52 protein-coding genes, 1 tRNA gene and 1 pseudogene (2 of these 54 cut by a window edge) are annotated in these 56908 nt (G+C 72.6%); 40 read left to right on the top strand and 14 right to left on the bottom strand.

From position 1 onward, the window contains the following. Positions 1–709, bottom strand: partial view of an FAD-dependent oxidoreductase gene (locus A6A06_RS23955; protein ID WP_073763417.1) — the 5' portion only. Its footprint begins 257 nt before the window's first position; 709 of the gene's 966 nt are visible here — the first part of the coding sequence; its start codon is at positions 707–709; its stop codon lies off the left edge, out of view. Between the two features lie 156 nt (positions 710–865). Between A6A06_RS23955 and A6A06_RS23950 the strand changes: the two genes are divergently transcribed. From A6A06_RS23950 to A6A06_RS23920, 7 genes are all read left to right on the top strand, one after another. Next, the gene (locus A6A06_RS23950) at positions 866–1903 is read left to right on the top strand and encodes an oxidoreductase (RefSeq protein WP_073763416.1); all 1038 of its coding nucleotides are present in this window, start codon (positions 866–868) and stop codon (positions 1901–1903) included. 257 nt (positions 1904–2160) lie between these two features. Continuing rightward, the gene (locus A6A06_RS23945; RefSeq protein ID WP_073763415.1) at positions 2161–4170 is read left to right on the top strand and encodes an FUSC family protein; all 2010 of its coding nucleotides are present in this window, start codon (positions 2161–2163) and stop codon (positions 4168–4170) included. Between the two features lie 538 nt (positions 4171–4708). Continuing rightward, positions 4709–7171 carry a glycoside hydrolase domain-containing protein gene (locus A6A06_RS23940; protein WP_073763414.1) on the top strand — a complete coding sequence of 821 codons (2463 nt, stop codon included), beginning with the start codon at positions 4709–4711 and terminating at the stop codon, positions 7169–7171. A gap of 27 nt (positions 7172–7198) precedes the next feature. Further along, positions 7199–7621 carry a hypothetical protein gene (locus A6A06_RS23935; protein ID WP_073763413.1) on the top strand — a complete coding sequence of 141 codons (423 nt, stop codon included), beginning with the start codon at positions 7199–7201 and terminating at the stop codon, positions 7619–7621. Then, entirely contained in the window at positions 7618–8304 is a 687-nt protein-coding gene (locus A6A06_RS23930; protein ID WP_199931116.1) for a hypothetical protein, read from the top strand. The genes A6A06_RS23935 and A6A06_RS23930 overlap by 4 nt, the downstream gene beginning before the upstream one ends. Positions 8305–8501: 197 nt before the next feature. After that, positions 8502–8714, top strand: coding sequence for a DUF397 domain-containing protein (locus A6A06_RS23925; RefSeq protein ID WP_073763412.1), 213 nt, complete (start codon positions 8502–8504; stop codon positions 8712–8714). A 224-nt stretch (positions 8715–8938) separates the two neighbouring features. Next, positions 8939–9211, top strand: coding sequence for a hypothetical protein (locus A6A06_RS23920; RefSeq protein ID WP_073763411.1), 273 nt, complete (start codon positions 8939–8941; stop codon positions 9209–9211). A 122-nt stretch (positions 9212–9333) separates the two neighbouring features. On the opposite strand, the gene A6A06_RS23915 is transcribed toward A6A06_RS23920, so the two are convergent. The 3 genes from A6A06_RS23915 to A6A06_RS23905 form a co-directional block, all read right to left on the bottom strand. Beyond that, positions 9334–11790, bottom strand: coding sequence for a Tex family protein (locus A6A06_RS23915; protein ID WP_073763410.1), 2457 nt, complete (start codon positions 11788–11790; stop codon positions 9334–9336). 345 nt (positions 11791–12135) lie between these two features. Then, positions 12136–12873: an SAM-dependent methyltransferase gene (locus A6A06_RS23910; protein ID WP_073763409.1), complete on the bottom strand. Its 738-nt coding sequence runs from the start codon at positions 12871–12873 to the stop codon at positions 12136–12138. Positions 12874–13021: 148 nt separating this feature from the next. After that, positions 13022–13894, bottom strand: coding sequence for an SCO6745 family protein (locus A6A06_RS23905; RefSeq protein WP_073763408.1), 873 nt, complete (start codon positions 13892–13894; stop codon positions 13022–13024). A gap of 154 nt (positions 13895–14048) precedes the next feature. Between A6A06_RS23905 and A6A06_RS23900 the strand changes: the two genes are divergently transcribed. After that, complete coding sequence (locus A6A06_RS23900; RefSeq protein WP_073763407.1) at positions 14049–15017, top strand: GlxA family transcriptional regulator; 969 nt, start codon at positions 14049–14051, stop codon at positions 15015–15017. A gap of 140 nt (positions 15018–15157) precedes the next feature. Continuing rightward, entirely contained in the window at positions 15158–15796 is a 639-nt protein-coding gene (locus A6A06_RS23895; RefSeq protein ID WP_073763406.1) for a DJ-1/PfpI family protein, read from the top strand. Here A6A06_RS23895 and A6A06_RS23890 read toward each other — a convergent pair. After that, the gene (locus tag A6A06_RS23890; RefSeq protein ID WP_199931115.1) at positions 15750–17969 is read right to left on the bottom strand and encodes an ATP-binding protein; all 2220 of its coding nucleotides are present in this window, start codon (positions 17967–17969) and stop codon (positions 15750–15752) included. The two genes, A6A06_RS23895 and A6A06_RS23890, sit on opposite strands and share 47 nt — an antisense overlap. 139 nt (positions 17970–18108) lie before the next feature. On the opposite strand from A6A06_RS23890, the gene A6A06_RS23885 reads away from it, so the two are divergent. Next, a complete protein-coding gene (locus A6A06_RS23885) occupies positions 18109–18504 on the top strand; it encodes a hypothetical protein (RefSeq protein ID WP_073763404.1) in 396 nt (131 codons plus the stop codon). A gap of 20 nt (positions 18505–18524) precedes the next feature. On the opposite strand, the gene A6A06_RS23880 is transcribed toward A6A06_RS23885, so the two are convergent. Beyond that, the gene (locus A6A06_RS23880) at positions 18525–19277 is read right to left on the bottom strand and encodes an enoyl-CoA hydratase/isomerase family protein (protein WP_073763403.1); all 753 of its coding nucleotides are present in this window, start codon (positions 19275–19277) and stop codon (positions 18525–18527) included. 53 nt (positions 19278–19330) lie between these two features. Between A6A06_RS23880 and A6A06_RS23875 the strand changes: the two genes are divergently transcribed. Further along, positions 19331–20983 (top strand): ABC-F family ATP-binding cassette domain-containing protein, encoded by a 1653-nt coding sequence (locus A6A06_RS23875; protein WP_073763402.1) that lies wholly within the window; start codon positions 19331–19333, stop codon positions 20981–20983. Positions 20984–21015: 32 nt separating this feature from the next. Here the strand turns inward: A6A06_RS23875 and A6A06_RS23870 are convergent. Next, positions 21016–21267: pseudogene (locus A6A06_RS23870) on the bottom strand (MBL fold metallo-hydrolase); the annotation flags it as partial. Between the two features lie 88 nt (positions 21268–21355). On the opposite strand from A6A06_RS23870, the gene A6A06_RS23865 reads away from it, so the two are divergent. From A6A06_RS23865 to A6A06_RS23850, 4 genes are all read left to right on the top strand, one after another. Further along, on the top strand, positions 21356–21703 hold the full coding sequence (locus A6A06_RS23865) for a MarR family winged helix-turn-helix transcriptional regulator (protein ID WP_073764478.1): 348 nt from the start codon (positions 21356–21358) through the stop codon (positions 21701–21703). Between the two features lie 85 nt (positions 21704–21788). Next, positions 21789–21862 (top strand) — tRNA-Met (locus tag A6A06_RS23860). A gap of 115 nt (positions 21863–21977) precedes the next feature. Beyond that, positions 21978–22652, top strand: a complete 675-nt coding sequence (locus tag A6A06_RS23855) for an HdeD family acid-resistance protein (protein ID WP_079194290.1) — start codon at positions 21978–21980, stop codon at positions 22650–22652. Positions 22653–22789: 137 nt separating this feature from the next. Beyond that, positions 22790–23290: an ATP-binding protein gene (locus A6A06_RS23850; RefSeq protein WP_073763401.1), complete on the top strand. Its 501-nt coding sequence runs from the start codon at positions 22790–22792 to the stop codon at positions 23288–23290. Here A6A06_RS23850 and idi read toward each other — a convergent pair. Next, complete coding sequence (gene idi / locus A6A06_RS23845) at positions 23265–23876, bottom strand: isopentenyl-diphosphate Delta-isomerase (protein WP_073764473.1); 612 nt, start codon at positions 23874–23876, stop codon at positions 23265–23267. The genes A6A06_RS23850 and idi overlap by 26 nt on opposite strands. 159 nt (positions 23877–24035) lie before the next feature. After that, positions 24036–24983, bottom strand: coding sequence for a cation diffusion facilitator family transporter (locus A6A06_RS23840; protein ID WP_073763400.1), 948 nt, complete (start codon positions 24981–24983; stop codon positions 24036–24038). Positions 24984–25539: 556 nt separating this feature from the next. Between A6A06_RS23840 and A6A06_RS23835 the strand changes: the two genes are divergently transcribed. From A6A06_RS23835 to A6A06_RS23755, 17 genes are all read left to right on the top strand, one after another. Next, entirely contained in the window at positions 25540–27333 is a 1794-nt protein-coding gene (locus A6A06_RS23835; protein WP_073763399.1) for a DUF5941 domain-containing protein, read from the top strand. Continuing rightward, the gene (locus A6A06_RS23830) at positions 27330–28067 is read left to right on the top strand and encodes a phosphocholine cytidylyltransferase family protein (protein WP_073763398.1); all 738 of its coding nucleotides are present in this window, start codon (positions 27330–27332) and stop codon (positions 28065–28067) included. Before A6A06_RS23835 ends, A6A06_RS23830 begins: the two co-directional genes overlap by 4 nt. Next, a complete protein-coding gene (locus tag A6A06_RS23825) occupies positions 28055–29116 on the top strand; it encodes an iron-containing alcohol dehydrogenase family protein (protein ID WP_073763397.1) in 1062 nt (353 codons plus the stop codon). Before A6A06_RS23830 ends, A6A06_RS23825 begins: the two co-directional genes overlap by 13 nt. Next, positions 29094–29873 (top strand): CDP-alcohol phosphatidyltransferase family protein, encoded by a 780-nt coding sequence (locus tag A6A06_RS23820; protein WP_073763396.1) that lies wholly within the window; start codon positions 29094–29096, stop codon positions 29871–29873. The genes A6A06_RS23825 and A6A06_RS23820 overlap by 23 nt, the downstream gene beginning before the upstream one ends. Positions 29874–29887: 14 nt before the next feature. Continuing rightward, positions 29888–30760 (top strand): glycosyltransferase family 2 protein, encoded by an 873-nt coding sequence (locus tag A6A06_RS23815; RefSeq protein WP_073763395.1) that lies wholly within the window; start codon positions 29888–29890, stop codon positions 30758–30760. Positions 30761–30839: 79 nt separating this feature from the next. Then, a complete protein-coding gene (locus A6A06_RS23810) occupies positions 30840–31769 on the top strand; it encodes an ABC transporter permease (RefSeq protein WP_073763394.1) in 930 nt (309 codons plus the stop codon). Continuing rightward, positions 31762–32559, top strand: a complete 798-nt coding sequence (locus tag A6A06_RS23805; protein ID WP_073763393.1) for an ABC transporter ATP-binding protein — start codon at positions 31762–31764, stop codon at positions 32557–32559. The genes A6A06_RS23810 and A6A06_RS23805 overlap by 8 nt, the downstream gene beginning before the upstream one ends. Positions 32560–32983: 424 nt before the next feature. Next, positions 32984–33916: a squalene synthase HpnC gene (gene hpnC, locus A6A06_RS23800; protein ID WP_242440911.1), complete on the top strand. Its 933-nt coding sequence runs from the start codon at positions 32984–32986 to the stop codon at positions 33914–33916. Beyond that, positions 33913–34890: a presqualene diphosphate synthase HpnD gene (hpnD, locus tag A6A06_RS23795; protein WP_073763392.1), complete on the top strand. Its 978-nt coding sequence runs from the start codon at positions 33913–33915 to the stop codon at positions 34888–34890. Before hpnC ends, hpnD begins: the two co-directional genes overlap by 4 nt. A gap of 133 nt (positions 34891–35023) precedes the next feature. Beyond that, positions 35024–36469, top strand: coding sequence for a hydroxysqualene dehydroxylase HpnE (gene hpnE, locus A6A06_RS23790; protein WP_073764469.1), 1446 nt, complete (start codon positions 35024–35026; stop codon positions 36467–36469). Continuing rightward, positions 36466–37587, top strand: a complete 1122-nt coding sequence (locus tag A6A06_RS23785; protein WP_073763391.1) for a polyprenyl synthetase family protein — start codon at positions 36466–36468, stop codon at positions 37585–37587. Before hpnE ends, A6A06_RS23785 begins: the two co-directional genes overlap by 4 nt. Positions 37588–37718: 131 nt before the next feature. After that, positions 37719–39746 (top strand): squalene--hopene cyclase, encoded by a 2028-nt coding sequence (gene shc, locus A6A06_RS23780; protein WP_073763390.1) that lies wholly within the window; start codon positions 37719–37721, stop codon positions 39744–39746. Then, positions 39746–40435, top strand: a complete 690-nt coding sequence (locus A6A06_RS23775) for a 5'-methylthioadenosine/S-adenosylhomocysteine nucleosidase family protein (protein ID WP_073763389.1) — start codon at positions 39746–39748, stop codon at positions 40433–40435. Before shc ends, A6A06_RS23775 begins: the two co-directional genes overlap by 1 nt. A 5-nt stretch (positions 40436–40440) precedes the next feature. Further along, entirely contained in the window at positions 40441–41463 is a 1023-nt protein-coding gene (gene hpnH / locus A6A06_RS23770) for an adenosyl-hopene transferase HpnH (RefSeq protein ID WP_073763388.1), read from the top strand. 4 nt (positions 41464–41467) lie between these two features. Continuing rightward, positions 41468–42661: a flavodoxin-dependent (E)-4-hydroxy-3-methylbut-2-enyl-diphosphate synthase gene (ispG, locus tag A6A06_RS23765; protein ID WP_073764467.1), complete on the top strand. Its 1194-nt coding sequence runs from the start codon at positions 41468–41470 to the stop codon at positions 42659–42661. A gap of 36 nt (positions 42662–42697) precedes the next feature. Then, positions 42698–44578, top strand: coding sequence for a 1-deoxy-D-xylulose-5-phosphate synthase (gene dxs / locus A6A06_RS23760; protein ID WP_073763387.1), 1881 nt, complete (start codon positions 42698–42700; stop codon positions 44576–44578). Between the two features lie 13 nt (positions 44579–44591). Continuing rightward, complete coding sequence (locus tag A6A06_RS23755) at positions 44592–45980, top strand: aspartate aminotransferase family protein (protein WP_073763386.1); 1389 nt, start codon at positions 44592–44594, stop codon at positions 45978–45980. On the opposite strand, the gene A6A06_RS23750 is transcribed toward A6A06_RS23755, so the two are convergent. Then, a complete protein-coding gene (locus tag A6A06_RS23750) occupies positions 45971–46573 on the bottom strand; it encodes a winged helix-turn-helix domain-containing protein (RefSeq protein WP_073763385.1) in 603 nt (200 codons plus the stop codon). The genes A6A06_RS23755 and A6A06_RS23750 overlap by 10 nt on opposite strands. A 105-nt stretch (positions 46574–46678) precedes the next feature. Here A6A06_RS23750 and def point away from each other — a divergent pair, with 105 nt between their 5' ends. Then, positions 46679–47338: a peptide deformylase gene (gene def, locus A6A06_RS23745; protein WP_073763384.1), complete on the top strand. Its 660-nt coding sequence runs from the start codon at positions 46679–46681 to the stop codon at positions 47336–47338. Between the two features lie 43 nt (positions 47339–47381). On the opposite strand, the gene A6A06_RS23740 is transcribed toward def, so the two are convergent. Further along, complete coding sequence (locus A6A06_RS23740; RefSeq protein WP_073763383.1) at positions 47382–48191, bottom strand: tyrosine-protein phosphatase; 810 nt, start codon at positions 48189–48191, stop codon at positions 47382–47384. 248 nt (positions 48192–48439) lie between these two features. On the opposite strand from A6A06_RS23740, the gene A6A06_RS23735 reads away from it, so the two are divergent. Both A6A06_RS23735 and A6A06_RS42010 read left to right on the top strand, forming a co-directional pair. Further along, positions 48440–49240, top strand: coding sequence for an SGNH/GDSL hydrolase family protein (locus A6A06_RS23735; protein WP_073763382.1), 801 nt, complete (start codon positions 48440–48442; stop codon positions 49238–49240). Between the two features lie 28 nt (positions 49241–49268). Beyond that, positions 49269–49427: a hypothetical protein gene (locus A6A06_RS42010; RefSeq protein ID WP_199931113.1), complete on the top strand. Its 159-nt coding sequence runs from the start codon at positions 49269–49271 to the stop codon at positions 49425–49427. Here the strand turns inward: A6A06_RS42010 and A6A06_RS23730 are convergent. After that, positions 49417–49878, bottom strand: a complete 462-nt coding sequence (locus A6A06_RS23730) for an ATP-binding protein (protein WP_242440910.1) — start codon at positions 49876–49878, stop codon at positions 49417–49419. The two genes, A6A06_RS42010 and A6A06_RS23730, sit on opposite strands and share 11 nt — an antisense overlap. Before the next feature lie 136 nt (positions 49879–50014). Here A6A06_RS23730 and A6A06_RS23725 point away from each other — a divergent pair, with 136 nt between their 5' ends. From A6A06_RS23725 to A6A06_RS23710, 4 genes are all read left to right on the top strand, one after another. Then, entirely contained in the window at positions 50015–50881 is an 867-nt protein-coding gene (locus A6A06_RS23725) for a helix-turn-helix domain-containing protein (protein WP_073763380.1), read from the top strand. A gap of 3 nt (positions 50882–50884) precedes the next feature. Next, entirely contained in the window at positions 50885–51172 is a 288-nt protein-coding gene (locus A6A06_RS23720) for a DUF397 domain-containing protein (protein ID WP_030023883.1), read from the top strand. Between the two features lie 23 nt (positions 51173–51195). After that, positions 51196–52065, top strand: coding sequence for an SAM-dependent methyltransferase (locus A6A06_RS23715; RefSeq protein ID WP_443333790.1), 870 nt, complete (start codon positions 51196–51198; stop codon positions 52063–52065). Between the two features lie 234 nt (positions 52066–52299). Next, the gene (locus A6A06_RS23710; RefSeq protein WP_073764463.1) at positions 52300–53727 is read left to right on the top strand and encodes an NAD(P)/FAD-dependent oxidoreductase; all 1428 of its coding nucleotides are present in this window, start codon (positions 52300–52302) and stop codon (positions 53725–53727) included. Between the two features lie 99 nt (positions 53728–53826). Here A6A06_RS23710 and A6A06_RS23705 read toward each other — a convergent pair whose 3' ends face one another. Then, complete coding sequence (locus tag A6A06_RS23705; RefSeq protein WP_199931112.1) at positions 53827–54939, bottom strand: hypothetical protein; 1113 nt, start codon at positions 54937–54939, stop codon at positions 53827–53829. Positions 54940–55154: 215 nt separating this feature from the next. Here A6A06_RS23705 and A6A06_RS23700 point away from each other — a divergent pair, with 215 nt between their 5' ends. Beyond that, on the top strand, positions 55155–56354 hold the full coding sequence (locus tag A6A06_RS23700) for an MBL fold metallo-hydrolase (protein ID WP_079194288.1): 1200 nt from the start codon (positions 55155–55157) through the stop codon (positions 56352–56354). 59 nt (positions 56355–56413) lie between these two features. On the opposite strand, the gene A6A06_RS23695 is transcribed toward A6A06_RS23700, so the two are convergent. Further along, positions 56414–56908: the final stretch of an MFS transporter gene (locus A6A06_RS23695; RefSeq protein ID WP_073763378.1), read on the bottom strand. Its footprint extends 1029 nt past the window's final position; the window shows 495 of its 1524 coding nt (coding positions 1030–1524); the start codon falls outside the window, past its right edge; it ends in the stop codon at positions 56414–56416.

Genomic DNA, 56908 nt, shown 5'->3' with positions numbered 1-56908 from the left:
ACCAGGCGCCCTCGCGTGCCGTGCCGCCGAGGACCACCCCGTACGGCTGCGGCAGGATGTAGGTCGTGGTCTCGGCGTGTGCGTCGGCCGACCCGAACCACTCCTCGACGCCGGGGTTCTCCGCGATCACCAGCTGCCCCTGGACGGGCTGCACCGCCGGGTCCGGGACCAGCTCGCGGGCGCCCAGCCCGGAGCAGTTGACGACCGTGCCGGCCTCCCGCCCCGCCTCCGCGAGCGAGGTGAACGGCCGCCGCTCCAGCGTGCCGCCCGCCGCCGCCAACCGCCGCTCCAGATACCGCAGGTGGGACGGCATGTCCACGAGCGGGGTGGACGCGCGCCAGCCCGCCCCGTAGCCCGGCGGCAGCTCGTCCGGAGCGGCCCGCCGCAGCCCCGGTACCGCCGTGTGCCAGCCGTCCGGCTCCGTGTCCCCGGCGTCGGCCATCGTGCCCGGCACCAGCCGCACACCGGTCTCCGCCGGGCGCGCCGCCAGCCCGGCGAACACGTGGAAGGAGCGCAGGGACCAGCCCACGGCCCGTTCCTCCGGCTGCACCCGGTAGGGCCAGCACAGGCCGCCCGCGACCGCGGAGGTGGTGTCCCGGGCCGGGTCGCGGCTGACGACCCGCACACCGCGTCCGTGCTCCGCCAGCCCGACGGCGGCCGTCAGGCCGATCACCCCGCCGCCGATCACGATCACATCGCTCGTCGTCATGCCTGGACGCTATCCGGTGCGCCCGCCACGGGCGACGGGCCGGACGGGACCACCGGGCGGCGGCCCGGCGCCGCCCCCGGCATGCGGAACGGCACCCTCCCCGCGAATTGCCCGGCGCCGGGCTCTTACCGGCGGTTGCGTGGGGATACTCAGCACATGTCTGCGCACTACGCGACTTTCGGTCTGGCGCCCGCGACGCGCGCCGGAGCGGTTCTGTCCAACGGCGCGTACGAAGTCCACCGCGACTTCTGGGACTTCATCGTCGACGGCAGACCGCTCCTGCTGCGCCTGGCCGACCTCGACGCGGTCTCCCCGCTCGCCGCCGACCTCGGGCCTTCCCTGTTCACCACGCACGTGCGGCGGCTGCTCCTGGAGGGTGACGCCCCGCTCGCCGAAGGCCGCTACGTCCTCTACGGGTGTCCGGAGTGCGAGGGGCTGGAGTGCGGCGCGGTGACCGCGGTCATCGAGCGGGACGGCGTGGACGTCGTGTGGCGGGACTTCGCCTGGCAGACGGGGCAGACCGCGGACCTGCGGCGGGACGGCTATCCGGGCATCGGGCCGTTCCGCTTCCACGGCGCGCAGTACCGGGCCGCGCTGGAGCACCTGCTGTCCGAGAGCGGGCCGGAGCGCGGCGCGGCGGCCTCCCGGCGGGTCCTGCTGGTCGGGCAGCGGGTCGCGCTCCCGGCCCGGCTGGCCGCCGCCCTGCGCGGCATCGGTGTCGGCGCGGAGATCACCAGGGAAGCGGCGGGTGCCTCGCCGGACGAGTTACGGTCGTACGGAGCGGTGGCCTTCGCCAGTGTGGTGGGGGAGGCGGAGCGGGCCGCCGTGCGGGCGGCGTTCGCGGCGGCGGGCTCGTCGGCGGTGTTCGTGGATCTGCCGGTGCCGGTCGTACCGCTGCTCGTCGCGCGCATCGAACAGGCGCTGGACCGCTGTCCGCAGGACCAGCGGCGCCTGCTGCGGCTGGCCGCGGTCCGCGGCGAGGTCACGGTCGAGACCGCGGTGCCGTGCCGGATCGGCATCACCGCGTATCGGATGGACCGCCTCTCGCGCACGAGGACGGCGGAGCTGTTCGCGGGACAAGTCGAGGCGGGTACGCACCGGTTGGCGGTGGACGCGCGGGCGATGAAGGGGACGGCGTACGTCGTCGCCAGGACGAGCGGGAGTGTGCTGGTCGCGGCGGTGGCGGGGGAGTAGGCGCGGCGGGGGACGGGTGCGGCGCGCGGGGTGTCCGCCGCGGCTGAATGTGATCTTGACATTTCCGTAACCCGTATGTCCCGGTGCGTACGAACAGGACCTTAAGCTGGTGTCAGCACCGTCGGCCGATGACGCCCCTCGGACACCTCGCACCCGTCCCGGGCACCCCGTGCCCATCCTTTTGCCAGGCAGTACGTACCGCTCTGTACGGGTACGTACCCATAAGCCCGCCGTCATCCGCCGTACCAAGGAGGCCCATGCCCCGCGCTCCGCGCGCCGTGCCCTCGTGGCTCGCCCACCCCCTGCGCTGGCAGCGGCTGCCCGTCCCCTGGGCCGCTGTACTCCGCGGCGCGCTGTGCGCGGGCCCGCTGCTCGCCGCGGGCGTGGCCACCGGCCACCCGGCAGCCGGTGTGCTGGCCGGCCTCGGCTCCATGCTCGCGGGCGTCAACGACCGCCCCGGCACCCGCCGCCGCGGCATCGTGCACATCGGCCTGCCCGCCCTCGCGTCGGCGCTCGGCATGCTGATGGGCGCCACACTCCAGACCGTCGGCGCGGGCTGGTGGGTGGTCCCCGCGCTGTTCGCCGTGGGCTTCGTCTCGGGCGCGGGCAGCGTCGCCGGGCCGGTACGGTCCAACGCGGGGATGCAGATGCTGGCCAGCACCATCCTCGGCGCGGGGATGCCGCTGTCCGGCGCCCCGTGGCTCAAGGCCCTCTACCTCCTGGCCGGCTGCCTGTGGCTGCTCCTGCTGCGCCTGGTGTTCCACCCGCCCCGCCCGGTCGGCGGGCCGCTCAGCGGTGAGCGGGCGGCCGTCGCCACCGTCTTCGACGCGCTCGCGGACGCGCTGGAAGCCGTCGGCGGGCCGGGCGCCGAAGCAGCCCGCCGACGCCTCACCGCCGCCCTCGACCGCGCCGACGAGGCGCTGCGGCTGCGGCGCCTGCTGCGCCGCCGCCCCCGCGCCGAGGAACGGCTGCTCACCGAGCGGCTGGCCGCCGGTACCGCGCTGTGCGAGGCCAGCGTCGCGCTGCTGTGGGAGGCCCAGCCGCTGCCCGACCGGGTCGCCGAGGGCCCGCGCCGCTTCGCCGACGCGCTGCGCACCGGCCGGGCGCCGGGCCGGCTCCCCGCACCGGAGACCAGCTCCCCGGCGCGCGGCGCCTTCGACCGCGCGCTCCTGGACGCCGCGGTGGTCTTCGCCCGTACGGAGCCGGTGGACGCCGCCGGGGCCGACGGCGGACCCGCGGCGATCTCCGGAGCCACCACGCAGGAGCCGTCGCCCGTGCGCCGCCTGCCCTCCGCACTCCACCGGATGATCGCGCCGCTCGGCTCCCGCACCCGGCGCGGCCGGAGCGTCCTCGCGCCGGCCGGCCGCGACTACGGCCTGCGGGTCGGCCTGTGCATCGCCGTGAGCGCGGCGGCGGCCCTCGCGCTGCGCGCCGAGCACTGGTACTGGCTGCCCGCCACCGTCACCTTCCTCGTCAAGCCCGACCTGGGGCCGCTCTTCTCCCGTACGGTCAACCGCTTCGCCGGCACCGTCGCCGGAGTGCTGGTCTTCGCAGCGGCCGGGGCGCTGCTGGACGGCTGGTGGTGGCCCGCGCTGATCGCCGGAGCGGGCGGCGCGCTGCTGCCGTTCGCCACCCGCCACTTCGCGCTGCAAACCGTCGCGATCACCCTGATGGTGCTGTCGTTCGTGCACGTCAGCGGCGATCCGCAGGCCGCGCTGGAGCGGATCGTGGACACCTCGGCCGCCTGCGCCATCGTGCTCGTCGTCGGCCACCTGCCGCAGCTCGCCGACCCGCGCCGCCGCATCGGCCAGCGGGTCACCGCCGCGCTGCGCGCCACCGGCGCCTACCTGGGCGAGGTGCTCAAGACCGAGCCGGGGCACGACCGGGGCGAGCGGCTGGTGCTGCGCCGGGAGGCCTACCGGGTGCTGGGCGAGGCCCGCGCGGCGGCCGAGACCGCGGCCGCCGAACTCGTCGCGGCACGCGGCCGCAACCCCGACTGGCTCACGGTCGTCACCGCCGCCGAGCGCATCGTCGACGCGGCGACCGCCTGTGCCGTACGGCTCGACCACGGCGCCCGCCGCCCGACCCGGCAGGAGGCGCGCCGCCTGTCCGAGGCGCTCACCGCGATGGCGGACGCCCTGGAGGACCCGGGCCGGCCCGGCCCGCCCGCGCTCGCCGCGCAGATCCCGCCCGTACCGGGCTGCGCGACACTCACCGACGTGGCCGCCGAGCTGGAGCACCTGCGGGGTTTCGCGGGGGCGGCTTGACAGGGCCGCGGCCAGAAGGCGTTCACCACGATCCGCGCGATCACCGATCGTCTCCTACCTACCTACCGGTAGGCCGGACCCCTGACGGTGACGAGGATCACACCACCGCCCCCGCCACTCTCCGTGCTCCGCGCCGCCCTGCACCTTCCGCGGTCGCCTGGCCGGAAGCCGCTCCTGCTCGCAGCGAGGCGTCGGCGCGCGGCGCCCGCCCCTCGACCGTTCCGGGCTCCCCGGCGACCCGCCGGCCGCACCGGAGGTTACGAGGGCCGGGCGCGTGGCGAGTGGCCGAGTGTGATCGGTCCCGGCCGGCCGAAATCCCCCGAATGCGGAGGGAAGCCGGGAATCCGTATATAGCGTGAGATCTCGGACCGCAAGATCACGTTGAGTGATGCGCGCTTTCGAGGCCGAGCCCCGGACCTGCCCGTTCCCCTCCTCAGCGTTGCCTTGATCGGCTTAAGTGAGCCGGGTCTCTTTTCGGAGGGCCGGCTCAACGATGTATGGCGATCATGCGTGACCGGATAGCGTGAGGTGATGTGCCGTGGCGGACGACAAGGTGCTTGACGCCCAGAAATGGGTCAACGCGACATACGGAAACGTGGCCGGCTACGTACGGTGCCCGGAAAACGGCAAAACCGGCTGGCCCACCATGAATTCGCTGATCATGGGCTTGCAGCACGAGTTGGGCATTTCCCCGGTGGTGGCCAGTTTCGGCCCCGGCACGGTGAGCAAGGTCAAGGCTCTCGGCGACATCGGGTTCGGCTGGAACAAGAACTCCAACATCGTGCGGATCATTCAGCACGGCCTCTTCTGCAAGGGTTACTGGGGCGCGAACGGATTCGGTGAATTCGGCGCGGTCACCACGGAGGCGGTCAAGGCGCTCCGCGTCAACATGGGGCTCCCGGACGGCGGTGTCGGCACCGCCGGCGGAACCGTCACCCCGGCGATTCTCAAATGCATCCTCAACATGGACGCGTACGTCGTCGTGGCCGGCGGAACGGAGAAGATCCGCAACATTCAGCAGTGGCTCAACAGCCGCTACTGGCAGCGGGACGCCTACTCGATCGGCCCGTGCGACGGCATCTACTCCCGGGACGTGCAGAAGTCCCTGGTGATCGCCATCCAGTACGAACTGGGCCTCACCCCCAACGGCAATTTCGGCCCCGGCACCCAGGCCGGGCTGCGCTCCCACACCGTGCGGGAGGGCGATTCCGGCATTTTCGTCGAGCTCTTCACGGCCGCCTGCGTCTTCAACGAGCCGGTGATCCTGCGTGGCCTCAACGACCAGGAGATCCGGACGTCCTTCAAGAGCACCTTCGACTCGAAGACCCGGGAGTTCGTCGAGATCTTCCAGAGGTTCTCCCAGCTCTACGGGAAGGGCGACGCCTCCTACGGCGTGGGCGAGTACGACACCTGGTCGCAGTTGCTGGTGTCCATGGGCAACGCGGACCGGGCGGCGAGCGGTTCGGACACGAGGTTCGAGATCACCCCCGCACGCGGTCGCTGGCTGTACGACAACGGTTACCGCCTGGTCGGCCGCTACCTCTACGACCCGCCGGGCTCGACCCTCGACAAGGAGATCAAGCCCGGCGAGCTGAAGGAGATCTTCGCCGCCAAGCTGCGGGTTTTCCCGATCTACCAGGACAACGCCCGCCGGCTCGCCGACTTCACCTACCCCCAGGGCTACCAGCACGCCCTCAACGCGCACGACCTGGCCACCAAATACGGCTTCAACCGGGGCACCACGATCTACTTCGCTGTCGACTACGACGCTCAGCAGGGGGAGATGGAGAGCTACCCCGAGGGCATCGTCCCCTACTTCAACGGCGTTGTGGCCGGCCTCGCCAGCAGGGGAAAGAAGTACTTCCACGGCGTCTACGGCTCACGCAACGTGTGTATCAACGTCACCGCCAAGACCGGCGCGCGCTTCTCCTTCGTCTCCGGAATGTCCTGGGGTTTCTCCGGAAACCTCGGCTATCCGTTGCCCGCCAACTGGGCGATCAACCAGATCAAGGAATTCAAGGTCACCAACGGTTCGGACACTTTCGACCTGGACCGGGACGTCTGGCGCCGGGAGACCGAGCCGGGCGTCGATTCGGTGAACAAAACGGGCGGGCCCGCCGACAGTTACATCGCCTACGTCCAGCGGCTGTACGACCACGCCACCGCGTACAAGTCGTCGAACGGCGTCGGCACCAACGCCAGCCGATTGGTGATGGAGTACATCCGTCACGAGAAGTACCGCGGTCTGAAGTGGTGGTGGCTGGCGGACAGCTACGACGAGGATTTCGTCAAGTACTGCAATTCCCGCGACATGTCGGTCCGGGATTCCTTCACCGACCCCATCACGGGGTACCAGCTCGACGCGACGCACCTGATGGCCACGGCCAACGGCTTTATGGAGAACTCCGACCCGTCCGACAAAAAGGAGTCCACCGGCGGCGACATCGCCGGCTGGGGCGGGGACATCATGACCTTCTGGGCGGACTGGCGGAACGCGGTGGACGAGTACGCCTCGCCGCTCGCTTTCTGCCAGGCCAAGCTGGCCATCCCCGGCACCGTCTCCAGCTTCGGCTACACGGACATGCTTGAGGACGTCGACGGTTACCTGCTGGCCAAGCACGTCGCAGGCGGCGGGAACATCGTCGACTGGATGAAGGCGCACTACAACAACGGCGGCGGCCTCACCCGCTTCCGCAGCCACTTCGACAAGCGCTGGCAGAACGCCACCAACGCGCGCGCCTGCTGCTGGGACCTCCTCGCCGGCCCCTCCGACGTCACCGTCAACGCGGCCCGGTTCGCGCTCATCACAGGCGCGGGCGCAGCCCTGCCGGCGGACTTCGTCCTCCTGCCGGGCAACACGGAGAAACTCGCCCTGTTCTGCCAGGGTTTCACCGACCGCCAGCTCGCCCTCATCGGCCTGGAGAACAGCCTGGCCGCCCAGTACAAGAAGAACCTGGCCACCTACCGCAAGCAGGCCGCGCAGCGGGCGGCGGCCCGGTAGAACGGCGAGTTCCTGCAAGGTTGTCCCATGGCCGTCATTCTCATCCCGATTCTCCTGCCTCTCCTGACCGGACTGTGGTTCTGGAGCCGTCCGCTGCTCTCCGGCACGTGGCGGCGCAGTCCCGCCTGGTTCACCTGGAGCGCGCTGCTCCTGCTGCTGGGCGCCGGCATCACCTACCTCGTCGGCTCCCTCGCCGGGGCGTCGCTGGACCCGGAGGAGGCATGCCACCGAGCGGGCGAGACCTACGACCGGGCATACCGCACAGCGAACTTCGATGAGTACACGCGCTGGTTCCCGCTGCACGACAAGTGTCACGCGGGCTACGACCTGGTGCCGGCCTGGGTGAACCCGGTCCTCGTCGCGCTCCCCGTACTGGCGCTCGTCTGTCTGGCCTACGCCGTGGGCCTGGCCGTCGTCCCACGCCGAACTAAGAAGAAGGGCACCTCATGAACGATCTGAGCAGACGCCGCGTGCTCGGCACCTTGGCCGGGGCCGCCGCCCTGGGTCTCCCGGCCCTCACCCCCGCCACGGCCGTCGCCGCCCCACTCCGCGCGGACCAGGCGCTCCGCACGGACCAGCCGGCGACCACCTGGCGCGGCCCTCGCTCGGCCAACGGCTGGAAGATCCTCGACGAGGCCGAAACCCACCCCATTGAGGGCAGCGGCCAGTCCGTACGCCTGGCGGGCGGCGACGCCGCGATACTCCTGCTGCACGTCGCCCGCCGCTTCCACTACGAGATCGACCAGCTCCGCGCGGACGACGTGACGGGCCACCGCACGTCCCGCACGATCCGTCAGCCCCACGAGTCCAACTACCTCTCCGGAACGGCGATCGCGATCCGGCCACACGCCTACCCGCTGGGCGTGAAGGGCGGGCTGTACCCGCACGAGCTGATCGTGGTGCGGGACATCCTGACCGAGCTGGACGGCGCCGTCGCCTGGGGCGGCGACTTCGGCACCCCGCAGGAGTCCCACTTCGAAGTCGCCCTGGCCCCGTCCCACCCCAAGGTGCGCGGCGTCGCCCGCAAGCTCCGGACCTGGCGGGACACCCCGGGCATGGGCGCGGGGACGATCGACGCCTTCGAGCCGGAACGGCGCGAGGCCGTCGAGGCGTTCGGGCGGGGTAGGGGGTAGGGGGTAGGGGGTAGGGGGTAGGGGTAGCAGGGCTTGTCGCTGCTGTCCGTGTCGTGGTCGAGGCGGAACGGACGCCGGTCAGGGGCTGGCTGAGGAACGTGTGCCTCCTTCGGTGCGCAGGCACGGCCCGCGCACGATTGTTCCAAGTGCCCTTGCATTGCGGCCACTTGCACCGAGGGGCGACCTTTCCTACGAAGGTGGCCTCGAAGTCGGGCGCCACCTGCCTCTCCGCCGCCACCTGGCGCAAGGCGAAGGCCGGCGGCGCCGAGCACAACCGCGCCGAGATCACCGGTCTCCCCGGCGGCGGCATCGCCGTACGCGACTCCAAGCACCCCGAGCGCGCGCCCCGGTGCTTCACCGCCGGCGAATGGGCCGCGTTTCCGCACCGAGTGCTGAGCAGAGAGCTGTAACCCAGCCGAACCAGAGCCAGTGCCCCACCTTCCCTGCCCGTAACGTCCCGGCCTGAACCCGCCGCCGGCGGGTAGGCGTGCCGCCGACGGGCGCCGGGCGGCTGCCGCCGGCCGCCACCCGCTTGGCACGCCGGGCATGCCGACGGTGCCGGGCCGGTGCGGTACTGGAGGGGCGCCGGGCGACACCGCCGGGGCATCGATTCCAGCGTGAGCAGGGAGCCGGCATGGGTGACATGAGCATGGGTGACATGGGCGTGGGCGACATGGGCGTGGGTGACGACATGTCGAAGAACCGCCCCGAACGGGAGCGCAGGGCACAGCGCGCGGCGCAGGAGGCCGCCCCCGCCTCCCGCGGGCGCAGCGCCAAGGAAGCGCCCACGGGGGAGAGCTACGTCTCCGAGGAGAACGGCCGGTGGGTCAGCCACGTGGCGAAGCCGGGCGCCGGACGGCACCGGAAGGGCCCCGGGCCGGTACCGCGCGAGGACGCGCCGGAGTGACGTGTGCGGGGCGTCGGGGCGCGGTGTCCTGAGCGGGGCGCGACTCGGTATCCGTACGGCAGGGCGCGGCCCGGACCCCGTACGGCCGGGACCGGCAACCACCGGCCCCGGCCGCCCCCGGCTCAGCGCCCCCCGCGCTCCTTGCCGAGCAGGCCCGCGCGGCGCAGCGCGTCGGCCATGGCGCCGTTCGCCGGAGCCGCGTCCCGCTGGCCGCCGCGGCGCTCGTTGCCGCCCTGCCGCTGCCGCGGGGTGCTGCCGCGCCGCTGCTCGCCGCGGCCTTCCCGGTCCCCGCGGCCTTCCCGGTCCCCGCGCCGGCCCTCGCGCGGGGCGCCCGCGCGCTGCCCGCCGTCGGCCGCGCCGCCGCCCTTGCCCGGCTCGTCGTCCAGGCGCAGCGTCAGCGAGATCCGCTTGCGCGGGATGTCGACGTCCAGCACCTTCACGCGCACGATGTCGCCCGGCTTGACCACGTCGCGCGGGTCCTTGACGAAGGTCTTCGACATGGCCGAGACGTGCACCAGACCGTCCTGGTGGACGCCGACGTCGACGAACGCCCCGAAGGCGGCGACGTTGGTCACCACACCCTCCAGGAGCATCCCCGCCGCCAGGTCGCCGATCTTCTCCACGCCCTCCTTGAAGGTGGCCGTCCTGAAGCCGGGGCGCGGGTCGCGGCCCGGCTTCTCCAGCTCCTGGAGGATGTCGGTGACGGTCGGCAGACCGAAGGAGTCGTCGACGAAGTCGGCCGGCTTCAGCGAGCGCAGCACCGCCGTGTTGCCGATCAGCGAGGACACCTCGCCGCCCGCCGTCTTCACCATCCGGCGCACCACCGGGTACGCCTCCGGGTGCACGCTGGACGCGTCGAGCGGGTCCTCGCCGTCGCGGATGCGCAGGAAGCCCGCGCACTGCTCGTACGCCTTGGGGCCGAGCCGCGCCACGTCCTTGAGGGTCTTGCGGGCGCGGAACGGGCCGTTGGTGTCGCGGTGCGCGACGATGTTCTCGGCCAGACCGGAGCTGATGCCCGACACCCGCGACAGCAGCGGCGCCGACGCGGTGTTGACGTCCACACCGACGCCGTTCACACAGTCCTCGACCACCGCGTCCAGCGAGCGCGACAGCTTCACCTCGGACAGATCGTGCTGGTACTGCCCGACCCCGATCGACTTCGGATCGATCTTGACCAGTTCGGCCAGCGGGTCCTGGAGGCGGCGCGCGATGGAGACGGCGCCGCGCAGCGACACGTCCAGCTCCGGCAGCTCCTGCGAGGCGAAGGCGGAGGCGGAGTACACCGAAGCGCCCGCCTCGGAGACCATCACCTTCGTCAGCTTCAGCTCCGGCTGCGCCGCGATCAGGTCGGCGGCCAGCTTGTCCGTCTCACGGGACGCGGTGCCGTTGCCGATGGCGACCAGCTCGACGTCGTGCTCACGGGCCAGCCGCGCCAGCGTGGCCAGCGACTGGTCCCACTTCTGCTGCGGCACGTGCGGGTAGATCGTCTCCGTCGCCGCCACCTTGCCGGTCGCGTCCACGACGGCGACCTTCACGCCCGTACGGAAGCCGGGGTCCAGGCCCATCGTGGCGCGGGTGCCGGCGGGCGCCGCCAGCAGCAGGTCGCGCAGGTTGGACGCGAAGACCCGGACGGCCTCGTCCTCGGCGGCCTGCCGCAGCCGCAGCCGCAGGTCGATGCCGAGGTGGACCAGGACGCGGGTGCGCCACGCCCAGCGGACCGTGTCCTTGAGCCACTTGTCGGCCGGCCGGCCGCGCTCGGCGATCCCGAACCTGGCGGCGATGGACTGCTCGTAGGAGGTGGTGCCCTCGGCCGGCTCGGTCTCCGGCTCCAGCGCGAGGTCGAGGATCTCCTCCTTCTCGCCGCGCAGCATCGCCAGGACGCGGTGCGACGGCAGCGCGGTGAAGGGCTCCGCGAAGTCGAAGTAGTCGGCGAACTTCGCGCCCGCCTCCTCCTTGCCCGCGCGGACCTTCGCGGCGACCTGGCCCCGCGTCCACATGCGCTCGCGCAGCTCGCCGATCAGGTCGGCGTCCTCGCTGAACCGCTCGGTCAGGATGGCCCGCGCGCCTTCCAGCGCGGCGGCCGGGTCGGCGACGCCCTGGTCCGCGTCCACGAAGGCCACGGCGGCTACCTCCGGCTCCACGGAAGGGTCGTCGAGCAGGCCGTCCGCCAGCGGTTCGAGGCCCGCCTCGCGCGCGATCTGTGCCTTGGTGCGCCGCTTGGGCTTGTAGGGCAGGTAGATGTCCTCCAGGCGGGCCTTGGACTCCGCGCCGCGGATCTGCGCCTCCAGCGCGGCGTCCAGTTTGCCCTGCGAGCGGACGGACTCCAGGATCGCGGTGCGCCGCTCCTCCAGCTCCCGCAGATAGCGCAGCCGCTCCTCCAACGCGCGCAGCTGCGCGTCGTCGAGCATCTCGGTCGCTTCCTTGCGGTACCGGGCGATGAAGGGCACGGTCGAGCCGCCGTCGAGCAGTTCGACCGCGGACTTCACCTGCCGCTCCCTGACGCCGAGCTCGTCGGCGATCCTCGCTTCGATGGATCCGATGGTCCCGGACGCCCCGTTGGCCTCGGTGGATGCCGTCACGTTGATTCCTGCCCCGCCTTCCAGCGCTTGCTTGAGCCTGCATTGTGCAGGTTGGCGGGCCGCACTGTCGCGCGACCCGGGCCACCGCGGCCAGGTGTGAGAAGCCGCACGCGCCCGGGAGCGGTCCCTGCGGGACGTGGGGATACGCAGGGGGCGGGCGGGGCGCGGCGTACCGCGCACCGGGGGCGGCGGGCCCGCCGGGAGGGCACCGGCGGCCGGGCGTGTCAGCGGAGCGGCTCCGGCCGCCATCCGCCGGTACGACGAAGCCCCTCGGCCGTCCGTACGACGAGGCGCCTCAGCCGTCCGTACGACGAAGCCCCTCGGCCGTCCGTACGACGAGGCGCCTCAGCCGTCCGTACGGCGCAGCACCAGGCTGACGAATCCCCAGCTGTCCCGGTAGACGCGCAGCCACTCCGTGCGGTGCGTTTCGGCGGCCGCGAGCGCCTCGGTGCGGTCCGGACCGTCGGGGCGGTCCAGTGCCCATGAGGCCAGCGACCCGGTCCAGGACCATTCGTAGTCGTCCAGCTCCCGGCGCGTGCTGACGTGCCCGTGTACGGGCGTCCAGCCGTCCGCGGCGACGCGTTCCAGCGTGGTCGGCAGGTCGGTGAAGTCACCGAGCATGTCGACGGCTTGCCGGGACGGCGTACGCTCCCAGAACCCGTCACCGACCAGGACCCGCCCGCCGGGAGCCAAGTGTTCGCGCACGGCGGCCAGTGTGGGCAGCAGGCCGCCGAAGGCGTGCGCGGCACCGACGCTGAGCACCAGGCCGAACGGGTGCGGCGAGCGGAAGACCGAGGCGTCCCCGTGGTGCAGGGCGAGTCGGCTCGCGACGCCCTGTGCGGCGGCGGCCGTACGGGCGTGCGCCAGGGACTTCACGCAGACGTCGACGCCCTCGGCCCGCAGCCGCGGATACCGGGCCAGCGCGCGCAGCAGCCACTCGCCGCCCCCGCAGCCGAGGTCGAGTACGCGCTCGTCGCCGTGCGGCAGGGCGTGCTCCAGCAGCTGCCGTACCGAGTCGTCGTCGAGCGGTGCCGCGATCGGGTGACCGGTATGGGCGATCCGGGAGATCCGTTGACGATTCACCGGCGCAGCCTGGCAGCGGCGGCCCGCCCCGCGCACCTGGATTTCCCCGCGCGCGGGACGCCGCACGCCCGTAGAGCGCGGGACGCCGCACAGCCGTACGGCGCACCGGTCAACCTCCGTGTGCTACCCGCGAGTTGGGTCCGACGGCTCAGCGCTTGCCGAGCAGCTCCTTGGGGAACGCGCCCGCCGCCATCGCGGCCTGGACGAAGCCGGTGGCCAGCTCCGTGAGCCGGGCCACGCCCGCCGCACCCAGGTGCTCGTACGGCGCCCGGTCCAGCCGGTCCGTCGTGTCCTCCAGGTCCGCGCGCAGCCTGGTGCCCGCGTCGGTCAGCGCGCCCGCCTCGTCCAGGATGCCGCGCCCGCGCAGCCCCTCCTCGGCGGCCTGCCACTCCTCCAGCGTCCAGCCGCGGGTCGCCAGGATCCACGAGCGCTCCGCGCCGCGGTCGGTGGCGGTGTGGGTGACCAGCGCCTCCAGCCCGTTCAGGTCGGCGTTCAGCAGCGCCACGAGGTGGCCGTCGCCGCGGTGCTCGCGCAGCAGCGTCGCCGCGTGCCAGTAGGCGAGGTGCGGGGCCTCGGGCACCGGCAGGTCGGCGTGCGCGGCGTACAGCGGGCGGGCGTGCCGGGTGCACGCCTCGGCGGCGCGCAGCGCCAGCCGGGCCGCCTCGGCCATCTCCGGCGACTCCACCGTGGCGTCGCCGAGCAGCCGCCGCAGCGTGCTGTCGACGGCCCGCAGCCGCGCGGCCAGCACGTCTTCGGGCGAGGCCACCGACCAGACCCGCGGTATGTGGCGGGCGACCAGGTCGTGCTTGAAGTTGTAGAAGGTCGCGGTGACGGTGCCGGGGCCCACCGCGCCCAGGGCCGCGGCGCGGCCGGCGAAGTAGGCGGCGCCGCGGTCCTCGATGCCGAGGGCGGCGAGTTCGGCCGCGAGGTCCGGGGAGAAGTAGACGGTCGAGTGCAGCGGGTTGACGACGTTGTGACAACGCCGGCCGGCGCGCTCGGGGAGCGAGGTCGTGGTGGTCATGACCGCAGGTTACCGACCCGTTGGTATGGAACGGAGAGCAGGCCCTCGACACGCCCGCCGGGCCCCGGCACCCGGCACCCGCCGTCCGCCGATGGCCGTAAAGGTGGGTTATTCGTCATTGCCGCCATCGCCGCGCCCGCCCAGGATGGTCGTCATGGAACAGCGCGACGTGCTGGTCGTCCTCTTCGAGGGCGTACAGAGCCTCGATGTCACCGGCCCGCTGGAGGTCTTCACCGGGGCCACCCTGCGCACACCCGGCGCGTACCCGGTCCGCACCGCCTCGCTCGACGGCGCCCCGGTCCGTACGGGCAGCGGGCTGACCGTGGCCCCCGACCTCCGGCTGGCCGACGCCGGGACGCCGCACACCCTCCTCGTGCCCGGCGGCCGGGGCACCCGGACACCCGACCCCCGCCTCGTCGACTGGCTGCGCGCGAACGCGCCGCGGGCCCGGCGCAAGGTGGCGGTGTGCACCGGAGCGTTCCTGCTCGCCGCCGCCGGACTGCTCGACGGCCGCCGGGCCACCACCCACTGGTCCCGGTGCGACGTGCTCGCCGAGCAGTTCCCCGCCGTACGGGTCGAGCCGGAGCCGATCTACGTACGGGACGGCGACGTGGCGACCTCCGCGGGCGTCACGGCGGGCATCGACCTCGCGCTGGCCCTGGTCGAGGAGGACCACGGCCGCGGCCTCGCCCTGGACATCGCCCGCCACCTGGTCGTCTTCCTGCGCAGGCCCGGCAATCAGACGCAGTTCAGCGCCCAGCTCGCCGCCCAGACCGCGGACCGGCGCCCGCTGCGCGACGTCCAGCAGTGGATCACCGAGAACCCGGCGGCCGACCTGTCCGTCGACACGCTCGCCGGCCGCGCGGGCCTGTCGCCCCGGCACTTCGCCCGCGCCTTCGGCGCCGAGGTCGGCATGACACCCGGCCGCTACGTCGACCGGGTACGGCTGGAGGCCGCCCGGCGCCTCCTGGAAGACACCGCCGACGGCATCGAGGGCATCTCCCGCCGCTGCGGATACGGCACTCCGGAGGCGATGCGCCGCGCGTTCACCCGCACGCTGGGCGCCGCCCCCGCCGAATACCGCCGCCGCTTCCAGCCCGTCTCCCCGCCGCCCTTCTCCTGACCCGCCGCCCTTCCCCTGACCGGCCCTGACCGGCCCGCCCGCACGAACCTCAGCCGTCCCCCGACCGGCCCCCGCACACGGCCGCCGGTCCCGCCGACGGCTGCCGCACCGCGCCCGCACGACCCGACGAAAGGCACACCATGCAGATCGCCATCCTCCTCTACGACGCCTTCACCACCCTGGACGCCGTCGGCCCGTACGAAACCCTCAGCCGCATCCCGGGCGCCGAGACCGTCCTCGTCGCCGAGCGCACCGGGGAGCACCGCGACGGCAGCGGCACCCTCGGCCTGACCGCCGACGCCACCCTGGCCGACGTCACCGCCCCGGACCTGCTCGTCGTACCCGGCGGCACCGGCCAGGCCGCGCTCATGGACAACGGGCCGCTGCACGACTGGCTCCGCGCCGTGGACACCCGCACCACCTGGACGACCTCCGTCTGCACCGGCTCCCTGCTCCTTGCCGCGGCCGGGCTCCTCAAGGGCCGCCGCGCCACCTCCCACTGGCTCGCGCTGGACCGGCTCCCTGCCTACGGCATCGAACCGACCGGCGAGCGTGTCGTCTTCGACGGCAAGTACGTGACCGCGGCCGGTGTGTCCTCGGGTATCGACATGGGCCTCGCCCTGGCGGGCCGGATCGCCGGTGACACCGCCGCGCAGACCATCCAGCTCGGCATCGAGTACGACCCGCAGCCGCCGTACGACGCGGGCTCGCCGGAGAAGGCACCCGCCGGGATCACGGCGGCGATGCGGGACCGGGCCCGGTCCATTCTGGAGGGGTGACGTCCGGCGGGCGGCCGGGCCGTGCGCCTTCGGGGGCGTCCGGCCCGCCGCCCTCCAGCTCCTCCTGCCACAGGAGTTCCGTCAGCCGTCCGATCCCGGCGGCCAGGTGGCGCCGGTACGTCGTCATCGGCAGCCGCAGCAGCTCCGCGGCGCGCGCCTGCGTCCCGGCGGGGCGCAGGTACGTGTGGTGCAGCGCCCGGAAGGCCCGGCGGTCCTGCGGCGACGCCTCCAGCGCTGCCGCCGCCGCGCGGACGGCTTCCCGCAGCGCCGCCACCCGCTCCTTGGGCCCCGCCCCGCCCGTCCTGCCCGCCGTTCCCGTACCGCCTGCCTCTTCCGTCCCGCCGGTCTCTTCCGCCCCGCCCGCCGCGCACCGCCCGGCGACCAGACGCGTCCCCAGCAGCGGCGAGTCCCGCAGACCGTCCGGCCGTACGAGCCCGCGCAGCGCGTCCCGCACGGCCTCGGCGAACGCCTCCCGGTCCAGCACCCGCAAGGGCTCCGAGACCACCGGCGGAGCCACGGTGAACGGGTCCTCGGCCCGTTCGCGCTCGGTCAGCATCGCCAGCCACGCCAGCCCCGGCACCCGCCGCCAGTCGTGCGTGAACACCCCGAACCGGCGCCCGGACGCCGTGAAGTCCGCCGCCGGGAGCCGCGCGAAGTCGACATACGCGCACCCCGGCTCCCAGAAGTCCGGGTCGGCGAACGGCAGCAGCGTCAGGGCGGGCCGGTGGCCGGTCAGGTAGTGGTGGGTCAGACGCAGGGTGATCAGGGTCTGTACGGGGGAGACGTCCTGGTACTCGTCGCGGCTCATCCAGAAGCGGACGAACAACGCCCGCTCGCCGTCGCGCAGTTCACCGTGCTCACCCAGCCAGCGGCAGGCGGCCCGTACCGCCGGGTCGTCCGGCCCGCCCGGCGGGGGAGCGCCACCCAGCTCGACCAGCGTGTAGAACCCCGCCGCCACCCCGTCCGGGCCGCGCACGGTGTACGTCTCGGCCTCCGGGCGCTGCGACCAGTCGTGCACCAGCCGAGCCGCCTCGATCCCCTCGTGGATCGCGGCGATCGTGCACGCCTCCACCAGCTCGCCGCCGCTGACCGGCCCCGGCGAGACCGTCAGCCGGTCCAGCCGCGCCGCCCCCGCCGCACCGCGCGCCACCGGCTCCAGCAGCGGCCCGACGACCGGGCTGTCCCGGTGCAGGTACGCGAAGTCCGCGAGCACCGCCCGCTGCCGCGCCCGTTCGTCGTCCTGGGTGAACAGCCGCTGGTAGTACGCGCTCGCCCGGCGGTGCAGCGCCGCCCTGCGTTCCGCGTCACGCCAGCGCAGCTCCGCGTCCAGCGCGTCCCGCACCAGGTCGTGCGGATGCACCCCGCGCAGCCCGCTCTCCATCGCGGACAGCCCGCACAGCCAGTCGAAGTACGGCCGCGCGTCGGGCACCTGGAGGAGCGCGGCCAGCAGCGGCTCGGTCGTCGAGAGCACCTGCGAGGACGCCTCCAGCGCGGCCCGGTGCAGCGGAGTCGGCACCGCCTCCAGCAGGCTCGCCAGCAGCGCCCGTACGATCTGCGGCGACGGCTCGGCCCCGGCCGCCTCCCCGCCGAGCGCGGCCACGTCCGCCACCAGCGCGAGCGCCAGCGGATGCCCGCGGGTGAAGGCCAGCCCCTCCTTCTGGACGGCGGGCGGCACACCGCGCCGGGTCAGCAGCTCCCGGCTCTCCGCCTCGTCCAGCGGCCCGAGCGGCAGCAGATGCAGCAGCCCCTGCCAGGCCGGGTCCAGGCGCCAGGACAGCGGCGGCGCCGTCCGGCAGGCCAGCGCGACCAGCGCGTCGGCGGGCAGCCGGGGCAGCAGCTCGCGGTGCACGGTGTCCCGCGCCACCCGCGGGTCGTCCAGGCCGTCGATGAGCAGCACCAGGTCCGGCCGGTCCGGAATGCGTTCGGCCAGCTCCTCCTCGTAGGAGCGCACCTCGGACGCCTCCAGCTGTACGGCGGGCCGCCCGGCGCGCGCGGCGAGCTGCGCGAAGTGGTGCAGCAGCGTCGTCTTGCCGATGCCGCCGGGGCCGTGCACGTACACCACCGCGCCGCGCCCGGCCGCCAGCAGCGCGCGAAAGGCCGCGGTCTCACCGCGGCGGCCGACAAAGCCCTCTTCGCGCGCCGTCACGAGCCGGTCGCCCAACCGGTCGGTCACCCGTCAAGTATGTCGCCGGGTCGGCCGGAACGGACCCATACCGGATGCGAAGCGGATACGGAACGGTCTGCGATCCGGCCGCCCGCCGCCCCTAGCTTCCTGGGTGCCGGTTCACCAACGACTCAGGGGGCGAAGGAAGATGAACCGCAGGACCACCACCGTCATGGGCGTCGTGCTCGGCGCCGCCTCGGCCGCCGGCCTGGCCCTGTCGTCCGCCGGTCCGGCCGCCGCCTCGCAGTTCTACGGCGGCACGCTGCACCCGGGGGAGCAGCGCTGCGTACAGCAGTCCGCCCAGCACAAGGTGCGCGTGGACGGCACGGCGACCGGCCAGGGCGCCAAGTTCAAGCTCCAGTACCAGGGCGCGACCGTGCCGGGCACCGGCTCGCCCGGCCTGGTCACCGCGTACGGCGCGGAGCTGCGCGACACCTGGCCGGGCTGGCCCGGCGCGGGCGACTACACCGCCTGCGCCACCAACAACGGCACCGCCGACACGAACGTGCGGCTGACCCTCAAGACGGACGGCGAAGTCACCTGACCCGCCGGGAGTCGCTCGATTCACCCCGCCGACCAGGTGAAACGCGGCTCCCGGCGTTCCAGAAAAGCGGCGACACCCTCCGCGGTGTCGCCGCTCGCGTGCGCCTGCGCGTCCCAGTGGGCGACCCGCTCCGGACCGGCGGGGCCGTCCGCGAACTCCTTCGCCGCGGCCTGCGTCAGCTGCGACCGGCTCGCCAGTACGGCGCTGAACGCCGCCACCCGCTTGTCCAGCTCCCCCTCGGGCAGCACCTCGTCCAGCAGACCGGTCCGCAGCGCCCGCGCACAGTCGATCAACTCGCCGGAGAACAGCAGGTACTTGGCGGCCGAAGGGCCCACCAGGCGCACCAGCCGCCGGGTGGCGGTGGCCGGGTAGACGATCCCCAGCTTCGCGGGCGTCACCCCGAACAGGGCGCCCTCCTCGGCGAACCGCAGGTCGCACGCCGCCGCCAGCTGGCAGCCGCCGCCCACGCAGTACCCGCGTACCGCCGCCAGCGTCGGCTTGGGAAACGCCGCGAGCGCCTCCTCGGCAGCCGTCGCCAGCCCCTTCTCCGCCCCCGCCGAACCGCGCAGCGACCCGATGTCCGCACCGGCGCAGAACGTGTCGCCCGCGCCGGTCAGCACCAGCACCCGCACGGCGCGGTCCGCCGCCAGCCGCTCCAGCAGCGGCGGAAGTTCCCGCCACATCCCCGTCGTCATGGCATTGCGCTTGGCGGGGTGACTGAGGGTGACGGTCGCGGTGCCGTCGCTGACGCGGGTGATGATGCCGGGTTCCATGCCCCGGATATTAGGACGGCCGTCCGGCGGTGTGCCGATACGATCGCGGTCTGATGTCTGACACCGCCGCCACCCTCGTCGCCAAGTCCCTCGCCGCCGGCCACGGCGAGCGCGTCCTGTTCTCCGGTCTCGACCTCGTGGTCGCGCCCGGGGACGTCATCGGCCTGGTCGGCGCCAACGGCGCCGGCAAGTCCACCCTGCTGCGCCTGCTGGCCGGCCTGGACACGCCGGAGGAGGGCCGGCTGACGCTCAGCCCGCCCACCGCCACCGTCGGCCACCTCCCGCAGGAGCCCGACCGGCGCCCCGGAGAGTCCGTACGCGCCTTCCTCGCCCGCCGCACCGGCGTCGCCGCCGCCCAGGAGGCCCTGGACGCCGCCACCCAGGCGCTGGTCGACGAGGCCCCGGGCGCCGACGACGCGTACGCCACCGCCCTGGAGCGCTGGCTCTCGCTCGGCGCCGCCGACCTCGACGAACGCGCCGAGGAGACGGCCGGCCAGCTCGGCCTGGCGGTCGGCCTCGACCAGCCGATGACGTCCCTGTCCGGCGGCCAGGCCGCGCGCGCCTCCCTCGCCTCGCTGCTGCTCTCCCGCTACGACGTCTTCCTGCTGGACGAGCCCACCAACGACCTCGACCTGGACGGCCTGGCCCGGCTGGAGGAGTTCGTCACCGGCCTGCGCGCCGGCACGGTCCTGGTCAGCCACGACCGCGAGTTCCTGACCCGCACGGTCAGCCGCGTCGTCGAACTGGACCTCGCACAGCAGCAGGTCAACACCTACGGCGGCGGCTACGCCTCGTACCTGGAGGAACGCGACCGCGCCCGGCGCCACGCCCGCGAGGAGTTCGAGGAGTACGCGGACACCAGGTCCGCCCTCGAAGCGCGCGCCAACACCCAGCGGAACTGGATGGAGAAGGGCGTCAAGAACGCCCGGCGCAAGGCCACCGACAACGACAAGATCGGCCGGAAGTTCCGCGCGGAGTCCACCGAGAAGCAGGCCGCCAAGGCCAAGCAGACCCAGCGTCTGATCGAGCGCCTGGACGTGGTCGAGGAGCCGCGCAAGGAGTGGGAGCTGCGCATGGAGATCGCCGCCGCGCCCCGCGCGGGCGCGGTCGTGGCCACCCTGCGCGGCGCCGAGGTCCGGCGCGGGGACTTCCGCTTCGGCCCGGTGGACCTCCAGATCGACTGGGCCGACCGGGTCGCCATCACGGGCCCCAACGGCTCCGGCAAGTCCACCCTGCTCGCCGCCCTGCTGGGCCGGCTGCCGCTGGACGCCGGGCACGCGGCCCTGGGCCCCGGCGTCGTGGTCGGCGAGGTCGACCAGGCCCGCGGCGCCTTCCTGGGCGACGAACCGCTGGCGGACGCCTTCCGCGCCGCCGTACCGGAGATGTCCCCCGCCGACGTACGGACCCTGCTCGCGAAGTTCGGGCTCAAGGCGGCCCACGTGCTGCGGCCCGCCTCGACGCTCTCCCCGGGCGAGCGGACCCGCGCCGCCCTGGCCCTCCTCCAGGGCCGCGGCGTGAACCTCCTGGTCCTGGACGAGCCGACCAACCACCTCGACCTGCCCGCGATCGAGCAGCTGGAGTCCGCGCTCGCCTCCTACCGGGGCACGCTGCTGCTGGTCACGCACGACCGGCGGATGCTGGAGGCGGTGGACACCACCCGGCGCGTCGAGGTCGCGGCCGGGCGTATCGCGGAGCACGTTCTCTGACCGTGCCCTGCCCGGCGCGTACGGCGGCGGGCTCAGCCGATCCGGACGGACGCGCCTGACTCCAGGCGGTGGTAGCGCGCCCCGGCGCCGGGGCCGTGGCCGCCCAGGAAGCCACCGACCATCGCGGTGCCGATGTCGTTGAGGGCGCCGTCGTGGATGGCGTAGGCGTCCTGCGGGGCGACCTCGCGGACGTAGTCGATCAGGTGGCCGACGGTGGACCAGGGGGCGTGCACCGGCAGCAGCAACGTGCCCACGGGGGACTCGGGGACGGTCAGGGCGTCTCCGCGTCGGCGCCGTCCAGGGCCTGCGGCTCGGTCGGGCCGCCCGGGTCGACGACCAGGCGGCGTCCCAGCGGTACGGGGCGTGGACACCATGTCCCCCGGGGAAGCGGCCGTCCTCGGCTTCCTCGACCGTGGCGGCCCGCTGACCACGGCCGACCTCGCCCACCGGCGCGGCGTCACGCACCAGTCCGCCGCCAAGTCTGTGAAGGCGCTCATCGGCGACGGCCTGGTGCGCGCCGAACCCCACCCCGGCGACGGCCGCAAAACCCTGCTGCACATCACCGGCGCCGGGCGCACCCGCCTGCGGCACGAGCGGGACCAGCGCGCCCACGCCCTCGATGCCGCCATCCGTGACCTGTTCAGCCCCGAAGAACGGCAGCAGCTGCGCGACTGCACCGCCCTGCTGTCACGCCTGACCGCGCATCTCGCCGGTAGGTGACCGCCGGTGCCCTGCCTCCGGTGCGGTCGCTCCGTCCGGCGATTTGGCGTACGGCCCCGATGCCCTCTAGAGTTAGGGCAACCGACGCGGGGTGGAGCAGCTCGGTAGCTCGCTGGGCTCATAACCCAGAGGTCGCAGGTTCAAATCCTGTCCCCGCTACTTCCGCAGCAGGCCCGGTGCTTTCCGTAAGCACCGGGCCTGCTGTCGTGCGTGTGCTGCCGTGCGGTCCCGAAGGAGGTATACCGGGACAAAGGTGTCCGTGAGGAGGGCCGTGATGCTCCGCAGAAGCAGATCCTCGAAGTCCCCGGACCCGGAGCGCGCGGCGCCACCGGGGGAGCAGGCGGCGGGCGAGCTGAAGCGCAGCTTCGGCCTGCTGGCGGGGCTCGGGGTGGTCCTGGTGATCGCCGGTCTGGTGGGCCTCGCGTACGTCGGTTTCGCGACCCTCACCTCGATGCTGCTCTTCGGGTGGCTGCTGCTGGTCGGCGGCGTGGTGGGACTGCTGCACGCGATCCAGTCGCGCGGCTCCGGCTTCTTCTGGCTCGCAGTGATCGTTGCGGCCCTGAACATCGCCGCGGGCGTGGTCGTCATCCGGCAGCCGGAGGTCGCGGCGGCGGGGCTGACGATGTTCGCGGCGCTGCTCTTCCTCACCGGCGGCGTCTTCCGGCTCGTCGGCGGCGTGGTCGTACGAGGGTCGCAGTTCGGCTGGACGCTGGTGCAGGGGGCCTTCGGCATCCTGCTGGGCGTGCTGGTGCTCGGCGACTGGCCGCACAGCAGCCGGTACGTGATCGGCTGCTTCTTCTCCCTAGGGCTGCTCTTCGACGGGCTCGGCCTGATCGCGATGGGCGTCGGGGGCCGGCGGATCGTCGGTATGGTGGCGGGCGGTCACGGCCCCGCGCGGGCCGCACCGGACGCCACCGGGCGCCCACCGGCCTCGTCCGGCAATTCTTGAACGGAAAACAAAAAGGTCAGGATCGGTCGCAGAGTCCGCCGCCGATTGCGAAATCGGTCAGAAGGCGTCGATAGAAGCTGACTTGTGTTCAGCGGGTCGGTCCGGACCAGCTCAGAAACAACACTCGGAGGGTGAGGATGCCTTCCGGCCCCCCGGCCGAACCCCCCGAGGAGCTGACCGCCACGCGCGCGTACGAAGGTGTCTGGCGCTTCACCGCACCGGCACTGGAGTCGTCGGTGCCCCAGGCGCGTCACGCGGTCCGGGACCTGCTCACCCGGCAGGGCGTGCCCGCGGCCGACGAGATCACGGACGCGCTGCTGCTGATCGTCTCCGAACTGGTCACCAACGCCGTGCAGCACGCCGCGCTGCTCTCCCCGGAGATCACGATCGAGGTCACGGTCGGCGCCGACTGGATCCGGGTCGCCGTCGAGGACGACCACCCGTACCGCCCCAAGGCCATAGAGGCGGACGAGGGCGACATCGGCGGGCGCGGCCTGTGGCTGGTCAAGATGCTCACGGCCGAGGCGGGCGGCAAGTGCGACGTCGCGCACACGGCGAGCGGCGGCAAGGCGGTCTGGGCCGAACTGCCGCTCGCCCCGCTGACGGGCGGGCCTACCAGCCCGCAGCCGGCCCGGTGAGCTCCCGCACGGCGGGCCTGGCCGCGTCCAGCACGGTCATGAACCACGCGGAGAACGGCAGTCGCTCGTGCTGCTCCGCCAGCTCCTGCGGCGTCACGAACGCGATCTCGCCGACCTCCTCCGGGTCCGGCTCCGGCGCGGCCTGCACCAGCCCCACGAACAGGTGGTTGTACTCCTGCTCGACCAGCCCGGAGTCCGGGTCCGGGTGGTTGTAGCGGACCGTGCCGGCCTCGCCGAGCAGCGCCGGGGCGACGCCCAGCTCCTCGGCGGTGCGCCGCGCCGCGGCGGCGAACGGCGTCTCGCCGGGGTACGGGTGGCCGCAGCAGGTGTTGGACCAGACGCCGGGGGAGTGGTACTTGCCCAGCGCCCGGCGCTGGATCAGCAGCCGCCCCCGGTCGTCGAAGAGGAAGACCGAGAACGCCCGGTGCAGCAGGCCGGGAGGCTGGTGCGCGGTGAGCTTCTCCTCGGTGCCGATCGTCGTGCCGTCCTCGTCGACAAGCTCCAGCAAGATCGGTTCAGCGGTGCCGCCCGGTGGGTTCACCGCCGTGGTCCCGGCGGTCTGTCCATTGGCAGGTGTGATCGGCATGCCCATCCTTGTCGTCGGTCTCCTCGCCGCCCAAGTCTGCCCTAGGGCTTGTCCTCGCACTCCCATCTGCCCCGCCACGCTCCCCCGGCCGCCGCGGGGAGGCATCCCCATGAGGCACCTCCACGATGCGCCCCCACCACGACTCGGGCCGCGTCCTTGTCATGGGCACAGTTGTGCCTCGTGCTCCGCGTGGCCGCCCGGCTCCAGCTGGAAGGTGCAGTGCCCGACGTCGAAGTGCCCGGTCAGGCAGCCGCGCAGGGCGTGCAGCAGCTTCTCGTGCCCCACCGCGTCCAGCGTGTCCTGCGCGACGACCACGTGGGCCGAGAGCACCGGCATCCCGGACGTGATCGTCCAGGCGTGCAGGTCGTGGACGTCCTCGACGCCCGGCAGCGCCAGCAGGTGTGCCCGTACCTCTGTCATGTCCACCCCCTTGGGGGCGGCCTCCAGCAGGACGTCCAGGGACTCGCGGAACAGCTTCCAGGTGCGTGGCACGATCATCAGCCCGATCACGACGGACGCGACCGGGTCGGCCGCCGACCAGCCCGTCAGGGAGACCAGCAGCGCCGCCACGACGACCGCCACCGACCCCAGCGCGTCCGCCATCACCTCCAGGAACGCGCCGCGCACGTTGAGGCTGTCGCGCTGCCCGCGCATCAGCAGCCCCAGCGAGACCAGGTTCGCCACCAGGCCCACCGCGCCGAACACCATGGTCGTACCGCCCTCGATGCCGACCGGCTCGAAGAACCGCGGCACCGCCGTGACCAGCACGTACCCGCCGACACCGAACAGCAGCAGAGCGTTGGCCACCGCAGCGAGGATCTCGGCGCGGGCGAGCCCGAAGGTGCGCTGCGGTGACGGCGGCCGGTTCGCGAAGCGGATCGCGACCAGCGCCATCGTCAGCCCCACCACGTCGGTGGCCATGTGCCCCGCGTCGGCGAGCAGCGCCAGCGAGCCGGTCAGCACGCTGCCGATGATCTCGGCGACCATGACGGCCGAGGTCAGCGCCAGCGCGCCGCGCAGCCGGCTGCGGTACGCGGCGGCCGCCGTGCCGGTCCCCGCGACGCCCGGCGCCGGCCCGCCCGTTCCGTGGTCGTGTCCTGCGCCCATGCCGTCCGCCTCCCGGAAGATGCCGCGCCCGCGCCGCCCGGCCGGTGCCGTCGGCCCTTGCAGTGAACTACGGGTGGGGGGTATACGGCAACGCGGAGCTGAACACCGTTGTCATGCGCTGACCTGCGGTGATGACGCACTGGGTGCGCGGCGGGGGAGGGGCGGGCGCGGCCGGCCGGCCGCCGGGGCCAGGGGCCGCTCCCCGGCTGCCCGGTAGGCCGCCCCGTACGCGGACCGGGCCGTGACCCGCCCCACACGCCGCCGCCCCGCAATCCGCCCACACGTGACCAGCCGTGTCATAACCGGCGGCGTGTCCGGGCGTCAGTTGTTCCCGGGCGCGTTGATCCACCATGATGATCGCGGCAGGCGCAGCCGGCGGTCACTCGATCGTGCGGTGAATGCGCGGTGAACGGCCGCATCCGGCGATCCGATAGCCTCTGCCGACGTGCCCACCCACCCCCTCGGGGACCGGTGTGCCACGCCCGCTGCCCGGGTAGCCCGTATCGAATGCGGACCGACCGGCGCGGCCTCGCCAGCTTCCAAGGAGTGAGTTCGTCTGTCGACCGCCATCCTCACCGGTCCGCCGGTCGCCGGGTCGCCGCTCGAAGCCGGCCTGCGCTCGCTGGGATTCGACGTCCGTGCGGCGGACGGCGCCGCGGCCGTGGCCGACGCGCTCGCCGCGGTCCCGGCCGATGAACGCGTCGCCGTCGTCGACCCCCGCTTCGTCGGTCACCTGCACAGCCTCCGGCTGGCGCTGACCGACCCGCGCTTCCCGGCCGCCGCGGTACCGGGCGCCGTCACCGCGCAGCCCGAGGCCCGCGCCGCGCTCCAGCGCGCCGCGACCGCGGTACCCGCCGGGCCCGGCACCCGCTACCGCGTGGACGTCCTCCCGGACGCGCTCGCCGAGACCATGGAGGCCGAGGACACCGCGCCGCAGCGGGTCGAGCTGGGCAGCCTGGTCGCGACCGTGCCGCTGACGCCCGCCGAGCGCGCGACGGCCGAGGAAGCCGTCGCCGCCGTCGACGACGAGGCCGTACGGCTGCGTACCGCCGTGAAAGCCCGCGACGGCTTCTTCACCACCTTCTGCATCAGCCCGTACTCCCGCTACCTGGCCCGCTGGTGCGCGCGCCGCGGCCTGACCCCCAACCAGGTCACCACGGCGTCGCTGCTCACCGCGGTGATCGCGGCGGGCTGTGCGGCCACCGGCAGCCGCGGCGGCTTCATCGCCGCGGGTCTGCTCCTGATCTTCTCCTTCGTCCTGGACTGCACCGACGGGCAGCTCGCCCGCTACTCGCTCCAGTACTCGACGATGGGCGCCTGGCTCGACGCGACCTTCGACCGCGCCAAGGAGTACGCGTACTACGCGGGCCTGGCGCTCGGCGCGGCGCGCGGCGGCGACGACGTCTGGGCACTGGCCCTGGGCGCGATGGTCCTCCAGACCTGCCGGCACGTCGTCGACTTCTCCTTCAACGAGGCGAACCACGACGCCACCGGCAACACCAGTCCCACCGCGGCGCTGTCCGACCGGCTCGACAGCGTCGGCTGGACGGTCTGGGTACGCCGCATGATCGTGCTGCCCATCGGCGAACGCTGGGCCATGATCGCCGTACTGACCGCCTTCACCACCCCGCGCATCGTCTTCTACGCACTGCTCGTCGGCTGTGCCCTGGCCGCCTGCTACACCACGGCAGGACGGGTGCTGCGTTCGCTGACGAGGCGCGCGCGGCGCACCGACCGGGCCGCCGGGGCCCTCGCCGACCTGGCCGACTCCGGGCCGCTCGCCGGACTGTTCGCCCGGGGCGGCAGCGGCGGCGCCTTCACCGCCCCCGTCATGGCCTTCCTCGGCACCGCCTGCCTCCTGACCTGGGTGATCTTCCAGGACGAGCCCGTGACGTGGACGACCGTGGTCATCGCGGTCATCTACGCCCTCTTCTCCGGTCAGGCCGTCGCCCGCCCGCTCAAGGGCCCGCTCGACTGGCTCGTACCGCCGCTGTTCCGGGCGGGCGAGTACGTCGCCGTCCTGGTCCTGGCGGCCCGCTCGGACGCCGACCAGGCGCTGCCCGCCGCGTTCGGCCTGGTGGCGGCGGTCGCCTACCATCACTACGACACCGTCTACCGCATCCGCGTCGGTACGGGGGCCCCGCCGCGTTGGCTGGTGCGGGCGGCCGGCGGGCACGAGGGGCGGACCTTGCTCGTTGTCCTCCTCGCGGCCCTGCTGCACTCCACAGGTTTCACAATCGCGCTGACGGTCCTGGCACTGGTCCTGGCGCTGCTGGTGCTCGTCGAGAGCATCCGCTTCTGGGTGTCCTCCGGAGCACCCGCCGTACACGATGAAGGAGAACCCGCATGATCGGCCTCGTGCTGGCCGCCGGCGCCGGACGGCGTCTGCGTCCTTACACCGACACCCTGCCCAAGGCTCTGGTGCCGGTCGACGGTGACACGACCATCCTGGACCTCACCCTCGGCAACTTCGCCGAGATCGGCCTGACCGAGGTCGCGATCATCGTCGGCTACCGCAAGGAGGCCGTGTACGAGCGCAAGGCGGCGCTGGAGGCCACGTACGGCCTCAAGCTCACCCTCATCGACAACGACAAGGCCGAGGAGTGGAACAACGCCTACTCCCTGTGGTGCGGCCGGGACGCGATCAAGCACGACGTGATCCTCGCCAACGGTGACACCGTGCACCCGGTCTCCGTCGAGAAGACGCTGCTCGCCGCCCGCGGCAACGGCCAGAAGATCATCCTCGCGCTGGACACGGTCAAGAACCTGGCCGACGAGGAGATGAAGGTCGTCGCCGACCCCGACAAGGGCGTCCAGAAGATCACGAAGCTGATGGACCCCGCCGAGGCGACCGGCGAGTACATCGGCGTCACCCTCATCGAGGGCTCGGCCGCCGAGGAGCTCGCGGACGCGCTGAAGGCCACCTTCGAGCGCGACCCCGACCTGTACTACGAAGACGGCTACCAGGAGCTCGTCAACCGCGGTTTCCAGGTCGACGTGGCGCCGATCGGCGAGGTCAAGTGGGTCGAGATCGACAACCACGACGACCTCGCGAAGGGCCGTGAGATCGCATGCCAGTACTGACCCGCCTGATTCCGTCCCCGGTCGTCGTTGACATCAGCGCCGGCGCACTGGACGACCTGGCGGGCCTGCTGGCCGATCAGCGCATCTCCGCGTCCGGGAAGCTGGCCGTCGCCATCAGCGGCGGCTCCGGCGCCCGGCTGCGGGAGCGGCTGGCCCCCGCGCTGCCCGGCGCCGACTGGTACGAGGTCGGCGGCGGCACGCTGGACGAGGCGATCAAGCTCGGCGACGCCATGAAGAAGGGCCACTACGACGCGGTCGTGGGCCTGGGCGGCGGCAAGATCATCGACTGTGCGAAGTACGCGGCGGCCCGCATCGGCCTGCCGCTGGTCGCCGTCGCGACGAACCTGTCGCACGACGGCCTGTGCTCCCCGGTGGCCACCCTCGACAACGACGCGGGCCGCGGCTCCTACGGCGTGCCCAACCCGATCGCCGTGGTGATCGACCTCGACGTCATCCGCGAGGCCCCGGTCCGCTTCGTGCGCTCCGGGATCGGCGACGCGATCTCCAACATCTCCGCGGTCGCGGACTGGGAGCTGTCGCACCGCGAGACCGGCGAGGACATCGACGGACTGGCCGCCGCCATGGCACGCCAGGCCGGCGAGGCCGTGCTGCGCCACCCCGGCGGCGTCGGCGACGACGGCTTCCTCCAGGTGCTGGCCGAGGGCCTGGTCCTCACCGGCATCTCGATGTCCGTGGCCGGCGACAGCCGCCCGGCCTCCGGCGCCTGCCACGAGATCAACCACGCCTTCGACCTCCTGTACCCCAAGCGGGCGGCGAGCCACGGCGAGCAGTGCGGCCTCGGCGCCGCCTTCGCCACGCACCTGCGCGGGGACGAGGAGACCTGCGGGCTGATGATCGAGGTACTCCGGCGGCACGGCCTGCCGGTGACGCCCGGCGAGATCGGCTTCAGCGACGAGGAGTTCGTCAGGGCCGTCGAGTACGCCCCGCGGACCCGCCCCGGCCGCTACACCATCCTCGAACATCTCGACCTGTCCACCGACCAGATCAGGGACGCATACGCCGACTATGCACAAGCCGTCCGTAGCTGAACTCCGCCCGGTCGTGCACCCCGAGGGTGTCAAGGACCGGCGCAGCGGTGAGCACTGGGCCGGTCGCCTGTACATGCGGGAAATCTCGCTGCGCTGCGACCGGTACCTGGTGAACACCAAGGTCACGCCCAACCAGCTGACCTATGTGATGACCGTCTTCGGCGTCCTCGCGGCCCCGGCCCTGCTGGTGCCGGGGATCTGGGGGGCCGTGCTCGGGGTGCTGATGGTCCAGCTCTACCTGCTGCTCGACTGTGTCGACGGCGAGGTGGCCCGCTGGAAGAAGCAGTTCTCGCTCGGCGGGGTGTACCTGGACCGGGTCGGTGCCTACCTCACCGACGCCGCCGTCCTGGTCGGCTTCGGCCTGCGCGCCGCCGACCCGTGGGGCTCCGGACGGATCGACTGGCTGTGGGCCTTCCTGGGCACCCTGGCCGCCCTCGGCGCGATCCTGATCAAAGCCGAGACCGACCTGGTCGGTGTCGCCCGCCACCAGGGCGGGCTGCCGCCGGTCAAGGAGGCGGCGTCCGAGCCGCGCTCGTCCGGCATGGCGCTGGCCCGCAAGGCCGCCGCGGCGCTGAAGTTCCACCGGCTGATCCTCGGGATCGAGGCGTCGCTGCTGATCCTGGTCCTGGCGATCGTGGACTCGGCCAGGGGCGACCTGTTCTTCTCGCGGCTCGGTGTCGCGGTCATGGCCGGTATCGCGCTCCTCCAGACGCTGCTCCACCTCGTGTCCATCCTCGCCTCCAGCAGGCTCAAATGACGGGGGCGCGTCCGATGAAGGTCGGCGCCGTCGTCCTGACCATGGGCAACCGCCCGGAGGAGCTGCGCGCGCTGCTCGGCTCGGTCGCCGGGCAGCACGGCGACCCGGTCGAGGTGGTGGTCGTCGGCAACGGCTCGCCGCTGCCGCCGCTGCCCGCCGGCGTACGGACCGTGGAGCTGTCGGAGAACGTCGGCATCCCCGCCGGGCGCAACGTCGGCATCGAGGCGTTCGGACCGGGCGGCAGCGAGGTGGACGTGCTGCTGTTCCTGGACGACGACGGGCTGCTGCCCGGCGCGGACACCGCCGAGCTGTGCCGCGAGGCGTTCGCCCGCGACGAGAAGCTGGGCATCGTCAGCTTCCGCATCGCGGACCCGGACACCGGCGAGACCCAGCGCCGGCACGTGCCGCGGCTGCGGGCCTCCGACCCGATGCGGTCCTCCCGCGTCACCACCTTCCTCGGCGGCGCGAACGCGGTCCGTACGAAGGTCTTCGAGGAGGTCGGCGGGCTGCCCGACGACTTCTTCTACGCCCATGAGGAGACCGACCTGGCCTGGCGGGCCCTGGACGCGGGCTGGATGATCGACTACCGCGCCGACCTGGTGCTGTTCCACCCCACCACGGCGCCCAGTCGGCACGCGGTCTACCACCGGATGGTGGCCCGCAACCGGGTCTGGCTGGCCCGCCGTAACCTTCCGGCTCCGCTGGTTCCGGTCTACCTCGGTGTCTGGTTCCTGCTCACCCTGGCCCGGCGGCCCTCGCGGCCCGCCCTGCGTGCCTGGCTGGGCGGCTTCAAGGAGGGCTGGTCCACGTCCTGTGGTCCCAGGCGTCCCATGAAGTGGCGTACCGTGTGGCGCCTGACCCGGCTGGGCCGCCCTCCCGTCATCTGACAAGCTCGTATCTGAGAGCATCAGGCGCGAACCCGGGGCACGGCCCCGGCAGCGCACCTTGAGGACGAAAGTGTCAACAGTGAGCGAGACTACGCACGACAGTGCGGTCGCCATGAGTGCCCCGCCAACACCCGACGACGGGCTCTCCCGTGCCGAGCTGGCCCGTAAGTACGGGCTCACGCAGAGCGGCGCGCGGCCCAGCCTGCCGGAGTACGTGCGGCAGCTGTGGGACCGGCGGCACTTCATCCGCGCCTTCTCCAGCGCGAAGCTGACCGCGCAGTACAGCCAGGCGAAGCTGGGCCAGGTATGGCAGGTGGTGACGCCCCTGCTGAACGCGCTCGTCTACTACCTCATCTTCGGCCTGCTGATCGGCACCAGCCGTGGTGTCGAGGACTACGTGCCCTTCCTGGTCACCGGCGTCTTCATCTTCACCTTCACGCAGAGCTCGGTGATGGCCGGCACCCGCGCGGTCTCCGGCAACCTGGGACTGGTGCGCGCGCTGCACTTCCCGCGCGCCTGCCTGCCCATCTCGTTCTGCCTGATGCAGCTCCAGCAGCTGCTGTTCTCGATGGGCGTGCTGGTCCTCATCCTGCTGGGCTACGGGCAGGTGCCCACCTGGTCCTGGCTGCTGGCGATCCCGGCTCTGGTGCTGCAGTTCATCTTCAACACCGGGCTCGCGATGGCCATGGCCCGGCTGGGCAGCAAGACCCCCGACCTCGCGCAGCTGATGCCCTTCATCATGCGGACGTGGATGTACGCGTCCGGTGTGATGTTCAGCATCGACGTGATCCTCAAGGAGAAGACGGTCCCGGCCTTCGTGCACGTCCTGCTGGACTGCAACCCGGCCGTGGTCTACATCGACCTGATGCGCTTCGCGCTGATCGACAGCTTCACCTCGGGCAAGCTGCCCCCGCACGTGTGGCCGCTGGCCCTGGGCTGGGCGCTGGTGATGGGTGTCGCCGGCTTCGTGTACTTCTGGAAGGCTGAGGAGCGGTACGGCCGTGGCTGAGCAAGAGGACGCCGTACAGACGGCGGACGGGAACCGCGTCCCCACCGTGGTCGCGGACGACCTGCACATCGTGTACCGGGTGTACGGCACGGGAGCGGGCAAGGGCAGCGCCACCGCGGCCCTGAACCGCATCATCCGCCGCAAGCCCTCCGGCGGCGTGCGCGAGGTGCACGCGGTCAAGGGCGTCAGCTTCACCGCCTACCGCGGCGAGTCGATCGGCCTGATCGGCTCCAACGGCTCCGGCAAGTCGACGCTGCTCAAGGCCGTCGCCGGGCTGCTGCCCGCGGAGCGCGGCAAGGTCTACTCGCACGGCCAGCCGTCGCTGCTGGGCGTGAACGCGGCTCTGATGAACGACCTGACCGGCGAGAAGAACGTCGTGCTGGGCGGTCTGGCGATGGGCATGTCCCGCGAGCAGGTGCGCGAGCGCTACCAGAGCATCGTCGACTTCTCCGGCATCAACGAGAAGGGCGACTTCATCTCGCTGCCGATGCGCACGTACTCCTCCGGCATGGGGGCGCGGCTGCGCTTCTCCATCGCGGCGGCCAAGGACCACGACGTCCTGATGATCGACGAGGCCCTGGCGACGGGCGACCGGGCCTTCCAGAAGCGCTCCGAGGCGCGGATCCGGGAGCTGCGCAAGGAGGCCGGCACGGTCTTCCTGGTCAGCCACAACAACAAGTCGATCAGGGACACCTGCGACCGGGTGCTGTGGCTGGAGAAGGGCGAGCTGCTGATGGACGGCCCGACCGACGAAGTGATCAAGGCGTACGAGAAGGAGTCGGGCAAATAGCCCGCAGCGTGCCGTACGGCCCCCGCGAGTCCGGCTCGCGGGGGCCGTTGATCGTCGCGGGCCGGCCGCGGAAGGTCGTGTGCCGGTCTTCGGATCGTTAACAGCTGGTCAACTCGGCTGGATACGGGAACAGTTCGCGACGATTGGATGTTGACCGGATCGTTGCTTCGCGGTTCGGTACCCCCTCGGACGCCGGAGAGATGTACGGCGTAAGCTGTACGGGTACTGAACAGCACAAGTGGCACAAGTCGGGCAATGCTTACCCGTCCTGGCGACCGGGAGTCCGATCGGGCGGGTCGCACCATGCGGCGTGTCCGAAATGGGATGTTTTGGCTTGGCGGTGTAGAACGGGAGGCGTGACGGCAATGGCTACTGGAACTCTCCGGCTCCGAAACGCGCCGGGCAGCCTCCGGTGAGCCGAGGGATGGCACGGGCACGCGACGTCCTGGTCCGTCGCCGGCCGCCGGACGACAGTCGGGACGCGCAGTCGCGCACCGTCCTGGACCAGGCCGCGCACGAGAACTTCCCGGTGGCGCCGTTCTTCCTGCCCCGCGCCTGGCGCCGGGACCTGATGGCGGTCTACGGCTTCGCCCGCCTGGTGGACGACATCGGTGACGGCGACCTGGCGCCCGGTGGCGGCGACGCCGCCCGCCTCGGCCTGGACGGCGGGGGAGACACGTTCGCCCTGCTCGACGCGCTGGAGGCGGACCTGTACCGCGTCTTCAGCGACCGCGCACCCGGACCGCTGCACCCCCTGATGCGCCGCCTCGGCCCCACCGTGCGCCGCTGCGGCCTGACCCCGGAGCCCTTCCTCGGCCTGATCGAGGCCAACCGGCAGGACCAGCGGGTCGGCCGTTACCCGGCCTACGGCGACCTGCTCGCCTACTGCGAGCTGTCCGCCAATCCCGTCGGGCGGCTCGTCCTGGGCATCACCGGCACCTCCAGCCCGGAGCGCGTCCGGCGCTCGGACGCGGTCTGCACCGCGCTGCAGATCGTCGAGCACCTCCAGGACGTCGCCGAGGACCTCCGCCGGGACCGTGTCTACCTCCCCGGCGAGGACATGAAACGCTTCGGCGTCACGGAAGCGGACCTCGCCGCCCCGACAGGGGGCGCATCGGTGCGCGCGCTGATCGCGTACGAGGCGGAACGCGCCCGTGAACTGCTGAATGAAGGCACCCCGCTGGTGGGTAGCGTCCACGGCAGGCTCAAGCTGCTGCTCGCCGGCTTCGTCGCCGGCGGACGCGCCGCACTTCAGGCGGTCGCGGCCGCCGATTACGACGTACTCCCTGGACCGCCCAAGCCGACCAAGCTCAGCCTGCTGCGCGAGGTGGGGGCGACATTGCGAAGAGAGGGGTGAGTCGGACCGTGGAGGACATCGCACACGCGTCCGCGCCGGTGCTCGCTGCATACCGTTACTGCGAGGCCGTGACCGGGCAGCAGGCACGTAACTTCGCCTACGGCATCCGGCTGTTGCCGGCCGACAAGCGGCAGGCCATGTCGGCGCTCTACGCCTTCTCGCGCCGGGTCGACGACATCGGCGACGGCCCGCTGGAGGACGCCGCCAAGCAGCAGCGGCTGGAGGAGACCCGGACCCTGCTCGCGCGCATCAAGGACGGCGCGGTCGACGAGGACGACACCGACCCGGTGGCGGTCGCACTGTCCGACGCCGCCCGGCGCTTCCCGATCCCGCTCGGCGGGCTCGACGAGCTGATCGACGGCGTCCTGATGGACGTACGCGGCGAGAGCTACGAGACCTGGGACGACCTGAAGGTCTACTGCCGCTGCGTCGCGGGGGCGATCGGACGCCTCTCCCTGGGGGTTTTCGGCACCGTACCCGGCGCGCCGGACACCGCACGCGCCGCCGAGTACGCCGATACGCTGGGGCTGGCCCTGCAACTGACCAATATCCTGAGAGATGTTCGCGAGGACGCGGGAAACGGCCGTACGTATCTCCCCTCCGACGACCTCGCCAAGTTCGGCTGCGCGGTGGGCTTCCACAGTCCGGTCCCGCCGCCCGGCGCGGACTTCACCGGACTCGTCCACTTCGAAGTCAGGCGCGCCCGCGCCCTGTTCGACCAGGGCTTCCGGCTGCTGCCGATGCTCGACCGGCGCAGCGGTGCCTGCGTCGCCGCCATGGCCGGCATCTACCACCGCCTCCTCTCGCGGATCGCGGCGGACCCGGAAGCCGTGCTGCGCGGCCGGGTCTCGCTGCCCGGCCGGGAGAAGGCGTTCGTGGCCGTGCGCGGCCTGTCGGGCTTCGACGCGCGGGCGATCGGCCGCCGCCAGGCGGCCAGGGCGGCCGGCCGGCCGCCCGTAAGGAGGCGCGGATGACGGGCCAGGACACGGGCGAGGCCGACGAGCCCTGCTCAGGGCCACTGCGGCGGTCCAAGCGGCGGGCAACCCTCCGCCGGGCCGCTGCGTCCCTGACGACAGTAATCAGGGAGGGCGAATGACATCGCACACGATGCGGCCCGACCGGCACGATGCACATGAGGCAGGCCGTCCCGATGGGGCGGCTGCGGTGGTCATTGGGGGCGGTCTCGCCGGAGTCACGGCAGCACTGGCGCTGGCCGACGCGGGACAGCGCGTCACCCTCGTCGAGGGGCGGCCCCGGCTGGGCGGCCTGGTCTTCTCCTTCCGCCGCGAGTCCGCGGCGGGGGAGCTGACCGTCGACAACGGGCAGCACGTCTATCTGCGCTGCTGCACCGCGTACGACTGGTTCCTCGGCCGGGTCGGCGGCCGCGGCATGGTGCCCCTCCAGGACCGGATGGACGTACCGGTGCTGGACGCCGACGGCCTGCGGCTGGGGCGGCTGCGGCGTACCGCCCTGCCCGTACCGCTGCACCTGGCGAAGAGCCTGGCCACCTACCCGCACCTGTCGCTCGCCGAACGGGCGAACGTCGGCCGCGCGGCGCTGGCCCTGAAGCAGCTGGACCCCGAGGACCCCGCGCTGGACGGCGTCGACTTCGCCTCCTGGCTGTCCCGGCACGGCCAGTCGCCGCGCGCCGTCGAGGCGCTGTGGGACCTGGTCGGCGTCGCGACGCTCAACGCGCGGGCCGCCGACGCCTCGCTCGGCCTGGCCGCCAAGGTCTTCAAGACGGGCCTGCTCTCCGACAACGGCGCCGCCGACATCGGCTGGTCCCGGGTGCCGCTCGGCGAGGTGCACGACACCCTCGCCCGCGAGGCCCTGGAGAAGGCGGGCGTCCGTGTCGAGCTGCGCACCCGTGCGAGCGCCCTGGCCCGCGCCGAGGACGGGACCTGGCGGGTGACGGTGGAGAACGGGCCGCACGGCCGCGAGCAGCTGGATGCCGGAACGGTCGTGCTGGCCCTGCCGCAGCGCGAGGCCCACGGTCTGCTGCCCGACGGCAGTCTCGACGGCCAGGACCGGCTGCTGGACATCGGCACGGCCCCGATCCTGAATCTGCACGTCGTCTACGACCGTCCGGTGCTGAAGCAACCGTTCTTCGCGGCGCTCGGCTCGCCCGTGCAGTGGGTCTTCGACCGTACGGAGGCCTCCGGGCTCGCCGCGCTGCCCGGTGGCGCCCGCAGCCAGTACCTGGCCGTGTCGCAGTCCGCCGCGCAGGACGAGATCGACCGGCCGGTGGCGGAGCTGCGCGCGCGGTATCTGCCGGAGCTGGAGCGGCTGTTGCCCGCGGCGCGCGGCGCCGGCGTCCGCGACTTCTTCGTCACCCGCGAGCGCACCGCGACGTTCGCCCCCACCCCGGGCGTAGGCCGGCTGCGGCCCGCCGCCCGCACCAAGACCCCCGGCCTGTACCTGGCCGGTGCGTGGACCGCCACCGGGTGGCCCGCGACCATGGAAAGCGCTGTTCGCAGCGGCCTCGGCGCCGCTCGCGAGGCGCTCGCCGAACTCGGCGTCTCCCAGAGCCGACTGCCCCGGGAGACGGCATGACCACGAGTACGAGCGCTCGCACGAGCACGAGCACCGGAAACAGAGGAGAAACCGTGAATCCGGCTTCCCCAGCTATCGACACCGAGAGCGTCACCGCGCTGCTGGAGCGCGGGCGGCAGCTCGCCACTCCTGTGCTGCGTGCCGCCGTGGACCGGCTCGCGCCTCCCATGGACACCGTCGCCGCGTACCACTTCGGCTGGATCGACGCCGCGGGACGGCCCGCGTCCGGGGACGGCGGCAAGGCCGTACGCCCCGCGCTCGCGCTGCTGTCGGCGCAGGCCGCCGGGCAGTCGCCGGAGGTCGGCGTCCCCGGCGCCGTCGCCGTGGAACTGGTCCACAACTTCTCGCTGCTGCACGACGACCTGATGGACGGCGACGAGCAGCGCCGCCACCGCGACACGGTGTGGAAGGTGCACGGGCCGGCCCAGGCCATCCTCGTCGGCGACGCGCTGTTTGCCCTCGCCAACGAAATACTGCTCGAACTGGGCACGGTCGAGGCCGGCCGCGCCACCCGCCGCCTCACCGTGGCCACGCGCAAGCTCATCGACGGCCAGGCCCAGGACATCTCCTACGAGCACCGCGAGCGGGTCACCGTCGAGGAGTGCCTGGAGATGGAGGGCAACAAGACGGGCGCGCTGCTCGCCTGCGCCGTCTCCATCGGCGCCGTCCTCGGCGGTGCCGACGACCGTACCGCCGACATCCTGGAGCGCTACGGCTACCACCTGGGCCTCGCCTTCCAGGCCGTCGACGACCTGCTCGGCATCTGGGGCGACCCGGAGGCCACCGGCAAGCAGACCTGGAGCGACCTGCGCCAGCGCAAGAAGTCGCTGCCGGTCGTAGCCGCCCTGGCGGCCGACAACCCCGCCTCCGAGCGGCTCGCCCGCATCCTCGCGGCGGACGCGAAGAAGAGCGAGGACGAGATCGCCGACTTCACCGAGGAGGAGTTCGCCTCCCGCGCGGCCCTGATCGAGGAGGCCGGCGGCCGCGCGTGGACCACCGAGGAGGCCCGCCGCCAGCACAGCACCGCCATCGCCGCACTGGACGAGGTGGACATGCCCGCGCCGGTCCGCGCGCAGTTCGTCGCGCTCGCGGACTTCGTCGTCGTACGAAAGAGATGATCACTATCGAACCGATCTAGATCGCAGTCGCCGGCCGGCGCCCACCCCCGACCTCCGGTAAAGGGGAGGCAGGCGTCGGCCGACGGAATCCCTGAGCACGCTTCACAGAGTTCACTGCAGAAGGGGAAACCATGACAGCGACGACCGACGGAAGTACCGGGGCGCTGCCGCCCCGTGCCCCCTCGGCCGGCGACGCCACCGCCGAGACCACCGCCGAGACCTCCGGGAACGACCCGGCAGCCCCCAGAAGCACGGCCGCCGTCGCCCGCCGGGCCGCCGCCCGCGCCACCGATCACCTGCTGTCCGTGCAGGACGACGCGGGCTGGTGGAAGGGCGACCTGGAAACCAATGTGACCATGGACGCCGAGGACCTGCTGCTGCGGCAGTTCCTGCGGATCGGCGACCGGCGGACCACCGAGGCCGCGGCCCGGCACATCCGCGGCGGACAGCGCGCCGACGGCACGTGGGCCTCCTTCTACGGGGGCCCCGGCGAACTGTCCGTCACCATCGAGGCGTACGTCGCCCTGCGGCTGGCCGGCGACGAGCCGGACGCCGTCCACATGGCCAGGGCCGCCGCCTGGATCCGCGAGCACGGCGGCATCGCCGCCTCCCGCGTCTTCACCCGCATCTGGCTGGCGCTGTTCGGCTGGTGGAAGTGGGACGACCTGCCGGAACTGCCGCCCGAGCTGATCTACTTCCCGAAGTGGTTCCCGCTCAACGTCTACGACTTCGGGTGCTGGGCGCGGCAGACGATCGTGGCACTGACGATCGTCTCGGCCCTGCGCCCGGTACGGCCCGCGCCGTTCGCCCTGGACGAGCTGCACACCGACCCGGCCCGCCCGAACCCGCCGCGGCCGCTCGCGCCCGCCGCCAGCTGGGACGGCCTTTTCCAGCGGCTGGACAAGGGGCTGCACGGCTACCGGAAGGTGGCCGTGCGCAGGCTGCGCCGCTCGGCGATGAAGGCCGCGGCGAGCTGGATCATCGAACGCCAGGAGAACGACGGCTGCTGGGGCGGCATCCAGCCGCCGGCCGTCTACTCGGTCATCGCGCTGCACCTGCTGGGGTACGACCTCAGACATCCGGTGCTGCGCCAGGGCCTGGAGTCGCTGGACCGTTTCGCCGTATGGAGCGAGGACGCGGAGGGCGCACCGGTCCGCATGATCGAGGCGTGCCAGTCCCCGGTCTGGGACACCTGCCTCGCCGCCATCGCGCTCGCCGACGCGGGCCTGCCCGCCGACCACCCGCAGCTGGTCAAGGCGGCCGACTGGATGCTCGCCGAACAGATCCGCCGGCCGGGCGACTGGAGCGTCCGCAGGCCGCAACTGCCCTCCGGCGGCTGGGCGTTCGAGTTCGAGAACGACAACTATCCGGACATCGACGACACCGCCGAGGTGGTCCTCGCGCTGCGCCGTATCCAGCACCCGGACCCGGAGCGGGTCGACGCCGCCGTGCGGCGCGCCGTGCGCTGGAGTCTGGGGATGCAGTCCAAGAACGGGGCCTGGGGCGCCTTCGACGCCGACAACACCAGCCCGTTCCCCAACCGGCTGCCGTTCTGCGACTTCGGCGAGGTCATCGACCCGCCGTCGTCCGACGTCACCGCCCACGTCGTGGAGATGGCCGCCGATCTCGGCATGACGCACGACGCGCGGGTGCGGCGCGGCCTGCGCTGGCTGCTGGCCGAACAGGAGCCGGACGGCTCGTGGTTCGGGCGCTGGGGCACCAACTACATCTACGGCACCGGCTCGGTGCTCCCGGCGCTGGCCGCCGCCGGCATCCCCGCCTCGCACCCCGCGGTCCGCCGCGCCGTGCACTGGCTGGAGCGCGTCCAGAACGAGGACGGCGGCTGGGGCGAGGACCAGCGCTCCTACCGGGACAAGGCGTGGGCGGGCCGCGGCGAGTCGACCGCCTCGCAGACCGCGTGGGCGCTGATGGCGCTGCTCGCGGCGGGCGAGCGGGAGAGCGCGGCGGTCGCGCGCGGGGTGCGCTGGCTGGCCGACGCACAGCGCGCCGACGGCTCCTGGGACGAGCCGTACTTCACCGGTACGGGCTTCCCGTGGGATTTCTCGATCAACTATCACCTGTACCGGCAGGTCTTCCCGCTGACGGCCCTCGGCCGTTACGTCAACGGCGGACCGGCCGGCGCGTCCCAGGGGGCCTGATGCCCACGTCGCGCAGCGGGGACGCCGCCCGGGGCGGGCAGCGGGGCCGGCCGCAGGGGCCGCCGCCGCTGCTGGTCGCCTGCGCGCTCGGCATCGAGCGGCTGGCGCTGCGCGGCGGTGACCGCAGCGGCGCGAGCGCGCCCGTCGTCACGCTCCGTACGGGCATGGGGCCGCGGGCGGCGTCGGACGCCGTCACGCACGCGCTGCGCGACGGCTCCGTCACCGCGCGGGCGCCCGTCGTCGCCACCGGCTTCTGCGCGGGTCTCGTCCCGGGGATGCGGCCGGGGGACGTGGTTGTCGCGGAGGCGGCCCGGGGCCATCTGCCCGGCGCGCCGGAGGTGCCCTGCTCCGACAACGGCCCGCTGCTGCGGGCCCTGGAGGAGCGTGGCGTGACGGTGCACACCGGCCTGCTGCGCGGCTCCGACCATGTCGTACGCGGCGCGGAGCGGGCCGGTCTGCGGGCCGCGGGCGCCGTCGCGGTGGACATGGAGTCCGCCGCGACGCTGGAGGCCGCGACGCGTGGCGGCGGCCGTCCGGTTGCGGCCGTCCGGGTGATCGTGGACGCTCCAGAACATGAACTTGTCCGAATCGGTACTTTACGCGGTGGAATGTCAGCCTTTCGTGTGCTGCGCTCCATCCTTCCTGTCTTTTTCGAATGGCACCGTTCTTTGCTGCTCTCCAGGAGGTGAGCCAGATGGCCATGCCGCTCCGTCAGTCCATCCGGGTCGGTACGTATCTCTTTGAACAGAAAGTGCGCAAGCGGGAGAAGTTCCCGCTGATCGTGGAACTGGAGCCGCTCTTCGCGTGCAACCTCAAGTGCGAGGGCTGCGGGAAGATCCAGCACCCGGCCGGGGTGCTCAAACAGCGGATGCCGGTCGCGCAGGCGGTCGGCGCGGTGCTGGAGTCCGGCGCGCCGATGGTCTCCATCGCCGGAGGCGAGCCGCTGATGCACCCGCAGATCGACGAGATCGTGCGGCAGCTGGTGGCCAAGCGCAAATACGTCTTCCTGTGCACCAACGCCATGCTGCTGCGCAAGAAGCTGGACAAGTTCACCCCCTCGCGGTACTTCGCCTTCGCGGTGCACATCGACGGCATGCGTGAGCGGCACGACGAATCCGTGGCCAAGGAGGGCGTCTTCGACGAGGCGGTGGAGGCGATCAAGGAAGCCAAGCGGCGCGGCTTCCGGGTCACCACCAACTCCACCTTCTTCAACACCGACACCCCGCAGACCATCATCGAGGTGCTCAACTTCCTCAACGACGACCTCCAGGTCGACGAGATGATGCTCTCGCCCGCCTACGCCTACGAGAAGGCCCCCGACCAGGAGCACTTCCTCGGCGTCGAGCAGACCAGGGAACTCTTCAAGAAGGCCTTCGCGGGCGGCAACCGCCGCCGCTGGCGGCTCAACCACAGCCCGCTGTTCCTGGACTTCCTGGAGGGCAAGGCGGACTTCCCCTGCACGGCCTGGGCGATCCCCAACTACTCGCTGTTCGGCTGGCAGCGCCCCTGCTACCTGATGAGCGACGGCTACGTCCCCACGTACCGGCAGCTGATCGAGGAGACCGACTGGGACAAGTACGGCCGCGGCAAGGACCCGCGCTGCGCCAACTGCATGGCGCACTGCGGCTACGAGCCCACCGCCGTCCTCGCCACGATGGGCTCCCTCAAGGAGTCCCTGCGCGCCGCCCGTGAGACCGTCGCAGGAAACCGCGGGTGACGTGATGGGTACTGGAGAGCCTCCCGGAGGCAGCGCCTCCGGGACCGCCGTCGCCCTGGGCCTCCCCGCCGTGCCGGCCCGGCCGCTCGCACAGCGGCGCGACTCGCGCCGTATCCAGGTCGGGACGGTGCCGGTGGGCGGCGGCGCCCCCGTATCGGTGCAGTCGATGACGACGACCAGCACGGCCGACATCGGCGCGACGCTCCAGCAGATCGCCGAGCTGACCGCCTCCGGGTGCCAGATCGTCCGGGTCGCCTGCCCGACCCAGGACGACGCCGACGCCCTGTCGGTCATCGCGAAGAAGTCGCAGATCCCGGTGATCGCGGACATCCACTTCCAGCCGAAGTACGTGTTCGCCGCGATCGACGCCGGCTGCGCCGCGGTCCGGGTCAACCCGGGCAACATCCGGCAGTTCGACAACCGGGTGAAGGAGATCGCCAAGGCGGCCTCCGACGCCGGGGTGCCGATCCGGATCGGCGTGAACGCCGGCTCGCTGGACAAGCGGCTGCTGGAGAAGTACGGCAGGGCGACGCCCGAGGCGCTGGTGGAGTCCGCCCTGTGGGAGTGCTCGCTGTTCGAGGAGCACGGCTTCCGGGACATCAAGATCTCGGTCAAGCACAACGACCCGGTCGTGATGGTCAACGCGTACCGGCAGCTCGCGGCCCGGTGCGACTACCCGCTGCACCTGGGCGTGACGGAGGCCGGTCCGGCCTTCCAGGGCACGATCAAGTCGGCGGTGGCCTTCGGAGCTCTGCTGAGCGAGGGCATCGGCGACACCATCCGGGTGTCGCTGTCCGCGCCGCCCGCCGAGGAGGTCAAGGTCGGCCTGCAGATCCTGGAGTCGCTGAACCTGCGCCCGCGCCGCCTGGAGATCGTCTCCTGCCCGTCCTGCGGCCGCGCCCAGGTGGACGTGTACAAGCTGGCCGACGAGGTCACCGCGGGCCTGGAGGGCATGGAGGTCCCGCTGCGCGTCGCGGTCATGGGCTGCGTCGTCAACGGCCCCGGCGAGGCCCGCGAGGCCGACCTCGGCGTGGCCTCCGGCAACGGCAAGGGCCAGATCTTCGTCAAGGGCGAGGTCATCGCCACCGTACCCGAGTCGAAGATCGTCGAGACGCTGATCGAAGAGGCCATGAAGATCGCGGCGGGGATGGAGTCCGAGGGAGTGGTGCCAGGCGTTCCCGACGTCACCGTCAGCTGAACCCGTGAAAGCTGGACCCATGGAGGGGGACCGAGCATGTCGATGCTGGAACAGATCCGTGAGCCGCGCGACCTCAAGGAGATTCCCGGAGAAGCCCTCGGCACACTCGCCGAGGAGATCAGGCAGTTCCTCGTGCACGCGGTGGCGCGGACCGGCGGTCACCTGGGACCCAACCTGGGCGTGGTGGAGCTGACCATCGCCCTGCACCGGGTCTTCGACTCGCCCGCCGACCGCATCCTGTGGGACACCGGGCACCAGTCGTACGTGCACAAACTGCTGACCGGCCGTCAGGACTTCTCCAAACTGCGCGGCAAGGGCGGACTGTCCGGCTACCCGTCCCGGGAGGAGTCCGACCACGACGTCATCGAGAACTCCCACGCCTCCACCGTCCTGGGCTGGGCCGACGGCCTGGCCAAGGCCAACCAGGTCCGCGGCCTGGCCGACCACGTCGTGGCCGTCATCGGGGACGGCGCGCTGACCGGCGGCATGGCCTGGGAAGCGCTCAACAACATCGCCGCCGCCAGGGACCGCCCCCTCATCATCGTCGTCAACGACAACGAGCGCTCGTACGCGCCCACCATCGGCGGCCTCGCCAACCACCTCGCCACCCTGCGCACCACCGACGGCTACGAGCGCTTCCTCGCCTGGGGCAAGGAGGTCGTGCAGCGCGCCCCCGTCGTGGGCCGCCCGCTGTACGAGTCGCTGCACGGCGCCAAGAAGGGCTTCAAGGACGCCTTCGCCCCGCAGGGCATGTTCGAGGACCTGGGCCTGAAGTACGTCGGCCCGATCGACGGCCACGACATAGCCGCCGTCGAGTCCGCGCTGCGCCGGGCCGCCCGCTTCCACGGGCCTGTCCTGGTCCACTGCCGTACGGAGAAGGGCCGCGGCTACCGGCCCGCGCTGGAGGACGAGGCGGACCGGTTCCACACGGTCGGCGCCATGGACCCGCTGACCTGCGAGCCCGTCACGCCGCCCGGCGCGCCGTCGTGGACCTCGGTCTTCGGCGACGAGATGGTCAGGATCGGCGAGGAGCGCCCGGACGTCGTCGCGATCACCGCGGCGATGCTGCAGCCCGTCGGCCTCGGGAAGTTCGCGGCCGCCTTCCCCGACCGTACGTGGGACGTGGGCATCGCCGAACAGCACGCGGCGACCTCGGCGGCGGGCCTGGCCACCGGCGGTCTGCACCCGGTCTTCGCGGTGTACGCGACCTTCCTCAACCGCGCCTTCGACCAGGTCCTGATGGACGTGGCGCTGCACAAGTGCGGCGTCACCTTCGTCCTCGACCGGGCCGGTGTGACCGGCACCGACGGGCCGAGCCACAACGGCATGTGGGACATGTCGGTCCTCGGTGTCGTCCCCGGCCTCAGGATCGCCGCGCCGCGCGACGCCGACCAGCTGCGCGCCGAACTGCGCGAGGCCGTCGAGGTGGACGACGCGCCGACCGTCCTGCGCTTCCCGAAGGAGTCGGTGGGCGAGCCGGTCCCGGCGCTGGAGCGGATCGGCGGCGTGGACGTGCTGGGCCGCGGCGAGCGCGAGGACGTCCTGCTGGTCTCGGTGGGCGTGATGGCCCCGGTCTGCCTGGGGGCCGCGGAGCTGCTCGCGGAGCGCGGCGTCGGCGTCACCGTCGTCGATCCGCGGTGGGTCAAGCCCGTCGACCCCGCGATCGTCCGGCTGGCCGCGCGGCACACCTCGGTGGCCGTCGTGGAGGACAACAGCCGCAACGGGGGAGTGGGGGCGGCGGTCGGCCAGGCGCTGCGCGACGCGGAGGTGGACGTACCGCTGCGGACCTTCGGCATCCCCGAGCAGTTCCTCGCGCACGCCAAGCGCGGCGAGGTGCTCGCCGACATCGGGCTCACCCCGGCCGAGATCGCCGGCCGGATCAGCGCCTCCCTGGCCCGTAAGGAGAACGCATCGTGACGGAGAACGGCTCGTGACCGGATTCGACCTGACCAAGCTGCTCGCCGAGCGCGGCGCCGAGCGTTACGACCTGCACGCCAGGTACATCAACCACCAACTGCCGCGGATGCTGCACACCATCGGCTTCGACAAGGTCTACGAGCGGGCCGAGGGCGCCTACTTCTGGGACGAGGACGGCCGGGACCACCTCGACATGCTCGCCGGTTTCGGGGTGATGGGCCTCGGCCGCCACCACCCCGTCGTACGGCAGGCACTGCACGATGTCCTCGACGCCGGGCTGGCCGACCTCACCCGCTTCGACTGCCCGCCGCTGCCCGGCCTGCTCGCCGAGAAACTGCTGTCCCACACGCCTCACCTGGACCGCGTCTTCCTCGGCAACAGCGGCACCGAAGCCGTCGAGACCGCCCTGAAGTTCGCCCGCTACGCCACCGGAAAACCCCGCGTCCTGTACTGCACCCACGCCTTTCACGGCCTGACCACCGGCTCCCTGTCGGTCAACGGCGAGAACGGCTTCCGCGACGGCTTCGCACCGCTGCTGCCCGACACCGGCATCGAGATGGGCGATCTCGACGCGCTGGAACGCGAGCTGCGGCGCGGCGACGTGGCGGCCTTCATCGTCGAGCCGGTCCAGGGCAAGGGCGTACACCCCACGCCCCCAGGATTCCTGCGCGCCGCCCAGGAACTGCTGCACCGGCACAAGGCGCTGCTCATCGCCGACGAGGTGCAGACCGGCCTGGGCCGCACCGGCGACTTCTTCGCCTACCAGCACGAGGACGGCGTGGAACCGGACCTGGTGTGCGTGGCCAAGGCGCTCTCCGGCGGTTATGTGCCGGTCGGGGCGACCCTGGGCAAGGACTGGATCTTCAAGAAGGTCTACTCGTCCATGGACCGCGTCCTCGTCCACTCCGCCAGCTTCGGCGCCAACGCCCAGGCGATGGCCGCCGGGCTGGCGGTCCTGTCCGTCATGGAGGACGAGCAGATCGTCGCCAACGCCCGGCACACCGGCGATCTGCTCCGTACGAAGCTGGCCGCCCTCGTCGACCGCTACGAGCTGCTGCACGACGTCCGCGGCCGGGGACTGATGATCGGCATCGAGTTCGGCCGTCCCACGTCCCTGCGACTCCGCGGCCACTGGACCATGCTCCAGGCGGCCCGCAAGGGCCTGTTCGCCCAGATGGTCGTGGTCCCCCTCTTCCAGCGCCACCGCATCCTCACCCAGGTCTCCGGCGACCATCTGGAGGTCATCAAACTCATCCCGCCCCTGACGATCGGGGAGCGGGAGGTGGACCGGTTCGTGGCGGCGTTCACGGAGGTGATGGACGACGCGCACCAGGGCGGCGGCCTGATGTGGGACTTCGGGCGGACGCTGATGAAGCAGGCGCTGCAGACGCGTCAGCGCTGACGTTCCGCGGGAGGCTCGTTCAGCAGGGGGAACAGCCGGGTGACCGCGGCCACCGCCACCGCGCCCGCCGGACGCGCGGCGGGGTGCCGGTCGCGGTCACCGTAGGCGGCCAGCAGGTGGCGGATGGACGCGGCGAGTTCGGTCAGCTCCGCCGGAGTCAGATGGACCACGGCGCTGAAGGCTTCATCGTGCCGCCACTCGGCCGGGGCCCGGCCCCGGTGGGCCAGCCAGCGCTGATAGCTCTCGTCCTCCAGCCCGCGTGCCAGCGCGTCGAACCGCTGCGGCTCTTCCGGCTGCGGTGGTGCGTCCTGAGCGGGCCGCCGGGAGGTCTCCCAGCGCAGCCGCCACGGCCGGGCCCGCCCGCCTTCGTGCGGCGCTTCTTCGATGAGGCCGTGCCGGGCGAGCTGGCGCAGGTGGAAGGAGCAGAGTCCGGAGCTGTGGCCGAGCCGGACAGCGGCCTGCGTAGACGTGACGGTGCCGACCTCGGCGAGCAGGTCCAGCAGGGCGATCCGTACGGGGTGGTCCGGGAGGGGCTGCCGGGCGCGGTGCGACGGCGGTCCGGTGGGGGCTGTTCGACGGTTCTCATCGCTCACTTTGCAAAGGGTGCTACTTTGCAAAGCGTTCGGTCAAGCTGATGTGCCGCCGGCCGGGGTACCGCCCCGGCCCGCTCCGGCATGTACGGAAGGCGTTGATGTTCCATGACTGTCGGTTCCGGTGACACCCCACAGGACCGCCGGGTACGCGTGCAGGGCGAGCCCGTGGACTCCTACCCGCGGCTCGCGCCGGAGGTCGGACGGGGTGCGGTGCGCCGCATCACCGTGGCGGGGGAGGAGGTTCTGCACCGCCCGTGCCGGGAGGTCACCGGATTCGGCACGCCGGAACTCGCGCAGCTGATCGACGACATGTTCGCCACGAACCAGGTGGCGGAGGGCGCCGGGCTCGCCGCCAACCAGGTCGGTGTGGACCTTCGGTTGTTCGTCTGGGACATGACGGACGACTGGGGGGTGCGCCACGTCGGGCACATCGCCAACCCGGTCCTGGACGAGGTTCCGGCCGAGCAGCGCAGGCTGGTCGAGGAATCCGAAGGATGCCTGTCCGTCCCCGGCCCCTACCGCGTCGTGCCCCGCCTCGACCGCGCTGTCGTACGGGGCCGCGACAAGGACGGCCACCCCCTGGTGATCGAGGGCCGGGGCTACTTCGCCCGGTGTCTGCAACACGAGACGGACCACCTGCACGGCCATCTCTACCTGGACCGGCTCGCCCGGCGGGAACGCAAGACGGCGCTCCGGGAGATGGAGGAGTCCAAGGAGGAGAAGTTCGCCCGGCGCGCGGCCTTGGCCGCGAAGCTGGGCAAGTGACCGCGGCCGCGGGGCGGCGCGGCCCGTGGCCGTCCGGGCCCGCTCAGTCCTCCAGGAGCTGGAAGCGCAGCCGTTCGCGGGTCGCGGGGGACAGTTTCAGGCCCTCGCTCAGGTAGGTCTCCGTCGAGCCCCAGGTCGTCTCGATGGCGTCGAGGGCCGCGGACAGGTATTCGGCGCGGGCGTCGAAGAGCGGCGCGAGCAGTTCCATGACCTCGGGGGACATGCCGGCCGCCGAGTTGTCGGAGCGGCGCACCTTGTACCGGCGGTGGGCGGCGTTGGACTCCAGGTAGTCGGCCTCGACGGCTTCCGGGGCGACGCCGACCGCGAGCAGGGTGACGGCGACGGACAGGCCCGCCCGGTCCTTGCCGGCCGCGCAGTGCATGAGCGCGGGGACGCTGTCCTCGGCGAGTGCGTGCAGGACGCGACTGTGGTCCGCGGTGCGGGTGGTGATGATGTGGCGGTACGTCTGCGCCATCCGGCCCGCCGCCTTGCCGTCGCCCAGCGCCGTACGCAGGTGGCCCAGCTCGCCGTCGCGCACCATCGCCCAGAACTCGGCGCCGTCGGCCGGGTCGGTCAGCGGGATGTTCACGTTCCGCACGCCGGGCAGTGCGACGTCGGGGCCTTCCAGCTTGATGTCGGCGGCGTTGCGGAAGTCGAAGACCGTGTGCAGTCCGAGGCCGCCGAGGAAGGCCGCGTCCGCCTCGGTCGCCGCCGCCAGGTGGCCGCTGCGGAACAGCCGGCCCTTGCGCACCCGGCGCCCGTCCACGGTCGGCAACCCGCCCACGTCACGGAAGTTGCGCACCTCCGCGAGCTCGGAGTCGGTCGACGGGACCTCCGGGGTCTGCTGCGTCACGGGCGCTCCTCGGGATCGGTCGCCGACGCTGCTCGTCGACGAGGCGGGCCACTCCGACGATACGACATGGGTGCACCCCGCATTCCAGCCGGTGAGCGCGGGCTCGCGGCGGCGGTACGGAACAGGCCGTGCGGCCCCCGTTCCTTATTCCGACTTGATCAGAATTTGACCGGGTGGCATTAATCACCCCACGTCAACCCCTGGTTACGATGGCGTAAGTCACTTCCCGGGGTGAAGTATGTCCTGACGTGGCAGACGATTCGAAGAAGATGAGCAGTGGCGCATATGGCGCCATCGGGTCGTACGCAGCCGTCGGGGACAGCTTCACCGAGGGAGTCGGGGATCCCGGCCGTGACGGGGCGTACATCGGCTGGGCGGACCGGCTGGCGGTCCTGCTGTCGGACCAGCGGGCGGAGGGCGACTTCCGTTACGCCAACCTCGCGGTCCGCGGGCGCCTGCTGGACCGGATCGTGGAGGAGCAGGTGCCGCGGGCCAGGGACCTGGCCCCCGACCTGGTGACGTTCTGCGCCGGCGGCAACGACATCCTGCGGCCGGGCTCGGACCCGGACGCGGTGGCCGAGCGGTACGAGGCGGCCGTCGCCGCGCTGCGGGAGACGGTCGGTACCGTGCTGCTGTGCACGGGGTTCGACACCCGCGGTATGCCGGTGCTGCGGCACCTGCGCGGCAAGATCGCGACGTACACCGCCCATGTGCGGGCCATCGCCGACCGGCACGACTGCCCGGTCCTGGACCTGTGGTCGCTGAAGTCCGTGCAGGACCGGCGTGCCTGGAGCGATGACCGGCTCCACCTGTCGGCCGACGGGCACACGCGTGTGGCGCTGCGCGCCGCGGAGGTGCTGGGCTTCGGCGTACCGGCCGACCCGGACCAGGAATGGCCGCCGGAGGCGGAGCGCACCCCGGCCGAGGCGCGCCGGGACAACATCCACTGGGCGCGGGAACACCTGGTGCCGTGGATCGGCCGCCGCCTGCGTGGCGAGTCCTCCGGTGATCACGTGGAGGCGAAGCGGCCGGACCTGCTTCCGCTGTAGCCGGACCTGCTTTCCTTGGGGAGCAGCGGTGCCGCCTTCCCGTGAGTCTCTGGAGAACCTGGAGCCTCTGGAGAACCTGGAGCCTCTGGAGAACCTGGAGTTCCCGGAGAACCCGGAGCCTCTGGAGGAGCAGCGGTGCCGTCCCGCCGCCCGCCGTCCAGGCGCGGGCGGCGGTTTCAGTGGGTGACGGTGCTCCCGTAGGGGAGGTCGGCCCAGACGGTGCGGCCGCGGCCGGTGGGGTCGGGGCGGACGCCCCAGCTCTCGGAGAGCGCGCCCACGAGGAACAGGCCCCGGCCGCACTCCTTGTCCACACTGCCGGGCTGGACGTGCGGCGCCGAGTCGCCCCGGCCCTGATCGGTGATCTCCACGCGCAGGTACGCGCCGACGACCGTCAGTTCGCAGTCGACCTTCTCGCTGTCGGTGTGCCGTACCGCGTTGGTGAACAGCTCCGAGACCACCAACTCGGCGTCGTCACAGACCTGTTCTGCCGCGCCCCACTCGTGCAGCACGGCGAGAACGCGTCTGCGCGCCTCCGGTACGGAGGTACGGCGCGCCGGCAAGTGGAACGCGTCCCGGAGACGCTCGGCGATGAAGCCGCCACAGCGCCCTAACGAAGGAGCGTTGTTGGAGGAAGCCACTCCGCAACTATGTGCGATGTTGGTCACCGATGGCAAGGATCAATGTGTAATTTGCAGAATCGCAAACGCAGTCTGTTCGGTCCTCTGACGGCATGACACACTGCTGATCACTCATGTCGGTGGGAGGGGATCAGAAGTGGCGGAAGCACGGTCGGGTGGCGCTCCGACCGTCCTGCGGGTGGTGCTCGGCAAGAGGCTGCAGGACCTGCGCGAGAAGGCGGGGCTGTCCTACGAGCAGGCGGCCGGCGCCCTCGATGTCACGCACGCCACCGTACGGCGTATGGAGAAGGCCGAGGTCGGCCTCAAGATCCCGTACGTGGAGAAGCTGCTGGCGACCTACGGCGTCACCGACCGGGAAGAGATCGACGGCTTCCTCAAACTGGCCCGCGAGGCCAACCGGCCCGGCTGGTGGCACAACTACCGCGACGTGCTGCCCGAATGGTTCAGCGCCTATGTGAGCCTGGAGAGCGAAGCCAACCTCATCCGCGGTTACCAGCCCCACTACGTACCGGGGCTGCTGCAGACCGAGGAGTACGCCCACGCCGTCCTGCGCGCCGGTATGCCGCACGCGGCGCGGGAGGAGATCGACCGCGCGCTCGCGCTGCGCATGGAGCGGCAGTCGCTGCTCACCCGCCCGGACGCCCCCATGCTCTGGGTGGTCATGGACGAGACGGTCTTCCGGCGCCCGATCGGCGGACCGCGGGTGATGCGCGAACAGATCGCGCACCTGGCCGAGGCCACCACCCTGCCCAACGTCCGGCTGCAGATCATTCCGTTCGCCGCCGGACCGCACCCCTCGATGTACGGGCCGTTCCACATCTTCCGGTTCCCGATCCCGGAGCTGCCCGACATCGCGTACGCGGAGAACCTGGTGGGCGCGGTGTACTTCGACCAGCGCGACGACGTCTCGCAGTTCCTGGAGGCACTGGACCGGATGTGCGCGCAAGCCGCGCCGGCACAGACCACCGAGGCCCTTCTGGGCGGCTTTCGCAAGGAGATCTGAACCATGGATCGCATACGCATCTACAACGGCATGCCCGCCACGGAGCTGGGCAGCGACGGCTGGCACAAGCCATGGAGCGGCGGCAACGGCGGCGAGTGCGTCGAGGCGCTGCGGCTGGGGGACGGGCGGGTGGCGCTGCGCCAGTCCACCGACCCCGGCGGCCCGGCCCTGATCTACACCCACCGCGAGATCAAGAGCTTCATCGAGGGCGCGAAGGCCGGCGCGGCCGACTTCCTGCTCACCGCCGCGCCGTGCGGCTGCGGCTGCGGAACCGACCGGAGGACGGCGTGAAGGAAGCGGAGTTCTCCCGGGCCGTGATCGGCTCGTGGGACGAGGACGGCTCGCAGGGGCTGCAGGACGCGGCCGCCTTCAAGGCCGAGGAGATCGACACCAGCAAGCCGCACCCCGCGCGGATGTACGACTACTACCTGGACGGCCGGGACAACTACGAGGTCGACCGCGAAGCCGCGCGGCGCGTCATCGAGGCGCACCCGCAGGTGCGGCTGAGCGCCCGCGCGAACCGGGCCTTCCTGCACCGCGCGGTGCGCGAGGTGGTCGCCGGCGGCATCCGGCAGATCATCGACATCGGTACGGGCATCCCCACCTCGCCCAACACCCACGAGGTGGCCCGGGAGACGGCACCCGGCGTACGCGTCGTCTACGTGGACAACGACCCCATCGTCGCCACGCACGCGGGAGCGCGGCTGACCACCACCGAGGACACCGGGTTCGTGCTCGCCGACGTGCGCGACCCGCAGGCCCTTCTCGACCACCCGACCGTGCGCGAGCTGATCGACTTCGACCAGCCGGTGGCGCTGCTGCTCGTGGCCGTCCTGCACTTCGTCCGCGACGACGAGGACCCGGCGGGCATCGTCGCCACCCTGGCGCGCGCCCTGCCCGCCGGGAGCGCCCTCGTGCTGTCCCACGCCACGGGCGAGCCGTACGAGGCGTACGCGGAAGGCCGCACGGACGAACGGGCGCGGGACGGCGTACTGGACGTCTACAAGAACGCGACGGCCACCTTGAACCTGCGCACCAGGACCGAGGTCGAGCCGCTCTTCGGGCCGTTCGAGCTGCTGGAGCCGGGCGTGGTGCGGGCGCCGCTGTGGCGTCCCGACGGGCCGCCCCCGGGCCCGGCGGAGCTGAACAGCATCATCTTCTACGGCGGGGTGGGCCGGAAGTAGCGGCGGTCCCGCCGGTGCCGTGCCCGCGGCGCGTCCATGTGCGCGGGCGTGGCCGGTGATTGACAGCGCCGCCCGGCGGGCCGACGGTGGGAGTCCGTGCGTGACCGGCGGCGCGACGGCCGCCCGCCGGAGTGAGGGGCCGCCCGAGCGGCGGGACGGGGGGCAGCGGTGCGAGAGACCGCCGGAGCGACGGGGGAGCGGCACGCGGTCGTCATCGGCGGCGGACTCGCCGGGATGCTCGCGGTCACCGCCCTGCTCGGATACGTGGACGCGGTCACCGTGGTCGAACGCGACCGCTACCCGGCGGGACACACCTTCCGCAAGGGCGTACCGCAGGCCCGCCATCTGCACGTCTTCCTCACCGGTGGCCAACACGCCCTGGAAGAACTGCTGCCCGGCACGGTCCAGGCCCTCACCGACGCCGGGGCACACACCCTCCACCTGCCGCGCGACCTGGTCACCCGCACGGCCGCCGGCTGGCAGCGCCGCTTCGACGAGGGGCGCCACACGTGCGTGTCCGTCACCCGCCCGGTGATCGACGGCGTCGTCCGGGACCGGGCCCTGCGTGCGGCCGCCGGGTCGACGACCCGCCTGGAGGTGCTGGAGGCGACCGAGGCGGTCGGCCTGACCGGTGACGCGGGGCAGGTCACGGGCGTACGGGTACGGGCACGCGGCGGGCGCGGCGACGGGAACCGCGACGGGAACAGCGGGGAACCGGCCGACCGGGGCACCTCGGACCCGGCCGACCGGGGCACTCCCCACCCGGCCGAGCGGATCATCCCCGCCACGCTCGTCGTCGACGCCTCCGGACGGAGCTCCAGGACACCGCAGTGGTACGCCCGCCTGGGCCGCGCCGCCCCGCAGGAAGAGACCGTGGACTCCGGCATCGCCTACGCCACCCGGATCTTCCGGCCCACCGGCCCCGCCGGTGCCCCGGACATCGGCGTCAACGTCCCCGGCTGGCCGGGCAGTCCGCGCGGCGCCGTGTACGTACCGGTCGAGGACGGCAACTGGCTGCTGACCGCCGCCGGCATCCGCGGCCACCACCCGCCGACCGACGACCAGGGATTCGCCGACTTCACCGCCACCATCGGCGACCCCTACATCCACGGCCTGCTCCCGCACGTCGAACCGGTCTCGCCCGTGCACGGCTTCCGGGACACCTCCAACCGCCGCCGCCACTACGAGCGCCCCGGCGCCGTACCCGAAGGGTTCATCGTCCTGGGCGACGCAAACTGCACCTTCAACCCCATATACGGGCAGGGCATGTCGGTGGCCGCGCTCGGCGCCAGGGCCCTGCGCCGGACCCTGGAGTCCGGCGGCCTGCGGCCCGGCTTCGCGGGCGAGGCGCAGCGCGCGGTGGCCCACGCCGCCGACGCCGCCTGGATCGCCGCGGTCGGCGCCGACCGCCCCTACGCGAGCGGCCCCCAGGCCCGTGCCGGTCTGCGCGAACGGCTGACCACCTGGTACGTGCAGCGGCTCACCGCCCGTGCCGCCTTCGACCCCGTCGTCGGCGCCGTCTTCCGCGACGTCTTCTGCCTCACCGCGCCGCCGTCCCGCCTGACGTCCCCGCGCCTGGCCCTGCGCGTCCTCCTGCTGCGGCCCCGGGCCGGCCCCGGCACGCCGCCGTCGTCCGTCGAACCGCCGCGCCGGACGGCCTGACGGTACGGGACGGCCGCCGACGCGCACGGCACGGCCACCTCACGGGTCCACCGGCCGCCGCCCCACCGGCAGTCCGCCTCCGCACCGGCGCTCCCCGCCTCACCGGCTCCCGGGGAGGAACAGGCTGACCACACCGGTGGCCAGCGGCGCGAGGATGCCGAACGCCGGGGCCAGCACCTTCGGCAGCGAGACGTCCAGGCGCAGGAAGGCCACCAGCCGCGCCCGGCGCTCCATCCACTCCCCGGTCAGCTCGTCGGCCTCCGGGATGCGGACCGTCACCTCGACCAGCCGCCCGGCGACCGACCGCCACAACACCACGACCGGCAGGAAGACCAGGGCGAACATCACGCTGAAGAACGCGCCGTAGAGCAGCACGGAGGACGCCGGGAAGGTCTTCTCGGACACGCCGTGCGCCAGCAGCGCGTTGCGCAGCGCACCCGCGTCGACGACCGCGGTCGAGATGATCAGGCTGCCGCCGGTCAGGAAGCGCACCGCGTCCCGCCAGGCACGGTCCAGCTCCCGCAGCGCCCCCACCGGCGCGAGGACGCCCGGCTCGGTGGGCAGCCGACGGCTCAGCCGCAGCAGCCGGACCTGTACGTCCCACAGGCCCACCGCACCGGGCGACGCCGCCAGCATCCCCAGAACGAGCAGCAGCGGGATGCGCCACGCCAGCCCGTCGAGCGGCACGGGCACGGTGCCGGACGGCGTGAAGAAGCGCAGCACCCCGAAGACAGCGCCCATCAGCAGGACGGCCCCCGCCGCCAGCACCGCCACGGCCCGGGGCGCGGGCCGGTCGACCGGCAGCCGCCACCGCCGGCGCACCGCGTACGCCATCGCGTAGGCCACCGCGACGTACAGCGCGATCGAGGCACCGACCAGGGCGCTCCACAGGTCGAACTCCAGAAGCGAGGTGAAGGCCCGCGCCTCGGGCGACTCGGCGGCCCGGAACCGCCCGACGAGACCGGTGCCGAGCGCGGCGACGGCCAGCAGCCCGAGGGTGACGGCCACCGGCACGGCCACCAGGCGCACCCCGGGCCGAGACAGGTGCGGCGCGGCGCGGGCCACCGGGGGCGGCAGCTCGGCCGGGCGCCCGCCGTCGTCCGGCGGGGGCCCTCCCGGCGGCGGTAAGGGATGTCCGACGACGGGAGGGCGCCCGCCGGCCCGGCCGTCCTCGTGTTCCGGTGGCTGCGCGGGCGGCCGGGTCTGGCTCATGCCATGAAGGTAGGGCCGTACGGACCGCCGTGGAATGCCGGGAGCGGCCGAGTGGTTCGGTACGAGCAGGGCACACGTGTCGTGTCCGGACGTCGCGGTATCCGCAGCCGGTGCCGCGGCCCGGACGCCGACGTGCCGGAACCTGTCACCGCGGCGATCCGTTCACTGCGCGGCGACTCGTCGAAAAGCGCTACCGCCCGAACCATGGAGGTGCCGTGCCAGGCTACCGACCCCGCAGCGAATCCCCGTCCGCCCCACGTTCCGCAGAGCGGTTCGCGCTGCGCCGCCCCGCCGTCTTCGGCGCGTGGCCCACGGGGGAGCGGCTGGCGCGGATACAGAGGTCCCCGCAGTTCGTGGACGGCCAGTTCCGCAACCCCGTACCGACCCGGCAGATGGTGCCGGGCGCCGCGCTGGCCATGGCCCGGACACAGCTGAGCCGCGAAGGCCGGCTGCGCCGGTCGCCGGTCGGCCGGATACCCGTGCACCGGCCGACCGCGGCGGACTGGGGCGAGCCGCCCGCCTCCGGGCTGCGGCTGACGTGGATGGGACATTCGAGCGTCCTCGCCGAGATCGACGGACACCGGGTGCTGTTCGACCCGGTCTGGGGCGAGCGCTGTTCACCGTTCACCTGGGCCGGCCCCCGGCGCCTGCACCCGGTGCCGCTCGCCCTCGGCGAACTGGACCCGGTCGACGCCGTGGTCATCTCGCACGACCACTACGACCACCTGGACATGCCGACGGTCAAGGCCCTCATCCGTACGGGCACGCGCTTCGTCGTACCGCTCGGCATCGGTGCCGACCTCGAACTGTGGGGCGTGCCCGCGGAGCGCATCACCGAGCTGGACTGGCACGAGTCGGCGGCCGTCGGGGAACTGACCCTCACCGCGACGCCCGCGCAGCACTTCTGCGGGCGCGGACTGCGCGGCCCGCAGCACACCCTGTGGGCGTCCTGGGTGGTGGCCGGCCCCGCGAACCGCGTCTTCCACAGCGGCGACACCGGCTACTTCCCCGGCTTCGCCGAGATCGGTGCCGAGCACGGACCGTTCGACGCGACGATGATCCAGATAGGTGCTTACAGCGAGTTCTGGCCCGACATCCACATGACGCCCGAGGAGGGCCTGCGCGCCCACGCCGATCTGTCCCAGGGCTCCCCGGCGGGCGCGCTGCTGCCCATCCACTGGGGGACGTTCAACCTCGCCCCGCACGCGTGGTCCGACCCGGTGGAACGCACGGTCGCGGCAGCGCGCGAGGCGGGCGCGAAGGTGGCCGCGCCGCTGCCCGGCAAGCCCTTCGAGCCGGCCGACGAGCAGATCGTCGACCCATGGTGGCGGTCGGTGGCCCTCCCGCCGACACACGGTTGGCCGTCCTGGCCCGCCGTCACACCGTCCGCCGACGCGTTCGAGGTGGTGCGGTAGGTGCGGTAGGTCCTGGGCTTTCTCTGCTGCCCCTCTGCTGCCGCGGCACGTGCTGAAGCTCAGTCGAGGGGGCGGACGTGTGCGGCCGGCCGGTGTGGTTCGGGCCGGGACCATGGCGGCGGGTGGGCGGTGCCCGGTGCGGTCGTCGGCGGAGTGCTTCGGGTGTGGGTCCACAGGGCCGGAAGTACTCCCAGGGCGGCCACCACCGCACCGGCCGCGAAGGCGATCGTGAAGCCGTTCGCCGACGGCAGTGAGGTGCCGTCGATGGCCCAGGTGGTCAGTACCGCGGTGCCCAACTGGCTGCCCACGGCGCCGCCGACCGTACGGGCGACGGTGTTGATGCCGTTCGCCGTGGCGTTCTGGGCGGGGGCGGTGATGTTGTGGACGAGCTTGGGCAGGGCCGCCATGGCGAAGCCCGCCCCGACGGCCACCACGGCGTAGAACACCACCACCTGCCACACGGCGGCGTGCAGGAAGGCCATCAGCGCCGAACCGGCCGCACTGACCACGAGACCGAGAACCAGCGGAGTACGCGCTCCGCAGCGCCTTCCGAC

It is taken from the genome of Streptomyces sp. CB02923 (assembly GCF_001905005.1).
Classification (GTDB): Bacteria; Actinomycetota; Actinomycetes; order Streptomycetales; family Streptomycetaceae; genus Streptomyces.
This window is presented reverse-complemented; position numbering and strand designations above follow the sequence as displayed.

Excerpts from the sequence above, each read along its gene's own strand:
- A6A06_RS23950 (WP_073763416.1), top strand. The coding sequence starts at position 866 with ATGTCTGCGCACTACGCGACTTTCGGTCTGGCGCCCGCGACGCGCGCC.
- A6A06_RS23945 (WP_073763415.1), top strand. The coding sequence starts at position 2,161 with ATGCCCCGCGCTCCGCGCGCCGTGCCCTCGTGGCTCGCCCACCCCCTG.
- A6A06_RS23935 (WP_073763413.1), top strand. The coding sequence starts at position 7,199 with ATGGCCGTCATTCTCATCCCGATTCTCCTGCCTCTCCTGACCGGACTG.
- A6A06_RS23930 (WP_199931116.1), top strand. The coding sequence starts at position 7,618 with ATGAACGATCTGAGCAGACGCCGCGTGCTCGGCACCTTGGCCGGGGCC.
- A6A06_RS23920 (WP_073763411.1), top strand. The coding sequence starts at position 8,939 with ATGGGTGACATGAGCATGGGTGACATGGGCGTGGGCGACATGGGCGTG.
- A6A06_RS23905 (WP_073763408.1), bottom strand. The coding sequence starts at position 13,894 with ATGACCACCACGACCTCGCTCCCCGAGCGCGCCGGCCGGCGTTGTCAC.
- A6A06_RS23900 (WP_073763407.1), top strand. The coding sequence starts at position 14,049 with ATGGAACAGCGCGACGTGCTGGTCGTCCTCTTCGAGGGCGTACAGAGC.
- A6A06_RS23895 (WP_073763406.1), top strand. The coding sequence starts at position 15,158 with ATGCAGATCGCCATCCTCCTCTACGACGCCTTCACCACCCTGGACGCC.
- A6A06_RS23885 (WP_073763404.1), top strand. The coding sequence starts at position 18,109 with ATGAACCGCAGGACCACCACCGTCATGGGCGTCGTGCTCGGCGCCGCC.
- A6A06_RS23880 (WP_073763403.1), bottom strand. The coding sequence starts at position 19,277 with ATGGAACCCGGCATCATCACCCGCGTCAGCGACGGCACCGCGACCGTC.
- A6A06_RS23875 (WP_073763402.1), top strand. The coding sequence starts at position 19,331 with ATGTCTGACACCGCCGCCACCCTCGTCGCCAAGTCCCTCGCCGCCGGC.
- A6A06_RS23865 (WP_073764478.1), top strand. The coding sequence starts at position 21,356 with ATGTCCCCCGGGGAAGCGGCCGTCCTCGGCTTCCTCGACCGTGGCGGC.
- A6A06_RS23855 (WP_079194290.1), top strand. The coding sequence starts at position 21,978 with ATGCTCCGCAGAAGCAGATCCTCGAAGTCCCCGGACCCGGAGCGCGCG.
- A6A06_RS23850 (WP_073763401.1), top strand. The coding sequence starts at position 22,790 with ATGCCTTCCGGCCCCCCGGCCGAACCCCCCGAGGAGCTGACCGCCACG.
- idi (WP_073764473.1), bottom strand. The coding sequence starts at position 23,876 with ATGCCGATCACACCTGCCAATGGACAGACCGCCGGGACCACGGCGGTG.
- A6A06_RS23840 (WP_073763400.1), bottom strand. The coding sequence starts at position 24,983 with ATGGGCGCAGGACACGACCACGGAACGGGCGGGCCGGCGCCGGGCGTC.
- A6A06_RS23830 (WP_073763398.1), top strand. The coding sequence starts at position 27,330 with ATGATCGGCCTCGTGCTGGCCGCCGGCGCCGGACGGCGTCTGCGTCCT.
- A6A06_RS23825 (WP_073763397.1), top strand. The coding sequence starts at position 28,055 with ATGCCAGTACTGACCCGCCTGATTCCGTCCCCGGTCGTCGTTGACATC.
- A6A06_RS23820 (WP_073763396.1), top strand. The coding sequence starts at position 29,094 with ATGCACAAGCCGTCCGTAGCTGAACTCCGCCCGGTCGTGCACCCCGAG.
- A6A06_RS23815 (WP_073763395.1), top strand. The coding sequence starts at position 29,888 with ATGAAGGTCGGCGCCGTCGTCCTGACCATGGGCAACCGCCCGGAGGAG.
- hpnC (WP_242440911.1), top strand. The coding sequence starts at position 32,984 with ATGGCACGGGCACGCGACGTCCTGGTCCGTCGCCGGCCGCCGGACGAC.
- hpnE (WP_073764469.1), top strand. The coding sequence starts at position 35,024 with ATGCGGCCCGACCGGCACGATGCACATGAGGCAGGCCGTCCCGATGGG.
- A6A06_RS23785 (WP_073763391.1), top strand. The coding sequence starts at position 36,466 with ATGACCACGAGTACGAGCGCTCGCACGAGCACGAGCACCGGAAACAGA.
- shc (WP_073763390.1), top strand. The coding sequence starts at position 37,719 with ATGACAGCGACGACCGACGGAAGTACCGGGGCGCTGCCGCCCCGTGCC.
- A6A06_RS23775 (WP_073763389.1), top strand. The coding sequence starts at position 39,746 with ATGCCCACGTCGCGCAGCGGGGACGCCGCCCGGGGCGGGCAGCGGGGC.
- hpnH (WP_073763388.1), top strand. The coding sequence starts at position 40,441 with ATGGCCATGCCGCTCCGTCAGTCCATCCGGGTCGGTACGTATCTCTTT.
- ispG (WP_073764467.1), top strand. The coding sequence starts at position 41,468 with ATGGGTACTGGAGAGCCTCCCGGAGGCAGCGCCTCCGGGACCGCCGTC.
- dxs (WP_073763387.1), top strand. The coding sequence starts at position 42,698 with ATGTCGATGCTGGAACAGATCCGTGAGCCGCGCGACCTCAAGGAGATT.
- def (WP_073763384.1), top strand. The coding sequence starts at position 46,679 with ATGACTGTCGGTTCCGGTGACACCCCACAGGACCGCCGGGTACGCGTG.
- A6A06_RS23720 (WP_030023883.1), top strand. The coding sequence starts at position 50,885 with ATGGATCGCATACGCATCTACAACGGCATGCCCGCCACGGAGCTGGGC.
- A6A06_RS23710 (WP_073764463.1), top strand. The coding sequence starts at position 52,300 with ATGCTCGCGGTCACCGCCCTGCTCGGATACGTGGACGCGGTCACCGTG.
- A6A06_RS23705 (WP_199931112.1), bottom strand. The coding sequence starts at position 54,939 with ATGAGCCAGACCCGGCCGCCCGCGCAGCCACCGGAACACGAGGACGGC.